Annotated in this window: 58 protein-coding genes, 2 tRNA genes and 4 pseudogenes (1 of these 64 cut by a window edge); 46 read left to right on the top strand and 18 right to left on the bottom strand. The window is 65.6% G+C overall.

Going from position 1 to position 55036, the window contains the following annotated elements; genetic code table 11:
* The 3 genes from EGK63_RS14735 to EGK63_RS14725 all read left to right on the top strand — a co-directional run.
* Positions 1 to 2 carry a 2-nt sliver of an antirestriction protein ArdA gene (locus EGK63_RS14735; RefSeq protein ID WP_029076836.1) on the top strand. 526 nt of this gene lie to the left of the window's left edge, so just 2 of its 528 coding nucleotides fall inside the window; the start codon falls outside the window, past its left edge; the stop codon is cut by the window's left edge — 2 of its three bases fall inside, at positions 1 to 2.
* Positions 3 to 93: 91 nt separating this feature from the next.
* Positions 94 to 414, top strand: a complete 321-nt coding sequence (locus EGK63_RS17035) for a transcriptional regulator domain-containing protein (protein ID WP_342665076.1) — start codon at positions 94 to 96, stop codon at positions 412 to 414.
* Complete coding sequence (locus EGK63_RS14725; RefSeq protein ID WP_243637708.1) at positions 362 to 982, top strand: DUF2285 domain-containing protein; 621 nt, start codon at positions 362 to 364, stop codon at positions 980 to 982. Before EGK63_RS17035 ends, EGK63_RS14725 begins: the two co-directional genes overlap by 53 nt.
* An 18-nt stretch (positions 983 to 1000) precedes the next feature.
* On the opposite strand, the gene EGK63_RS14720 is transcribed toward EGK63_RS14725, so the two are convergent.
* On the bottom strand, positions 1001 to 1288 hold the full coding sequence (locus EGK63_RS14720) for a DNA -binding domain-containing protein (protein ID WP_029076834.1): 288 nt from the start codon (positions 1286 to 1288) through the stop codon (positions 1001 to 1003).
* Between the two features lie 461 nt (positions 1289 to 1749).
* Between EGK63_RS14720 and EGK63_RS14715 the strand changes: the two genes are divergently transcribed.
* The 31 genes and pseudogenes from EGK63_RS14715 to EGK63_RS17020 all read left to right on the top strand — a co-directional run.
* A complete protein-coding gene (locus tag EGK63_RS14715) occupies positions 1750 to 2019 on the top strand; it encodes an AlpA family transcriptional regulator (protein WP_018426335.1) in 270 nt (89 codons plus the stop codon).
* A pseudogene (locus EGK63_RS14710) lies at positions 2020 to 2853 on the top strand (replication initiator protein A); the annotation flags it as partial.
* Positions 2854 to 3154: 301 nt separating this feature from the next.
* Positions 3155 to 3673: a DUF2840 domain-containing protein gene (locus tag EGK63_RS14705; protein ID WP_125902099.1), complete on the top strand. Its 519-nt coding sequence runs from the start codon at positions 3155 to 3157 to the stop codon at positions 3671 to 3673.
* A complete protein-coding gene (locus tag EGK63_RS14700) occupies positions 3670 to 4215 on the top strand; it encodes a S26 family signal peptidase (protein ID WP_029076832.1) in 546 nt (181 codons plus the stop codon). Before EGK63_RS14705 ends, EGK63_RS14700 begins: the two co-directional genes overlap by 4 nt.
* A gap of 34 nt (positions 4216 to 4249) precedes the next feature.
* Positions 4250 to 4585 (top strand): DUF736 domain-containing protein, encoded by a 336-nt coding sequence (locus EGK63_RS14695; RefSeq protein ID WP_029076831.1) that lies wholly within the window; start codon positions 4250 to 4252, stop codon positions 4583 to 4585.
* The gene (locus EGK63_RS14690) at positions 4582 to 5514 is read left to right on the top strand and encodes a lytic transglycosylase domain-containing protein (RefSeq protein ID WP_125902098.1); all 933 of its coding nucleotides are present in this window, start codon (positions 4582 to 4584) and stop codon (positions 5512 to 5514) included. The genes EGK63_RS14695 and EGK63_RS14690 overlap by 4 nt, the downstream gene beginning before the upstream one ends.
* 313 nt (positions 5515 to 5827) lie before the next feature.
* A pseudogene (locus EGK63_RS17030) lies at positions 5828 to 6475 on the top strand (relaxase/mobilization nuclease domain-containing protein); the annotation flags it as partial.
* A gap of 9 nt (positions 6476 to 6484) precedes the next feature.
* A complete protein-coding gene (locus tag EGK63_RS16825) occupies positions 6485 to 7882 on the top strand; it encodes a DUF3363 domain-containing protein (protein WP_371413031.1) in 1398 nt (465 codons plus the stop codon).
* Between the two features lie 104 nt (positions 7883 to 7986).
* Positions 7987 to 8556: a TetR/AcrR family transcriptional regulator gene (locus tag EGK63_RS14680; protein ID WP_125902102.1), complete on the top strand. Its 570-nt coding sequence runs from the start codon at positions 7987 to 7989 to the stop codon at positions 8554 to 8556.
* 171 nt (positions 8557 to 8727) lie between these two features.
* Entirely contained in the window at positions 8728 to 9723 is a 996-nt protein-coding gene (rlmN, locus tag EGK63_RS14675) for a 23S rRNA (adenine(2503)-C(2))-methyltransferase RlmN (RefSeq protein WP_207896397.1), read from the top strand.
* Positions 9724 to 9735: 12 nt separating this feature from the next.
* Positions 9736 to 10698 carry a LysR family transcriptional regulator gene (locus EGK63_RS14670; RefSeq protein WP_029074207.1) on the top strand — a complete coding sequence of 321 codons (963 nt, stop codon included), beginning with the start codon at positions 9736 to 9738 and terminating at the stop codon, positions 10696 to 10698.
* Between the two features lie 315 nt (positions 10699 to 11013).
* On the top strand, positions 11014 to 12228 hold the full coding sequence (gene floR / locus EGK63_RS14665) for a chloramphenicol/florfenicol efflux MFS transporter FloR (protein WP_029074208.1): 1215 nt from the start codon (positions 11014 to 11016) through the stop codon (positions 12226 to 12228).
* Between the two features lie 27 nt (positions 12229 to 12255).
* A pseudogene (locus EGK63_RS17025) lies at positions 12256 to 12555 on the top strand (LysR family transcriptional regulator); the annotation flags it as partial.
* A 3-nt stretch (positions 12556 to 12558) separates the two neighbouring features.
* Positions 12559 to 13239, top strand: coding sequence for a LysR family substrate-binding domain-containing protein (locus EGK63_RS14660; protein WP_261271202.1), 681 nt, complete (start codon positions 12559 to 12561; stop codon positions 13237 to 13239).
* 131 nt (positions 13240 to 13370) lie between these two features.
* The gene (locus EGK63_RS14655) at positions 13371 to 15359 is read left to right on the top strand and encodes a conjugal transfer protein TraG (RefSeq protein WP_029074209.1); all 1989 of its coding nucleotides are present in this window, start codon (positions 13371 to 13373) and stop codon (positions 15357 to 15359) included.
* A gap of 10 nt (positions 15360 to 15369) precedes the next feature.
* Positions 15370 to 15849: a hypothetical protein gene (locus EGK63_RS14650; protein ID WP_029074210.1), complete on the top strand. Its 480-nt coding sequence runs from the start codon at positions 15370 to 15372 to the stop codon at positions 15847 to 15849.
* A gap of 146 nt (positions 15850 to 15995) precedes the next feature.
* Positions 15996 to 16991, top strand: a complete 996-nt coding sequence (gene trbB, locus EGK63_RS14645) for a P-type conjugative transfer ATPase TrbB (protein ID WP_029074211.1) — start codon at positions 15996 to 15998, stop codon at positions 16989 to 16991.
* A complete protein-coding gene (locus EGK63_RS14640) occupies positions 16988 to 17320 on the top strand; it encodes a TrbC/VirB2 family protein (protein WP_029074212.1) in 333 nt (110 codons plus the stop codon). Before trbB ends, EGK63_RS14640 begins: the two co-directional genes overlap by 4 nt.
* A complete protein-coding gene (locus tag EGK63_RS14635) occupies positions 17320 to 17601 on the top strand; it encodes a VirB3 family type IV secretion system protein (protein ID WP_029074213.1) in 282 nt (93 codons plus the stop codon). The genes EGK63_RS14640 and EGK63_RS14635 overlap by 1 nt, the downstream gene beginning before the upstream one ends.
* Positions 17602 to 17614: 13 nt before the next feature.
* Positions 17615 to 20107 (top strand): conjugal transfer protein TrbE, encoded by a 2493-nt coding sequence (gene trbE / locus EGK63_RS14630; protein ID WP_029074214.1) that lies wholly within the window; start codon positions 17615 to 17617, stop codon positions 20105 to 20107.
* Positions 20104 to 20880, top strand: a complete 777-nt coding sequence (gene trbJ, locus EGK63_RS14625; protein ID WP_029074215.1) for a P-type conjugative transfer protein TrbJ — start codon at positions 20104 to 20106, stop codon at positions 20878 to 20880. Before trbE ends, trbJ begins: the two co-directional genes overlap by 4 nt.
* 14 nt (positions 20881 to 20894) lie before the next feature.
* On the top strand, positions 20895 to 21161 hold the full coding sequence (gene trbK-alt / locus EGK63_RS14620) for a putative entry exclusion protein TrbK-alt (RefSeq protein WP_029074216.1): 267 nt from the start codon (positions 20895 to 20897) through the stop codon (positions 21159 to 21161).
* A gap of 2 nt (positions 21162 to 21163) precedes the next feature.
* On the top strand, positions 21164 to 22525 hold the full coding sequence (trbL, locus tag EGK63_RS14615; protein WP_029074217.1) for a P-type conjugative transfer protein TrbL: 1362 nt from the start codon (positions 21164 to 21166) through the stop codon (positions 22523 to 22525).
* Positions 22522 to 23211, top strand: a complete 690-nt coding sequence (trbF, locus tag EGK63_RS14610; protein ID WP_029074218.1) for a conjugal transfer protein TrbF — start codon at positions 22522 to 22524, stop codon at positions 23209 to 23211. Before trbL ends, trbF begins: the two co-directional genes overlap by 4 nt.
* Positions 23208 to 24209 (top strand): P-type conjugative transfer protein TrbG, encoded by a 1002-nt coding sequence (trbG, locus tag EGK63_RS14605; RefSeq protein WP_029074219.1) that lies wholly within the window; start codon positions 23208 to 23210, stop codon positions 24207 to 24209. The genes trbF and trbG overlap by 4 nt, the downstream gene beginning before the upstream one ends.
* Positions 24206 to 25342 (top strand): TrbI/VirB10 family protein, encoded by a 1137-nt coding sequence (locus EGK63_RS14600; protein ID WP_029074220.1) that lies wholly within the window; start codon positions 24206 to 24208, stop codon positions 25340 to 25342. The genes trbG and EGK63_RS14600 overlap by 4 nt, the downstream gene beginning before the upstream one ends.
* 2 nt (positions 25343 to 25344) lie before the next feature.
* The gene (locus tag EGK63_RS14595; protein ID WP_029074221.1) at positions 25345 to 25566 is read left to right on the top strand and encodes a DUF2274 domain-containing protein; all 222 of its coding nucleotides are present in this window, start codon (positions 25345 to 25347) and stop codon (positions 25564 to 25566) included.
* 135 nt (positions 25567 to 25701) lie between these two features.
* Positions 25702 to 26022 (top strand): hypothetical protein, encoded by a 321-nt coding sequence (locus tag EGK63_RS14590; protein WP_029074222.1) that lies wholly within the window; start codon positions 25702 to 25704, stop codon positions 26020 to 26022.
* Positions 26019 to 26372 carry a DUF6516 family protein gene (locus tag EGK63_RS14585; protein ID WP_029074223.1) on the top strand — a complete coding sequence of 118 codons (354 nt, stop codon included), beginning with the start codon at positions 26019 to 26021 and terminating at the stop codon, positions 26370 to 26372. Before EGK63_RS14590 ends, EGK63_RS14585 begins: the two co-directional genes overlap by 4 nt.
* Positions 26369 to 26758, top strand: coding sequence for a transcriptional regulator (locus EGK63_RS14580; protein WP_051231117.1), 390 nt, complete (start codon positions 26369 to 26371; stop codon positions 26756 to 26758). The genes EGK63_RS14585 and EGK63_RS14580 overlap by 4 nt, the downstream gene beginning before the upstream one ends.
* Positions 26755 to 27795 (top strand): annotated as a pseudogene (locus tag EGK63_RS17020) (recombinase family protein); the annotation flags it as partial. The gene EGK63_RS14580 and the pseudogene EGK63_RS17020, both read left to right, overlap by 4 nt.
* A 576-nt stretch (positions 27796 to 28371) precedes the next feature.
* Here the strand turns inward: EGK63_RS17020 and EGK63_RS14570 are convergent.
* From EGK63_RS14570 to EGK63_RS14540, 7 genes are all read right to left on the bottom strand, one after another.
* Positions 28372 to 28461 (bottom strand) — tRNA-Ser (locus tag EGK63_RS14570).
* A gap of 97 nt (positions 28462 to 28558) precedes the next feature.
* Positions 28559 to 29500: an NAD regulator gene (locus EGK63_RS14565; protein WP_125902097.1), complete on the bottom strand. Its 942-nt coding sequence runs from the start codon at positions 29498 to 29500 to the stop codon at positions 28559 to 28561.
* 7 nt (positions 29501 to 29507) lie between these two features.
* On the bottom strand, positions 29508 to 30101 hold the full coding sequence (locus EGK63_RS14560) for a YfbR-like 5'-deoxynucleotidase (RefSeq protein ID WP_125902101.1): 594 nt from the start codon (positions 30099 to 30101) through the stop codon (positions 29508 to 29510).
* 154 nt (positions 30102 to 30255) lie between these two features.
* Positions 30256 to 31137: a methyltransferase type 11 gene (locus EGK63_RS14555; protein WP_125902096.1), complete on the bottom strand. Its 882-nt coding sequence runs from the start codon at positions 31135 to 31137 to the stop codon at positions 30256 to 30258.
* A 94-nt stretch (positions 31138 to 31231) separates the two neighbouring features.
* On the bottom strand, positions 31232 to 32092 hold the full coding sequence (locus EGK63_RS14550; RefSeq protein WP_125902095.1) for a MoxR family ATPase: 861 nt from the start codon (positions 32090 to 32092) through the stop codon (positions 31232 to 31234).
* Between the two features lie 70 nt (positions 32093 to 32162).
* On the bottom strand, positions 32163 to 32369 hold the full coding sequence (locus EGK63_RS14545; RefSeq protein WP_243637707.1) for a hypothetical protein: 207 nt from the start codon (positions 32367 to 32369) through the stop codon (positions 32163 to 32165).
* 8 nt (positions 32370 to 32377) lie between these two features.
* Complete coding sequence (locus EGK63_RS14540) at positions 32378 to 32800, bottom strand: hypothetical protein (RefSeq protein WP_125902093.1); 423 nt, start codon at positions 32798 to 32800, stop codon at positions 32378 to 32380.
* A 167-nt stretch (positions 32801 to 32967) separates the two neighbouring features.
* On the opposite strand from EGK63_RS14540, the gene flbT reads away from it, so the two are divergent.
* Both flbT and flaF read left to right on the top strand, forming a co-directional pair.
* Entirely contained in the window at positions 32968 to 33393 is a 426-nt protein-coding gene (gene flbT / locus EGK63_RS14535; RefSeq protein ID WP_125902092.1) for a flagellar biosynthesis repressor FlbT, read from the top strand.
* Positions 33353 to 33715, top strand: coding sequence for a flagellar biosynthesis regulator FlaF (gene flaF, locus EGK63_RS14530; protein ID WP_087141384.1), 363 nt, complete (start codon positions 33353 to 33355; stop codon positions 33713 to 33715). The genes flbT and flaF overlap by 41 nt, the downstream gene beginning before the upstream one ends.
* Positions 33716 to 33717: 2 nt before the next feature.
* Here flaF and EGK63_RS14525 read toward each other — a convergent pair whose 3' ends face one another.
* The 8 genes from EGK63_RS14525 to EGK63_RS14490 form a co-directional block, all read right to left on the bottom strand.
* Positions 33718 to 34356, bottom strand: a complete 639-nt coding sequence (locus EGK63_RS14525) for an exopolysaccharide biosynthesis protein (protein ID WP_125902091.1) — start codon at positions 34354 to 34356, stop codon at positions 33718 to 33720.
* Between the two features lie 81 nt (positions 34357 to 34437).
* Entirely contained in the window at positions 34438 to 34626 is a 189-nt protein-coding gene (locus EGK63_RS14520; RefSeq protein ID WP_125902090.1) for a DUF3008 family protein, read from the bottom strand.
* Positions 34627 to 34668: 42 nt separating this feature from the next.
* Positions 34669 to 36087, bottom strand: coding sequence for a hypothetical protein (locus EGK63_RS14515; RefSeq protein ID WP_125902089.1), 1419 nt, complete (start codon positions 36085 to 36087; stop codon positions 34669 to 34671).
* A gap of 1 nt (position 36088) precedes the next feature.
* Positions 36089 to 37252 (bottom strand): isovaleryl-CoA dehydrogenase, encoded by a 1164-nt coding sequence (locus EGK63_RS14510; protein ID WP_125902088.1) that lies wholly within the window; start codon positions 37250 to 37252, stop codon positions 36089 to 36091.
* A 44-nt stretch (positions 37253 to 37296) separates the two neighbouring features.
* Entirely contained in the window at positions 37297 to 38169 is an 873-nt protein-coding gene (locus tag EGK63_RS14505) for a lysozyme (RefSeq protein ID WP_165906625.1), read from the bottom strand.
* Positions 38170 to 38208: 39 nt separating this feature from the next.
* Positions 38209 to 39627, bottom strand: coding sequence for a magnesium transporter (gene mgtE / locus EGK63_RS14500; RefSeq protein WP_125902086.1), 1419 nt, complete (start codon positions 39625 to 39627; stop codon positions 38209 to 38211).
* Positions 39628 to 39689: 62 nt separating this feature from the next.
* Positions 39690 to 39774, bottom strand: a tRNA-Leu gene (locus EGK63_RS14495).
* Between the two features lie 278 nt (positions 39775 to 40052).
* Positions 40053 to 40304, bottom strand: coding sequence for a FliM/FliN family flagellar motor switch protein (locus EGK63_RS14490; protein ID WP_003164329.1), 252 nt, complete (start codon positions 40302 to 40304; stop codon positions 40053 to 40055).
* Positions 40305 to 40369: 65 nt separating this feature from the next.
* On the opposite strand from EGK63_RS14490, the gene lipB reads away from it, so the two are divergent.
* Positions 40370 to 41086 carry a lipoyl(octanoyl) transferase LipB gene (gene lipB / locus EGK63_RS14485; protein WP_125902085.1) on the top strand — a complete coding sequence of 239 codons (717 nt, stop codon included), beginning with the start codon at positions 40370 to 40372 and terminating at the stop codon, positions 41084 to 41086.
* Here lipB and EGK63_RS14480 read toward each other — a convergent pair.
* Positions 41062 to 41466 (bottom strand): DUF805 domain-containing protein, encoded by a 405-nt coding sequence (locus tag EGK63_RS14480; protein ID WP_125902084.1) that lies wholly within the window; start codon positions 41464 to 41466, stop codon positions 41062 to 41064. The two genes, lipB and EGK63_RS14480, sit on opposite strands and share 25 nt — an antisense overlap.
* A gap of 182 nt (positions 41467 to 41648) precedes the next feature.
* Between EGK63_RS14480 and EGK63_RS14475 the strand changes: the two genes are divergently transcribed.
* The 4 genes from EGK63_RS14475 to EGK63_RS14460 all read left to right on the top strand — a co-directional run bounded on the left by EGK63_RS14475 (position 41649) and on the right by EGK63_RS14460 (position 45166).
* A complete protein-coding gene (locus EGK63_RS14475) occupies positions 41649 to 43133 on the top strand; it encodes a hypothetical protein (protein WP_125902083.1) in 1485 nt (494 codons plus the stop codon).
* Positions 43134 to 43205: 72 nt separating this feature from the next.
* On the top strand, positions 43206 to 43697 hold the full coding sequence (gene msrB, locus EGK63_RS14470) for a peptide-methionine (R)-S-oxide reductase MsrB (protein ID WP_125902082.1): 492 nt from the start codon (positions 43206 to 43208) through the stop codon (positions 43695 to 43697).
* Positions 43698 to 43746: 49 nt separating this feature from the next.
* On the top strand, positions 43747 to 44376 hold the full coding sequence (locus EGK63_RS14465) for a hypothetical protein (protein WP_243637706.1): 630 nt from the start codon (positions 43747 to 43749) through the stop codon (positions 44374 to 44376).
* A gap of 121 nt (positions 44377 to 44497) precedes the next feature.
* A complete protein-coding gene (locus EGK63_RS14460; protein WP_125902080.1) occupies positions 44498 to 45166 on the top strand; it encodes a DedA family protein in 669 nt (222 codons plus the stop codon).
* A 212-nt stretch (positions 45167 to 45378) separates the two neighbouring features.
* Here EGK63_RS14460 and EGK63_RS14455 read toward each other — a convergent pair whose 3' ends face one another.
* Positions 45379 to 48651 (bottom strand): amidohydrolase family protein, encoded by a 3273-nt coding sequence (locus tag EGK63_RS14455; protein WP_125902079.1) that lies wholly within the window; start codon positions 48649 to 48651, stop codon positions 45379 to 45381.
* Positions 48652 to 48921: 270 nt separating this feature from the next.
* Between EGK63_RS14455 and EGK63_RS14450 the strand changes: the two genes are divergently transcribed.
* From EGK63_RS14450 to hutC, 5 genes are all read left to right on the top strand, one after another.
* Entirely contained in the window at positions 48922 to 49425 is a 504-nt protein-coding gene (locus EGK63_RS14450; protein ID WP_125902078.1) for a GNAT family N-acetyltransferase, read from the top strand.
* 434 nt (positions 49426 to 49859) lie between these two features.
* Positions 49860 to 52541, top strand: a complete 2682-nt coding sequence (locus tag EGK63_RS14445) for a TonB-dependent receptor domain-containing protein (RefSeq protein WP_125902077.1) — start codon at positions 49860 to 49862, stop codon at positions 52539 to 52541.
* A 78-nt stretch (positions 52542 to 52619) separates the two neighbouring features.
* Entirely contained in the window at positions 52620 to 53333 is a 714-nt protein-coding gene (locus EGK63_RS14440) for a PepSY domain-containing protein (protein ID WP_125902076.1), read from the top strand.
* A 9-nt stretch (positions 53334 to 53342) separates the two neighbouring features.
* On the top strand, positions 53343 to 54068 hold the full coding sequence (locus EGK63_RS14435) for a PepSY domain-containing protein (protein WP_125902075.1): 726 nt from the start codon (positions 53343 to 53345) through the stop codon (positions 54066 to 54068).
* Between the two features lie 89 nt (positions 54069 to 54157).
* Positions 54158 to 54892, top strand: coding sequence for a histidine utilization repressor (gene hutC, locus EGK63_RS14430; protein WP_125902074.1), 735 nt, complete (start codon positions 54158 to 54160; stop codon positions 54890 to 54892).
* Positions 54893 to 55036 lie beyond the last annotated feature (144 nt).

Below are 55036 nucleotides of genomic sequence, written 5' to 3'. Positions count from 1 at the left end.
GAAGGCCGGTCGCTTGCTCGCACATGCGGGCGACGACTGTAAAACTCAACGAGATAGTGTTAAGAAGAAAATAACCAATATTGATCGCGTTGGATGATCAATATATCTGCTTTGAGCATCTTATATTACTTGAATAGATACTTGAATCTCTCTTGTCCGGGCGCAGCCTCGCGCGCCCCGGCTTTGAGAGGTGACGCCATGCTAAGCATCGACTGGCGTTTGCCGGCGGCATACAGACACGCGAAGCAAATTCCGGCCGCCGGTTTCGCTTGGGAATACCTGCGCCGGAATGACGATTATCGTCAGGACTTCGAGACCATCGCTAGGACCGGGGAACCGACCGGCAGTGACCTCGAAATGTTTGCACATCGCTGGGGCTTGCGATTTCCCGTGCGATCCCGACGCGCAGCATGACCCGCAATCGCCGATCTGGAATCCGAATCTTCACCCGCAAGCGGTGATGTTGTCGCCGGTCGATCACAAGAACGGCGATACCGAACCAATATTGACGCTGGCGCATCTCGATGGCCTTGACTTGCGCCGCGCCGCCGATGGTTGGCACGGCATCTGGCAGGTGGATGGCGTCGCGCATCAATTCTGGCTGCCCGATGCCGTGCCCGATGCCGCCGCATTCTACGCCGTCACGTTGCCGATGGATTCGTTTCTGGAACTGCGTGCTCACGCGGCCCGCCGATTTTGGCGGTCCCTCAACGGTCGCGCGCCCGGTCCTGATTTCCGAGCCGTGCCTGCCCAACTCCGGCAATGGCATATCTTGACCCTGCGCGCGCTTGACGCGCGGTTGCGCGGCGAAAGCTATCGCACCATCGCTGAAGTCCTGCTCGGCTTTCGCGGCACGAAGGAGGATTTCGAGAGCGATCCGCGCAAGAACAAAGCCCGCCGCCTGGTCGCGCACGGCATCAAGATGATGCGCGGGGGCTATCGCCTTCTGCTCCACTATCCGATCAAGCCCGACAAGCGTTGATGGGCACGGCCATCGACCTCACGCCCTATTGGCTGCCGCCTGCTCCAGAATCTTCCGATAGCCTTCACGCGATAGCCATTGCGCGCGTTCGAGATGGCTTTGCCAGCAACGGCGGGTCAGCAGTTCCTCAGCGGCCGGATCACGGTGCAGCACGATCCGCGCGACTTCCTTCCAGTCCGCGCCCTCGGCCTTCGCATCCAGCAAACGCAGATATGTGACGTAATGTTGTTCGTCATAGACGGTTATGGTGTCGCCGGTCGGCGCTTCATCGTCCACATCTGGATCGAGTTCGACGGGAACCCGCATAGTCATTCCCCGTATCCGAGAGAGCTTTGTCTGCGGTGCGCCCCCGCAAACGATTCTCTCTGACTCTTGGTGATCGGGGAGTTAGTAACCGTCACGAAACGGCCCCATGGCCTTTAGCTCGGAAAGCCTGTTGTATACGCCACAGGCTCCCCGACCATAGGTCAAGGAGTTGGTGCCGTTCTGGCTGGCACCGGCCATTCGTGAGGGGTTACTACGCCCCAGAGCAGCGCGTCTGCTCCGCTGCGATTCTTAACCGAACCGCGTGGGAATGTCTCTGGCTTTTCGGCGCAGCAGGCAATGAGCCGCTGAAATCCCTCATCTATTGGCCGCGCACCGCCCCGAAGGGGGTGCCGCCAGCGCATAGGCGCAAATGCGGCACGCTACGCGCCGCCGATCCCTCGCCATGGTTCGCCACAGTCCGCTGCCGCCCCCGGCAGCCCAATCCCGACTGGAGGTGATCCATGCCCAACCCACTTGCGGGCCTGCCGCCGCGCCTGTTGCGCACCAAGGAAGCCGCGCGCTTCCTCGGCATATCCATCCGCACCCTTGAGAAGCATCGCACCTATGGCACCGGGCCGACCTATCGCAAAGTCGGCGGTCGCGTCCTCTACACCGTCCGCGATCTGGAAGACTGGAGCGCGGCGGGCGAGCGCAAATCCACCCGCGACAAGACCGCCGGCACCGTCTTTCCCGCGCGTCCGCTTACGCCCGAAGAACGGGGCGACTGCTAGATGCTGCGCGAGGACGACCACGATCCCGCACAGCCGACCGAGGACAGCGAGCGTAGCCGCCTAGACCCCTTCGTGGTCGCAACCGGCGACGCGCCGCCGCGCGACCAGCGCGACTTGATGGAACGGCCGTTCTTCTCGCTGGCGAAGACCCCGCGCACCAAGCCGATTCTTTACAAGGCCGCCGACATAGAGGTGCAGGTGTTCGGGATGCCCGAGCACGGCATGGCGACCATATGGGACGCCGATGTGCTGATATGGGCGGCCTCGCAGATCGTTGCGGCCGAGAACAACGGCCTCACCACTTCGCGCTTTGTCCGGTTTACGCCTTACCATCTGTTGCGCGCCATCGGGCGGCCGACCGGCAATCATCAATACCGGCTTCTGAAAGCCGCGCTGGCGCGGCTGCAATCGACCGTCATCGCCACCACCATCCGCAACGGCCCGCATTGGCGTCGCCGGCAATTCTCATGGATCAACGAGTGGGAGGAAATGACGACGCGCGCCGGCCGCGTCGAGGGCATGGAGTTCGTCCTGCCCGAATGGTTCTACAACAGCGTCATCGACCGTTCGCTGGTCCTGACCATCGACCCGGCCTATTTCCGCCTGACTGGCGGCATCGAGCGATGGCTTTACCGCGTCGCCCGAAAGCACGCCGGGCACCAGCGCCACGGCTGGGTTTTCGAGGTCGCGCACCTCCACCAGAAATCCGGCAGCCTCGCCCGGCCGTCCGACTTCGCGCTCGACCTGCGCCGGATCGCGGCCCGCCAGCAACTTCCCGGCTACCTGCTCCAGATCGAGCGGGAAGACGACCGCGAACTGCTGCGCATCCGCCCCGAAAGCTCATCAACAGGCACTGTTGATAACCCTGTTAATGCCATCGGCAGATCAGGCGCACGGGGTATCGGCACATCAGGCGCAGCACTATCGGCAGATCAGGCGCACGAACCGCAGCTAACGCTTTGGCCTGAAACGCGGAATCCGACCGCTAACTTATCTAACAGAGAATCTAACTCTTTTTCTTTGACGCGCGCGCAGGCGAAGCGTGGTGCCGGTTCTGCCCGAAGGGGCGAGCCATGAGGGCCGCGCTCGACGCGCTGTGCCCGCGCAGCCCCCAGCACATCCCCGGAGACGAACAATGACCCGTCGCGCCCACCGCAGCGCGCACGGCCGTCCGCTGCCGGACGGACCTGCGCCCTTCACCACATTGGTCGAGCTGACCTTCGAGAAACGCAAGGTCGAGCACTGGATACGCTTCGGCCGCAAGAGCTACGAGCAGATCATCGACCGCCGCCGCAGCGTCGTCGGCTTCGCGCCGGGCAGCGTCTTCGCCTTCGTCCGTTGGGCATCTGGCGAGCACGGCACTGTCATTTCGCGCATCGACATTGTGCGCGCCATCGGGCGCGGCGAGCCGTTCCAGACATTGCCCTTCGTGCGCCCCGGTGGCGAAATCCTGTTGCGCCTCGACGGCTGGCCCAAGGTGCAGCGTGCGCTTGTAGCTATCGACGCCGTGGATGCGCTCGGCCTCGATCCGGCCGACGCCTCGCCGGATCACTGGCGGCACGTCCACAACCGTTTGACCGCCAATCTGGAACCGCACGCCTACACGCCTGAGCGACATGCCGCTTGGCTTCACCGTCGAAGGATCGAGCCATGACGCGCCGCCGCACCCTTACGGTGACGGCGCTGGCGGTGATCGGCATCGCCGCCGCAAGCGCGGTCAAGACGCCGACGAAACTCATATGGAACGCCACCGCCAGCGCGCCAGTCGGGTTCTACACCGTCGAGCCGGCAGACCGGATCGACGTGCCCGAGCTGGTCGCCATCATGCCGCCCGAACCGCTCGCCAGCTTCATGGTCGAGCGCGGCTATATCGCGCGAGGCGTCCCGCTCTTGAAGCGCGTCTTGGGCCTGCCCGGACAGCGGGTTTGCCGAGCCGGCCGCACGATCACGGTTGACGGGATCGAGATGGGCGAGGCGCTGGAGCGCGACAGCCTCGGTCGCGATCTGCCCGTCTGGAAGGGCTGCCGCGTCATCGGCGGCGACCAGCTTTTCCTCATGAATTGGGAAGTCCGCGACAGCCTCGACGGCCGTTATTTCGGACCCATCCCCGCAGATTCCGTCATCGGCCGAGCGGTTCCGCTCTGGACCGATGAGGAAGGCGTCGGCCGCTACGAGTGGCGCGTGCCGACGTACTGACCCCCCCAAAAAAAACCAACCGCAGGAGATTTCCATGGCAGAGATAGGCACCTTCACCCGCACCGAAACCGGCTATGCGGGGGAGCTTCATTCGTTCGGCCTCCACGAAAAGCTGTTCATCGTCCCGGCCAAACCGAGCGATGTGAAAAACGCGCCCGACTACCGCGTGCGCCTCGATAGCGAGGACGGCCCTGACGCCGGCCCCGCATGGAAAGACTCCAGCGACAACGCTGGCGACTTCGTGTCGATGCGGTTGGAGGGGCCGGTTTTCCCGTTCCCCATCCGCGCCAAACTGTTCCAGTCCAACGACAATCCTTCGGTCTGGACCCTGCGTTGGAAGCACGCCCGGAAGATCGAGGATGAGGAATGACGGCCGCGCGCGTCCGGCCCGTCATCCGGTCAAAGATCGGCATCCCTTTGTTCGCGGAAAAGCCGTCTCATCCCTTCGTCCCGCTCGGCGACCAGACGGCCGGCGCGCGCAGCGAAGGTCAGGGGCGGCCATCGGCCGGCGCTTGCGCCTTGCCCTTGACCGCAGCGAGCACGCTGGCAGGCTGGCGGCGAAGCGGAGACAGGCCGGCATGGCATTATGCCGTCCTGCTGCTGGCGGGGGCGCTTTCCGTCTGCATCGGATCGGGCGTCGCTGTCGCGCAATCCGCGTCGGTCGAGCGCCCGGCCGCCGCCCATCCCTATGCGGCGCACATCGCCGAGGCGTCGCAGCGTTTCGGCATCCCCGAGCACTGGATTCGCGCGGTGCTGCGCGCCGAGAGCGCGGGCGACGTGCGCGCGATTTCGTCGGCCGGGGCCATGGGATTGATGCAGGTGATGCCCGACACATGGGCGGGCCTGCGCGTCCGCCATGGCCTCGGCCGTGATCCCTACGACCCGCGCGACAACATCATGGCAGGCACGGCCTATCTGCGCGAGATGTTCGACCGCTACGGCAATGTCGGCGCGATGCTTGCGGCCTACAATGCCGGTCCCGGCCGCTACGACGAGCACCACGCGACGGGCCGACCGCTTCCCGCCGAGACACGCGCCTATGTCGCCGCGCTCGCCCCGATCCTTGGCGGCGCGGCTCCATCGGATGCGCCGTTGCAACCACCGGCACCGCCGCCCGATTGGCGCGAGGCACCGCTATTCGTCATGCGCCCGGCCGACACGCGGGGTGCCGCCGCGCCGCCGTCCGAGGCGCAATCCAGCGACGGCCGCGCTGCCGTTCCGGCGCGCGACCCCGCCCGTGCGGAGCCGCAGGACGGCAGCATTTTCGTGGCGAGCGCCAGCGACGGGGGAACGCCATGAGGGCGGCGTTCCCGCGCTCGGCGGCGCTGGTTTCGGCATCCGGTCGGGCAGGTTTGCGCCCGGCAGGATTCCCGGCAGGAGGGGCAGAAAAGACAGAAAGGGCGGAGGGCAAGATTAAAGAAGACGGCACCATATCGGGCCGCTTCTGGAAATTGTTGTTGTCTGCACACTGGTTAGGTGGCCGGTTCCGGCACCATGGTTTTGAGGGGTCGCGTGCCGCGATTTCGCACAAAGCCTTGGCTTTGCTGGGTTTCGAGCGGCACCATAGGCCCATATCAGCCGTTTTTCGGTGGTTTTATCAGGAGTCGCGCCCATGAGCGCCGACGATGAAAACCGCTTCCGTCCGAAGCCGGGCCGTATCCGATCCGACACACCGAAGGCCGGCAAGACCAAGAGCTTTTTCACGCAGGTCAAGAAGATCACCCGGCAGCATCAGGCAGCAGCCTCCCGCGATCCTTCCATGCCGTCATCCGCTCGCCCGTCATCGCCGGGGCGGTCCCGTGCCGTGGTCGCCAGCGGCAAGGGCGTGAAGCGCGGCCGGGGCGCGAGCTTCGTGCGCGCTCGGAACATCTCCGGCCAATGGCATCATCGCCAGCCCGGCAGCCGCCGCGTGATCGTCAAGCAGCGCAGCGTTCGGGCCGCGTGGAAGGGCGCACGCGCCCGCGCGCATCTGCGCTATGTCCAGCGCGACGGCACGTCACGCGACGGCGAGCGGGGCCGGCTCTATTCGGCGACCGAGGACCGCGCCGATGGCGACGCCTTCCTTGATCGCGGCAAGGACGACCGCCACCAGTTCAGATTCATCGTCTCGCCCGAGGATGGCGCGGAGCTATCGGACCTCACGGCCTACACCCGCGATTTCATGAAGCAGGTGGAAGCCGACCTCGGCACGAAACTCGATTGGGTCGCCGTCAACCACTACAACACCGGCCATCCCCATGTGCATGTCATCGTCAACGGCCGCGACGAGATGGGCGAGGATCTAATCATCAATGGCGACTACCTCGCCAACGGCCTACGGGAGCGCGCCAGCGAGCTTGCCAGTCTGGAACTCGGCCCCGTCACCGAAATCGAGCAGACCCGCAAGCTGTCGGCCGAGATAGACCAGGACCGTTTCACCCGGATTGACCGCGCCATGGCCGAGGAAGCCGATGCCCGGTTCCTCGACCTGCGCCATGAACCGGCCGCACCGCGCCGCCAGTTCGAGCGCACCTTACGCCTGCGCCGTCTCGCCAAGCTGGAGAAGATGGGACTGGCGACCGAGCACGCGCCCGGCGTTTGGGAGTTGAGCAAGGACATGGAGCCGGCCCTGCGCGAGTTGGGCGAGCGCGGCGACATTATCCGCACCATGCAGAAGGCGCTCGGCCCGCAGGGAGGCGAACGCGATCCCATGAGCTTTCAAATCCATGACGGAGCGCCAGAGACACCCATCGTCGGCCGCGTCGTGGACAAGCACCTGTCGGACGAGCTGGGCGAGAACCTGACCATTGTGGTGGACGGGATCGACGGCAGGACGCACCACATCGCAGGCATCGCGCCCGAGCGGCTGGAGGACGCCCGCGTTTGCAGCGTCGTCCAGATCGGCCCGGCCGAGGCGACCGCCCGACCGTCCGAACGCGCCATTGCCGCCATCACCGAGGACGGCATCTATCGTCCGAGCCGCCATCTGGAGCAGGCGAAGTTCGAGGGCCGCGTTCCGGGCGGCGATTATGAGGGCTATGTCGATGCCCATGTCCGGCGACTGGAGGCATTGCGCCGCGCCGGGATCGTCGAGAGGATCGACGCCGACCAATGGCGCATCCCCGATGATCTGGTCAGCCGCGCCGCCGCCTATGACGCCGGCCGTGACCGGCAGGCCAGCGTTCGCATCCTTTCCCCGGTCGATCTAGGCAAGCAGATCGGATCGGACGGCACGACATGGCTGGACCGGCGATTGGTCCATGGCGAAACGGCCGACCTTGCGCCGGCCGGCTTCGGCCAGCAGGTGCGTGAGGCGATGGACCAGCGGCGCGAGCATCACATCGAACAGGGCGATGCCACCCGAGCACGGAACGGCCGCATCTTCTACCGGCGCAGCCTTCTCGCCACCTTGCGCGAGCGGGAGGTTGCCCGCATTGGCGCGGAGATGGCCGAGGGCAAGGGGTTGCCGTTCCGTGCCGCCACGGACGGCGAGAACGTCAGCGGCAAGTTCACCGGGACCGTTCAGCTATCGAGCGGCAAGTTCGCCGTGGTGGAAAAGAGCCATGAGTTCACGCTTGTCCCGTGGCGGCCGGTGATCGACCGCCAGCTCGGCCGCGAGATCACTGGCGTCGTGCAGGGCGGATCGGTGTCGTGGCAGTTGGGGCGAAGGCATGACCTTGGCCTTTAGCACATACGCGTGTTTCATCCGGTATCTATCATGCCCCGTGTATCTCACGCTGGATGCCGGCTATTGTAGGGGCCATCATTCAAGCGAGCAGTAGAAAAGAAGATATGCCGAGACCGAAACTTCATAGCGATGAGTTCATTCTAGATACCGCGCTAGGCATCCTTCTTCAGAAAGGTCCATCGGCCTTCACCCTCTCCGATGTTGTGGAAGCGGTCGGCATCTCGCGGGCTGCACTGATCCAGCGGTTCAAAGACAAGGCGACGCTGCATCTAAAGGTCATGGAGCGCAACACGCAGGAGGTGCGCGACTATTTCGCGGGTGCGAGTCCCGAAAAGGGCCTCGATCCGCTGTGGGCGATGCTCAAGGACCTCATCGCCGGTATGGGTGACGGTGCCGGAACGGAAGGCTACCTTCTTCTATTGTGGGGAGACGTTCAGGAGCCGTCGCTTCGCGCCCTTGCGGCGGAGCGGAACAGACTGGTCCTGAAAGCTATCGAGGCACGACTGCCCGCCGGGCCGCGCCCACCCGAGCATACCGCCGGCTTGATTCAGACGGTCATTCAGGGGTCTTGCATGCAATGGCTCGTTGAGCCGGAAGGCGAGCTAGCGGCTTTCATGACCAAGCGCACCCACATGCTTCTGTCCGTCCTCTATCCCGACCATGTGTTCGGGTAACACCATCTGGAGGGTTGTTTATAACAGTCGTGTCGGTTATTTATAAGGCGTGCGCCACGGTATCGCCGGGCACGGAAACCCGGAACGACTATCATGCCTATACAAGAACCCAGCCCGTTGGGGGGCGAACGACAAAAAGCACTGCCTGCGCCAACCTTGGCGCTGAACCTCATGGCCGACGAGTTCGATGCGTTGAACGCGAGCAGCGGGCCGCAAATCGCTTATCGCGACCTGTTCTGCCCACACATGGACCTGCCGCGCGCCTTGCGGAACTGGTCAGAGGCTCGGGGCGTCCAGTTGCGGAGCCTTCGCAAAATCACGCATGAGCGCGGCGGTCGGTCGCAGAAGGTGCTTTTCGGCCTTCATGACGGTTATGCCGTTGAAAGCGTTCTGATCCGTCGTCACGACGGACACACCGCCTGTATTTCGTCACAGGTTGGATGTGCCTTCGCCTGCCAGTTCTGCGCTTCCGGCCAAGCCGGCCTCAAGCGCAACCTTTCGGCGGGCGAGATTGTCGAACAGGTCGTTCAACTCGGGCCGAAGGTCAACCGGATCGTGTTCATGGGCATCGGCGAGCCTTTGAACAACTACGAGCAGGTGATGAAGGCGATTCGTATCCTGCGCGACCGGCGAGGGATGAATTTTCCCACCACGGGAATCACGCTTTCGACCATCGGCATACCGAAGGCTCTAGCGCAATTGCGAGAAGAGCATCTGGCGATCAATCTGACTATATCGCTGCATGCGACGACGCAGGAAGTTCGCGACCGTCTCATCCCCGGATCGCGTAAGCACGACATCAAGGAAGTCATCGCGCGCGCTTCGTCATGGGCGGAACGGCACAACCGGATCGTCACCTTTGTCTATCTGGTCCTCCCCGGCATCAACGACACGCTTGCTGATGCGAAACGGCTTGCCGGTCTCATGAACAAGCGAAGGGCGCGTGTGAACCTTATGCGCTGGAATCCTGTCGATGGCATCGCGCTTGATCGAACCGGCGACCGCAGCCTCGGACTTTTCCGTGAAGTGCTGGATCGCGCCGGTGTGCCGGTCGTGGTGCGGGATACACAGGGGCGGGATATTTCGGCGGCATGCGGTCAGCTCTGGTTGCGCGATCTGCGCGGAATCCCGGTCGAAAAACGCGGAGCCACAAAAAAGGCCGCCTAGCGGGAGCTTAGGATGCGGCGTTCGAAAAGACATGCGAACGATGCCTTCCGATCAAGTGAAACGCTGCTCGGGTCGCGCATACCTCTCTTGTCGCTGATCCAGACGCTTGCGGTCGCTGAATATCTCAACTTCCGCCACGCAGCGAACGCACTCGGGGTTGCACAATCCAGCGTCAGCGCCCGCGTGAAGGCGCTGGAAGAAGACCTTGGCATCCTCCTGTTCGAGCGTCGTGCGCGTGGCGTTCGGTTGACCGAAGCCGGACGCCACTTCGTCGAGCGGATCGCAGCCGGCGTCGATCAACTCGACCATGCGGTGAAGACCGCAGGCATGGCGGCGACGGGGGAATGGGGCCGCCTGCGCATCGGCGTCCATGCCTTGATTCCGCGCAGCTTCCTCGCCGATCTGATCGGGCAGTATCGGGAAAACCATCCCGGCATCGAGGTCGAAATCACCGAAGGCACGGCCCGCGATGCGGTCATGCAGCTTCGTGCCGACCGGCTGGACGTGGCGTTCGTCGCTGGCACACCAGAGCTGCCCGACTGCCATACACGGCCGGTCTGGACTGAATCGCTGGTAGCGGTGCTACCGGATAGGCATCGTCTTGCCGGGCAGCCGGCAATCACTTGGGCCGATCTGGTCGGCGAAACCTTCCTTGTCCGCTATGGTGGCACTGGCCCGCAGGTTCATGACCATATCGTGCTGCGCCTTGCCGGGCGCTGGCCCGCGCCTTCGATACTGCGCTTCGACGTAGGACGTGGCACGCTACTATCCATGGTCGGACAGGGATTCGGCATTACCATCGTCGGGGCAGCGACGGCACTGCTGCCGACTGCCGGCATCACCTTCCTGCCTTTCGCCGATGAGCCAGAGCCGGTTGCCTTTACCGCCGTCTGGTCGCCGTTCAATCGAAGCGCCGCGCTCCGTGATCTGCTCTCTCTCGCAAAAGAAATGGGTCGGCTGATCCGCGTCGACTGAACCTCTGCCCGTTCCAGCCAACCGCCAAAGCAAGGCATAGGGGTTTCATACGGCCAAGAATGACGGGAACGTCAACAGCGGGGGATTGGGTGGCTACGAGCCAGCGATACGGCATTGCGAGGCAACAGCTGATCGTATAAGTGATAGCTAGTCAAATTTGTGATCGTGGAGTGGTCAGCATGGGAAATCCAAAGTCAGCAGACAAGTAAGCCGCAACAGCAAAATTGTTGTTGCGGCGCTCTGTGAGACCAATCCCATGTGATTGCTGATGTGCAGACGCCGCCCGAGATTTCTTAATCGAGCGGTTGACTTATCATGACCATCACACGCCCTGCATGGGCCTATACGCTGCCGGCAGCCCTACTGCTGATGGCTCCCTTCGACATCCTCGCTTCACTGGCGATGGATATTTATCTCCCCGTCGTTCCAGCGATGCCCGGCATCCTGAACACGACGCCCGCCATGATCCAACTCACGTTGAGCCTCTATATTGTGATGCTCGGTGTGGGCCAGGTGATTTTTGGTCCGCTCTCAGACCGCATCGGGCGACGGCCAATTCTACTTGCGGGCGCAACGGCTTTCGTCATTGCGTCTCTGGGAGCAGCTTGGTCTTCAACTGCACCAGCCTTTGTCGCTTTCCGTCTGCTTCAAGCAGTCGGCGCGTCGGCCATGCTGGTGGCGACGTTCGCGACGGTTCGCGACGTTTATGCCAGTCGTCCTGAGGGTGTCGTCATCTACGGCCTTTTCAGTTCGATGCTGGCGTTCGTACCTGCGCTCGGCCCTATCGCCGGAGCGTTGATCGGCGAGTTCTTGGGATGGCAGGCGATATTCATTGCTTTGGCTATACTGGCGATGCTCGCACTCCTAAATGCGGGTTTCAGGTGGCACGAAACCCGCCCTCTGGATCAAGCGAAGACGCGCCGATCTGTTTTGCCGATCTTCGCGAGTCCGGCTTTTTGGGTTTACACCATCGGCTTTAGCGCCGGTATGGGCACCTTCTTCGTCTTCTTCTCGACGGCTCCCCGTGTGCTCATAGGCCAAGCGGAATATTCCGAGATCGGATTCAGCTTTGCCTTCGCCACTGTCGCGCTTGTAATGATCGTGACAACTCGTTTCGCGAAGTCCTTTGTCACCAGATGGGGCATCGCGGGATGCGTAGCGCGTGGAATGGCGTTGCTCGTTTTCGGGGCGGTCCTGTTGGGGATCGGCGAACTCTTCGGTTCGCCGTCATTCCTCACCTTCATCGTGCCGATGTGGGTCATGGCGGTCGCCATTGTCTTCACTGTGTCCGTTACCGCGAACGGCGCTTTGGCAGAGTTCGACGACATCGCAGGATCAGCGGTCGCGTTCTACTTCTGCGTTCAAAGCCTGATAGTCAGCATTGTCGGGACATTGGCGGTGACGCTGTTAAACGGTGACACAGCGTGGCCGGTGATCTGTTACGCCACGGCGATGGCAGTGCTGGTGTCGTTGGGGCTGGCGCTCCTTCGGCTCCGTGGGACTGCCACCGAGAAGTCGCCAGTCGTCTAACCGACGACTGGTGGCAGGCCCGCTCCGATGCGGCGCACTAACCATCGAAACCTCGTGAATGGCGGTATCCTGTCTGGCAGGATACCGCTCATTTCCCTTGTTCAGTTCATCGCCGTCGCCGAGCATCTGAATTTTCGGCATGCGGCCAAGGCACTCGGCGTCAGCCAGTCGAGCGTCAGCGCGCGTGTGAAAGCGCTGGAGGATAACCTTGGTATCCTGCTGTTTGAGCGCCATGCGCGGGGCGTTCGGCTAACAGACGCAGGCAGGCACTTCATGGAGCGTGTCACGGCGGGTGTCGATCAACTCGATCACGCGGTGAAGACCGCCGGCATGACAGCTCAAGGAGAATGTGGCCGGCTTCGCATCGGCATCCATGCCTTGATCCCACGCAGCTTTCTCACGGAGCTGATCCGTCATTATCGGGAAGCCCATACCGGCATTGAGGTCGAGATAACCGAAGGCACGGCCCGCGATGCGGTGATGCAGCTTCGTGCTGACCAGCTCGACGTGGCGTTCGTCGCGGGCAAGCCCGAGATGCCCGACTGCCATACCCGACCGATCTGGACCGAACCGCTGGTGGTGGTGCTATCGGATGGGCATCGCCTCGCCGGGCAGTCCGCAATCACTTGGTCCGATCTGGTCGGCGAGACTTTCATTGTTCGCTATGGTGGCACCGGCCCGCAGGTCCATGACCATATCGTGCTGCGCCTTGCCGGGCGTTGGCCCGCACCGTCGATCCTGCGCTTTGATGTGGGGCGCGGCACGCTGCTATCTATGGTCGGACAAGGCTTCGGCATCACTATCGTCGGCGAGGCCACGTCATTATTGCCGACGACCGGCATCGTCTTCCTGCCCTTCCTCGATGAACCGGAGCCGGTTGCCTTTACAGCCGTCTGGTCGCCGTTCAATCGCAGCTCCGCACTGAAAAATCTACTCAACCTCGCAGGCAAAATGAAGCGTGACGGCGATTCGCCCAATCGTTTCCTCGATGGCACTCGACCGGCACGATAACGGCAAAGGCGACCCGTCCTATTTGCCGCCGATAGTATCCGGCAGCCCTCCGGCATCCTCTTTCCTGTTGCCCGTCCCGATTTTGCCTACTCTCTGATCGGCTCCGTCTTTTTTTGCCGACTGGAGCCTGTATGCGCGGAGGCCGAATCCTTTGGGGGCAGATTGGTGCCGTCTTCACCATCGTTCTGGTGATGGTGTGGGCAGCGACGCAATGGACGGCGTTCCGCCTCGGCTTCCAGCCGCAGCTTGGAGCACCATGGTTCGAGCTGGCGGGCCTGCCGGTCTATTATCCGCCCGCCTTCTTCTGGTGGTGGTTTTCGTTCGACGCCTACGCGCCCGCGATCTTCGTCGAGGGCGGCATCATCGCGGTATCGGGCGGCTTCCTCGCCATCGCCGCCGCCATCTTCATGTCGATCATCCGGGCGCGGGAGGCGCGCAACGTCGCCACCTACGGATCGGCGCGATGGGCTGAGGACCGGGAAATCCGTGCGGCCGGATTGCTCGGCCCCGATGGCGTCTTGCTCGGCCGATACGACCGGGACTATCTGCGCCATGACGGTCCCGAGCATGTCCTATGCTTTGCCCCGACGCGTAGCGGCAAAGGCGTCGGGCTGGTGGTGCCGACGCTGCTGACATGGCCGGCATCCGCCATCGTTCACGACATAAAAGGCGAGAACTGGACGCTGACAGCGGGCTTCCGCGCGAAGCATGGCCGCGTGCTGCTGTTCGATCCGACCAACGCCAGATCGTCGGCCTACAACCCGCTGCTGGAGGTCCGGCAAGGGGAATGGGAAGTCCGCGACGTGCAGAATATCGCGGATATTCTGGTCGATCCCGAAGGCAGTCTCGACAAGCGCAACCATTGGGAAAAGACCAGCCATAGCTTGCTGGTCGGCGCGATCCTGCATGTTCTCTATGCGGAGAAGGACAAGACCTTGGCGGGCGTCGCCAACTTCCTGTCCGATCCCCGCCGCCCGGTCGAGGCAACCTTGCGCGCGATGATGGACACGCCGCATCTCGGCGAAGCAGGCGCTCATCCCGTCATCGCGTCGTCCGCCCGCGAACTGTTGAACAAATCCGAGAACGAGCGGTCGGGCGTGCTCTCCACCGCCATGTCGTTTCTCGGCCTCTACCGCGATCCCGTGGTGGCGCGGGTGACGGCGCGGTGCGACTGGCGCATTGCCGACCTGGTCGGCAGCCGCCAGCCCGTCACGCTCTATCTGGTCGTGCCGCCATCCGACATAAACCGCACCAAGCCGCTCATTCGCCTGATCCTCAACCAGATCGGCAGGCGGTTGACCGAGGAACTGACCACCTCCGGCAAGCGCCATCGGCTGCTGTTGATGCTGGACGAGTTTCCGGCGCTCGGCCGGCTCGACTTCTTTGAATCGGCGCTCGCCTTCATGGCGGGGTATGGAATCAAAGGCTTCCTGATCGCGCAGAGCCTCAACCAGATCGAGCGCGCCTATGGCCCGAACAACGCGATCCTCGACAACTGCCATGTGCGCGTCAGCTTCGCCACGAACGACGAAAGGACGGCCAAGCGGGTGAGCGACGCACTCGGCACCGCGACCGAACTGCGCGACTCCACCAACTACGCCGGGCACAGATTGGCCCCGTGGCTTGGGCATCTCATGGTTTCACGGCAGGAGACGGCCCGCCCGCTACTCACGCCGGGCGAAATCATGCAGCTTCCGCCCACCGATGAAATCGTGATGGTCGCGGGCACACCGCCGATCCGCGCGACCAAGGCCCGCTATTTCGAGGACGCGCGGTTGCAGGAACGCATCCTGACCCCGCCCGATCTGGTCGCCGCTCCGCTGGCGCCCAGTCCATCCGCCGATGATTGGTCCGGCCGTGTGGTCGCGGCGGAAAGCCATTCCGCGACCGACGCCGCACACGGGGCCGAGGGCGATCCGGCCAATGCTGGCATCCGCCGCGAGCCGGAGCTGCCTGAGCATGAGGAAATCGTCGCCCCGCCGCCATCACCCGAACAGGAGTTCGAGTTTGTGGACGACGAGCCGGACGTTGACGCGGCCAAGGCCCGCGCCATGCGCCAACGTATGAGGATGGTCGCGCGGCAGGTCGCATTGAACCCCGATGACGGAATCGACCTTTGAGGACACGACCATGGCAACCAGAACCCGCCTGAATCTCTATTTCGACCCCGCGCTCATTCCGCAGATCGAAGCGATGGCGCTGCGCCGCTCGGTGGCGCTGCGCCGTAATGTCTCAAAATCCGCCATCGTGGAGGCGGCGGTCATATCTTACCTGTCCGGCGATGCCGACGACCAGCTTGAAGCCGCCATGTCGCGCCGCATGGACAAGCTCGGCCGCCAGATCGACACGCTCGACCTGGATCTCGCCGTCCTCGGCGAGACGGTCGCGCAGTTCATCCATTTCTGGATGACCATCACACCGCCGCTTACGGGAGCCGCACAATCCGCTGCCCGAGCGAAAGGCGCGGAGCGGTTCGAGGGCTTCATGCAAAATCTCGGCCGGCGTCTGGCGACGGGCGACAGGTTCCTCAAGGAGCTGTCGCGTGACCTCGACTCACTTCCCGACGATCAGTTGCCGGACGAGTCCGAGAGCAACGGCGATCAAGAATGAGTATTCGGACCCATCCTATTTACCGCCGTTCGCCGCCGATCACCGCCGCCTCATAGATACTTGTTGAACCGGCCGCATTTCGGTCTCTCTTAATCGACCCCGATCTGGGGATTGCCTGTCGCGCCCCATGAAGAAACGGGGCCGACATGACCACCAACCACCAAAAACCGGAATCCATCGCGCGCGGCGCGCGCATGTTGCGCACCGCGCTCGGCCCCGCCATTGCCCGGCTGCTCGAAGACCCGGCCGTCGTCGAGGTGATGCTGAACCCGGATGGTCGCCTTTGGGTGGACCGGCTATCCGAAGGGCTTTCCGACACGGGCGAGCGACTGTCCGCCGCCGATGGCGAACGCATCGTTCGGCTAGTCGCGCATCATGTCGGCGCGGAGGTTCATGCCCGCAGCCCCCGCGTCTCGGCCGAACTGCCCGAGAGCGGGGAGCGGTTTGAAGGGCTATTGCCGCCCGTGGTCGCTGCCCCGACCTTCGCCATCCGCAAGCCCGCCGTCGCGGTGTTCACGCTCGACGACTATGTGGCGGCGGGCATCATGTCCACCGATCAGGCGGAAACGCTGCGCGAAGCCGTCGCATCCCGCGCCAATATCTTGGTAGCGGGCGGCACCAGCACCGGCAAAACCACGCTGACCAATGCGCTGCTCGCCGAGGTGGCGAAGACGGCGGATCGCGTCGTCATCATCGAGGACACGCGCGAGCTGCAATGCGCCGCGCCCAACCTTGTCGCCATGCGGACGAAAGACGGCGTGGCGACGCTTTCCGATCTGGTCCGGTCCTCGCTGCGCCTGCGCCCCGACCGCATCCCTATCGGCGAGGTGCGCGGATCGGAAGCCCTCGACCTGCTCAAAGCATGGGGCACGGGCCATCCGGGCGGGATCGGCACCATTCATGCAGGCACCGGCATCGGCGCGCTGCGCCGCCTTGAACAGCTCATCCAAGAGGCTGTCGTCACCGTCCCGCGCGCCCTGATCGCCGAGACAATCGACCTCGTTGCCGTCCTTTCCGGGCGCGGTTCCGCGCGCCGGCTGGCCGAACTCGCCCGCGTCGAAGGGCTGGGACCGGACGGCGACTACCGCATCACGCATCCCATCCCTTTGGCAATCCCCACCAGCACAGGAGAATCTTCATGATCCGCACGATTTCGCGCGGCTATCGCTTCGCCGCGACCGCCGCATCCACCCTTGTCATCAGCTTCATGCTCGCCCCGGCCGCCCATGCGTCCGGTTCGTCGATGCCGTGGGAAGCACCGCTCCAAAGCATCCTCCAGTCCATCGAAGGGCCGGTCGCCAAGATCATCGCCGTCATCATCATCATCGTGACCGGCCTGACTTTGGCCTTCGGCGATACGGGCGGCGGCTTTCGCAAGCTGATCCAGATCGTGTTCGGCCTGTCCATCGCCTTCGCGGCGTCGAGCTTCTTCCTGTCGTTCTTCTCGTTCGGCGGCGGGGCGCTCATCTGATGGCGGGCGGCCTCGAACAGCTCGACGCGGTGCCGGGGTTCACGGTCCCGGTCCATCGGGCGCTGACCGAGCATATTTTGCTCGGCGGCGCACCGCGCTCCATCGCGATTCTGAACGGCACGCTGGCCGGGGCCGTGGGCCTCGGCCTGCGCCTCTGGCTGGTCGGCATCGCCATCTGGGCCATCGGTCATTTCGCGGCCGTGTGGGCGGCAAAGCGCGATCCCCTCTTTGTCGAGGTCGGGCGGCGGCATCTGCGCATCCCCGGCCATCTGGCGGTGTGAGGGAGGCGCGTCGATGATGAACCTTGCCGAATACCGCAGCACCGCCACCCGACTCGCCGACTATCTGCCATGGGCGGCACTGGTCGGCTCCGGCGTCGTCTTGAACAAGGATGGGAGTTTTCAGAGGACCGCGAAGTTTCGCGGCCCCGATCTGGATTCCGCCGTCGCGGCCGAGCTGGTCGCCGTCGCCGGCCGCATCAACAACGCCGTGCGCCGTCTCGGCTCCGGCTGGAGCATCTTCGTCGAGGCACAGCGCAGCGAGGCGGCGACCTATCCCGATAGTCGCTTTCCCGATGCCGCGTCGGCGCTGGTCGATGCGGAACGGAAGGCTGGTTTCGAGGAAGCGGACGCGCATTTCGTGTCCGGCTACTTCCTCACCTTCCTCTGGCTGCCCCCGGCCGAGGAAGCCGCCCGCACTGAGGCATGGCTCTATGAGGGCCGCGAGAAAACCGGCGTGGACCCGTGGGAGCTGATGCGCGGCTTCATCGACCGCACCGACCGCGTGCTGGCGCTGCTCGACGGCTTCATGCCCGAGTGCCGTTGGATGGATGACGGCGCAACGCTGACCTACCTCCATTCCACCATCTCAACCAACCGCCATCGCGTGCGCGTGCCCGAGGTGCCGATGCACCTCGACGCGCTGCTCGCCGACCAGCCGTTGACTGGCGGGCTGGAGCCGCGCCTTGGCGACACACATCTGCGCGTCCTGACCATCGTGGGATTCCCGACCGCAACGATGCCGGGCCTGCTCGACGAGATGAACCGGCTGCCGTTCCCCTACAGGTGGGGCACGCGCGCGATCCTGCTCGACAAGACCGATGCGACCCGGTTGCTGACCCGCATCCGTCGCCAATGGTTCGCTAAGCGCAAGAGCATCGCGGCGATCTTGAAAGAGGTGATGACCAACGAGGCGTCCGCCCTTGTGGACACCGACGCGGCGAACAAGGCGCTCGACGCCGACATGGCGTTGCAGGAGCTTGGGGCAGACGTGGCGGGCATGGCCTACGTCACGGCGACCGTCACCGTATGGGATGCCGACCCGCGCGTGGCGCAAGAGAAGCTGCGCCTGGTCGAGAAGATCGTTCAGGGCCGTGACTTCACCGTCATGCCCGAGAGCGTCAACGCGGTTGACGCATGGCTCGGCAGTCTGCCCGGACACGCCTACGCCAATGTCCGCCAGCCGCCCATCAGCACTTTGAATCTCGCCCACATGATCCCGCTTTCAGCGGTGTGGGCGGGGCCGGAACGGGACGAGCATTTCGGTGCACCCCCTTTGCTCTTTGGAAAGACTGAAGGCTCAACCCCGTTCCGGCTAAGTCTCCATGTCGGCGACGTAGGACACACCCTTGTCGTTGGCCCGACCGGCGCGGGCAAATCCGTGCTGCTGGCGCTCATGGCCTTGCAGTTCCGGCGCTATGCGGGATCGCAGGTTTTCGCCTTCGACTTCGGCGGCAGCATCCGCGCCGCCGCGCTCGCCATGGGCGGGGATTGGCACGATTTGGGCGGTGGCCTCACGGAAGGAGATGAGGCGTCCGTTTCGCTCCAGCCACTTGCCCGCATCCACGACACCTATGAACGCGCATGGGCGGCGGACTGGATTGCGGCCATCCTCATGCGCGAGGGGCTGGCGATCACGCCCGAGGTCAAGGAACACCTTTGGACGGCGCTGACTTCGCTCGCTTCCGCGCCGGTCGAGGAACGGACCATCACCGGCCTTGCGGTGCTGTTGCAATCCAACGATCTGAAACAGGCGCTCCGTCCGTTCTGCGTCGGCGGTGCCTATGGCCGGCTGCTCGACGCCGAGACAGAGCATTTGGGATCGGCGGACGTGCAAGCCTTCGAGATCGAGGGCCTTGTCGGGACCGGCGCGGCCCCTGCCGTGCTTGCTTATCTGTTCCATCGTATCGGCGACCGGCTCGATGGCCGCCCCACGCTGCTCATCATAGATGAAGGCTGGCTTGCCCTGGACGACGAGGGTTTCGCCGGCCAGCTCCGTGAGTGGCTGAAAACGCTGCGCAAGAAGAACGCCAGCGTCATCTTCGCCACACAAAGCCTGTCCGACATTGACGGCAGCAACATCGCGCCCGCGATTATCGAGAGCTGCCCGACGCGACTCTTGCTGCCGAACGAGCGCGCCATCGAGCCGCAGATCACGGCCATCTATCGCCGCTTCGGCCTCAATGACAGGCAGATCGAAATCCTCGCACGGGCCACGCCCAAGCGGGATTATTACTGCCAGTCACGGCGCGGCAATCGCCTGTTCGAGCTTGGCCTGTCCGAAGTCGGCCTCGCCCTCTGCGCCGCATCCGCCAAATCCGACCAGACCCTCATTGCGCAGATCGTCGCCGAACGCGGCCGCGACGGCTTCCTCGCCGCATGGCTGCGCGAGCGCGGCGTCGATTGGGCGGCCGACCTGATCCCGAACCTCACCAATCTTGCCGACCGGCCGGAATCCGCCGCGCCGGCCCCGCTCGATAGCCACCCCACACAGGAGATTCTTCCATGACCTATCCCAAGATCGTTGGGGCCTCGGCCCTCGCGCTGGCGCTCGCCATGCCCGTCGCGCTTTCGCCCATGCTGGCAAGCCCGGCCCATGCACAATTCGGCTTCGGCCGGATCGTCTATGACCCGACCAACTATGCGCAAAACCTGCTTACCGCCGCGCGCACGCTGGAGCAGATCAACAACCAGATTCAGAGCCTCCAGAACGAGGCGCAGATGCTCATCAATCAGGCCCGCAATCTGGCGAGCCTGCCATATTCCTCGCTCCAGCAGCTCCAGCAGAGCGTCCAGCGCACGCAGCAGCTTCTCGGGCAGGCACAGAACATCGCCTTCGAGGTCGGCCAGATCGACCAAGCGTTCCAGAAGCAATATGGCAATGTCTCGCTTTCGGCGACCGACGCCCAGCTTGTCGCCGATGCGCGCAGCCGGTGGGAGAACACGGTCGGCAGCTTGCAGGACGCCATGCGCGTGCAGGCGGGAGCGGTCGGCAATATCGACAGCAACCGCGCCGAAATGGCCGCGCTGGTCGGCCAGAGCCAAGGCGCGACCGGCGCGCTGCAAGCCACGCAGGCCGGCAACCAGCTTCTCGCCCTCCAGTCGCAGCAGCTTTCCGACCTGATCGCGGTCATCTCGGCCAATGGCCGGGCCGACGCGCTGACCGAGGCCGAGCGCGCGACCGCTGCTGAACAGGGCCGCATCCAGCGCGAGCGGTTCCTGACACCCGGCACCGGCTACCTGCCGGGCAACGCGCAGATGTTCAACAACGGCAACAACTGACCGGGAGGCTCGCCATGGACGGCAAGATGCTGGCCCGGCTCGGGGCCGTGGTGTTCGTTGCGATTGCCTTGACAGTGACCGCAATCGACATGGCGCGGAAGGATGAACCTTCCGCGCCGCTCCCGGCCTCGGCCCTCCAGCCGCCGCCCGATCCCCTGCGCGCCAGCCTGCGCCGTTGCCAGCAGCTCGGCGAGGCCGCCGCAAGCGATGCCGACTGCCTCGCCGCTTGGGCTGAATCCCGCGACCGCTTCCTCGGCCGTGACCGCAGCGAGGCGCGCTGACCATGGGCAACACGGGCGTCATCGACAATTTCCTCGGAGTCTTCACCTCCTACATCGACAGTGGTTTTGGGCTGCTCGGCGGCGAGGTCGCCTTCATCGCCACAACGCTGATCGTCATCGACGTGACGCTCGCCGCGCTCTTTTGGGCATGGGGCGCGGATGACGACATTATCGCGCGGCTGGTCAAAAAGACGCTGTTCATCGGCGTCTTCGCCTACATCATCGGCAATTGGAACAACCTCGCCCGCATCGTCTTCGAGAGTTTCGCCGGCCTCGGCCTCATGGCCTCGGGCACCGGCTTTTCCGTCACCGATCTGATGCGGCCGGGCCGCGTGGCGCAGACCGGCCTCGACGCCGGCCGTCCGCTTCTCGATTCCATTTCCGACCTGATGGGCTGGATCAGCTTCTTCGAGAACTTCATCCAGATCGCGTGCCTGCTGTTTGCATGGGCGCTGGTGGTGCTGGCCTTCTTCATCCTCGCCATCCAGCTTTTCGTGACGCTGATCGAGTTCAAGCTGACCACGCTCGCCGGCTTCGTCCTGATCCCCTTCGGCCTGTTCGGCAAGACCGCCTTCATGGCCGAGAAGGTCTTGGGCAATGTGGTGTCGTCCGGCATCAAGGTCTTGGTGCTCGCCGTCATCATCGGCATCGGCAGCACCTTATTTTCGCAATTCACGGCCGGTTTCGGCGGGGCAACCCCGACCATCGACGACGCCATGGCGATTGTGCTGGCAGCCCTGTCGCTGCTCGGCCTCGGCATCTTCGGCCCCGGCATCGCCAACGGCATCGTCTCTGGCGGCCCGCAGCTCGGCGCGGGCGCGGCCGTGGGAACCGGCCTTGCGGTCGCAGGTGCAGGTGTCGCCGCTGGCGGCGGGGCTATGCTTGCGGCCAAGGGCGGTGCTGCCGCCCTCTCCGGTGGGGCCGCGGCCGTCCGCGGCGGTGCGACCGCCGCGGGCGCGGCAACCGCAGCCTATAGCGTCGGCGCGCTCGGCCAGTCCGGCGCGGTCGGTGTTGCTTCCGGCCTTGGTGGTGTTGCCCGCGCCGCAGGCTCGGCCGCCGTCTCTCCCTTGAAGCGCGCCGTCTCGAAAGCCACCGAGAGCGTCAAGTCCAGCTTTTCCGGTGGCGCACGCGCCGCCTTCGGTGTGACCGGCGGCTCATCCACCGCAGGCACGGTCGGCGGCGCGAGCGCCGATCCCACCGCAGCAGCATCCGGCCCGGCCGGCAGCCCGCCCGCATGGGCGCAACGGATGCGGCGCTCGCAGGCCATGAACCACGGCACGACCATGGCCGCCCATGCGGTGCGCTCCGGCGACAGCCACGGCTCCGGTTCCTCCATCAACCTTTCCGAAAGTGACCGCTCATGAGCATCTTCAAACGACCAGCAACCCACTACGGCAAATCGCCGGAACCCGAGACGCCCTATCAGAAGGCCGCGCAGGCATGGGACGAGCGTATCGGCTCGGCCCGCGTGCAGGCGAGGAACTGGCGTTATATGGCCTTCGGTTCCCTGATCCTGTCGGCCGGCTTCGCCTCGGCGCTGGTCTGGCAATCCGCGCGCGGGACCGTGGTGCCGTGGGTGGTGCAGGTGGACAATCTTGGACAGGCGCAGACCGTCGCGCCGGCCGCCGCCGATTATCGCCCGACCGACCCGCAGATCGCTTTCCATCTCGGCCGATTCATCGAGCAGGTCCGCGCGATCCCGGCCGACGCGATCATTGTCCGCCAGAACTGGCTTCGCGCCTACGAATGGACCACGGATCGCGGGGCGGCGGCGCTCAACGACTACGCCCGCGCCAATGATCCTTTCGCCAAGGTCGGCCGTCAACAGGTCGCCGTCGAGGTGTCTAGCGTCATCCGGGCGTCCCCCAACAGCTTCCGCGTCGCGTGGACCGAACGCCATTTCGAGAACGGCCAGCTTTCCAGCACGGAACGATGGACCGCGATCCTGACCATCGCCATCCAGCCGCCGCGCGATGCCGAACGGCTGCGCGCCAATCCGCTCGGCATCTACGTCAACGCAATTTCGTGGTCGCGGGAGATGAGCCAATGAGGACGATCACCCGCACCCCCACAATCGCGGCCGTGCTGCTTTCTGCCACCATGCTCGCAGGCTGCGCCACCAACCGGACGCCGCAATTCAGCTATGACGCCAGCGTACCCCCGCTGCCAACCGTGCAGGCGGCGGCAACCGATAACACGCCCCGGCCTTTGCGTGTGCCCCCTGCATGGACCGTCGCGCGTGGAGGAACCGCCGCAGGGACGCCGGCCGGCCGCGTCGAGAACGCCAATGCAGCCGCCCGCGTCGAGCCGCGCCGGGAAGGCTACTACAATGCAATCCAGATTTATCCGTGGTCGGAAGGCGCGCTCTATCAGGTCTATGCCGCAGTCGGGCAGATCACGACCATTGCGCTGGAGCCGGGCGAGAGCCTGACAGGCGCGGGGCCGATTGCGGCCGGCGACACCGCCCGCTGGATCATAGGCGACACCGAGAGCGGCAGCGGTGCGAACCGCCGCGTCCATATCCTCGTGAAACCGACGCGACCTGACATTTCCACCAACCTTGTCGTCACCACCGACCGGCGCACCTACATGATCGAGTTGCGCGCGCGGGAATCACTCTACATGCCGGCCGTCGCATGGGCCTATCCCGCACCGCCTGCCGGCCAGCGTCACACCGTTCCAGCCGCACCGATCATCCCGGCCGAGGCTGCGCGGAACTACCGCTATGCATTGCACGTGCAGGGCGACAACCCGCCATGGCGGCCGGCTTCCGTGTTCGACGATGGCCGGCGCGTCTATGTCGTCTTCCCGGCCGGGATCGTGCAGGGCGAAATGCCGCCGATTTTCGTGCTCGGCACGAATGGCGAACCGCAGATCGTCAACAGCCGAGTCCACCAGAACGTCCTGATCGTGGACCGCCTGTTCGGCGCGGCCGAGCTGCGCCTTGGCAACGGCAACCGCCAGCAGGTCGTCAGGATCGTTCGCATCAACCCGACGCAGGCCGCTGCCGCACAGCCCGCCAGCGCGACCGGAGGCTCCCCGTCATGACCGACAACACCATCAGCGACACCATCGCGCCCATGCGCCTGCGCGCCGAACCGCCGCGCGTCACCCGCCTGTCTCGCAAGATGCTGGCAGGCGTCGGCGCGGTCGCCTTGCTCGGCATCGGCGGCGCACTGATCTACGCGCTCCAGATCCGCGATGCAGGGCCGGGAGGCGAAGAACTCTATTCGACCGAGAACCGCCCAACGGCGGACGGCCTGTCCGGCTTGCCGCGCGACTATACGGGGCCGGTGCTCGGCCCGGCGCTGCCCGGCGACCTCGGCCGTCCGATCCTCGACGCGCAGAACAGGGGACAGCCGGTCGCGCCGCCCGTCATGACGACGCCCGCCGTCGATCCCGAAGAAGAACGCCGCCGCGCCGAGGAAGAAGCCGCGCGCTTGAGCAACGTGTTTTTCCAGTCCGGCCCACGCACGGGAGCGCCGGCAGGAACGTCCATGCCCGGCCTTGCAGGACTCGGCCTCGGCGGACAGCCCGCGACGCAAGACCGGCACGCGGCTTTCCTCAACGGACCCGTGGACCGGCAGACCATCGCGCCGGATCGCGTCGCGCCGCCGGCATCGCCCTACATCCTTCAGGCCGGGGCCGTGATCCCCGCCGCGCTCATCACCGGCATCCGCTCGGACCTGCCGGGCCAGATCACGGCGCAAGTGACCGAGAACGTCTATGACAGCCCGACCGGCAGCCTGCTCCTGATCCCGCAAGGGACGCGCATCATCGGTCAATACGATGACGGCGTGACCTTCGGCCAGCGCAGGGTGCTCTTGGTGTGGAATCGCCTGATCCTGCCCGGTGGCCGTTCCATCGTCCTTGAGCGCCTGCCGGGCGCGGACGCCAGCGGCTATGCCGGGCTGGAAGACGGGGTTGATTACCATTGGTGGGATCTGATGAAGGCCGCAGGGCTGTCCACGCTGCTCGCAGTCGGCACGGAGCTGGCGACCAGCGACGAGGACCGGCTTGTTCGAGCTATCCGCGACGGGGCGCAGGATACCGTCAATCAGGCGGGCCAGCAGATCGTGCAGCGCCAGTTGCAGGTTGCGCCGACTCTCACCATCCGGCCCGGCTTCCCGGTCAGGATCATCGTCACCCGCGACCTTGTATTTGAGCCGGCAGGAGGTTGACCATGACCAAGCTGAAACTCGGCCCGCTTCCCGACGACAAGCCCGTGAAGGTGACGGTGGAGCTACCCGCGCCGCTTCACCGCGATCTGACCGCCTATGCCGAGGTGCTGGCCCGCGAGAGCGGCCAGCCCGTCGCCGATCCCGTCAGGCTCATCGTGCCCATGCTGGAGCGGTTCATCGCCACGGATCGCGGCTTCGCCAAGGCACGGCGAGCCGCCAACTGAGTCCCATCCCGGCAGGGGTGCCGCCAGCGCATAGACGCAAATGCGGCACGCTACAGCCCGCCGACTGCCCTCCATGGTTCGCCCAATTCCGGGGCCTACAGCGCCCCGGAATCCACCAGAACCAAGGAGGATTCCATGTGTGCAGAGCGCCGTCGCGCCCGCAAAGGGCGACCGCGACAGCCGGTCCCCGAGACACTTCCCGACGATCTTTTCGACTATGCCGACGAACCTACGCCGGACGGCCGGGAGCGCCGCAGGTCGCCGCTTCGCATCGTCGATGTGGTGTCGTTGCCTGTCTTCGACGACTGGCCCGAGAAGGTGCCGATCACCGAGGAAGAACTGCAAATCTTCGAGCGGTATTTCGGTGACGTGCTCGACCGACTGTTCGGCCCAATCGACGATCCTGGCAATCAGGACTTGCAACGGTTATCCTCCGATGATAACACTAAGCCATGAGCGAGGATCGTGACCCGAGCCTCGACACGCTTCTGGACCTCGACGGACAGGTGCTCGTTGTCGATCCCGAGGGCGGCCATTGGGTGAAGTTCGTCGTCACCCGCGTTCCGGCCTCGCCGGAAAAGCCGCACGGCCTCGATTATTCGCTCACGCTTCACGGGCCTTCGGGCGAACGGTTGGTCGGATTCGATAACGCCCATCCGGTCGGCCGAGGAAGGCGGGGCGAGCCGATGGACCACCGGCATCGCCTCCAGACCGTGAAGCCCTACGCCTACGAGGATGCGGCCACGCTGCTGGCCGACTTCTGGCAGGCGGCGGACGCGGTGTTGAAGGAACGAGGCGTAACATGACCACATTGAAAGTCGGGATTGCCGACTACGACGAGATGAAGGCGCGCACCATGCGGATCGCCAAAGGCGAGGAAAAGCCCGCACCCGACGATCCGAAGGTGTGGTTCACATCCATGGAATCCTTCGCGCAGCTCCTTTCGAGCGGGAACCGCGAGTTGCTGCGCGTCATCGACGAGCAGTCACCCGGTTCGCTGGAGGAACTGTCGCGGATCACGGGACGGGCGAAGCCTAACCTGTCCCGAACCCTCAAGAAGATGGCGAGCTACGGCCTGATCCGTATGGACCCCGGCGAGGGCCAGAAGCTCGTCCCTAAGGTGCTGCATGACCGCGTGGAGCTGGAATTGCCGCTGATAGAACGTCGCACGGCGGAAGGAGTCCGGTCATGAATATGCAAAGTCCCCATGTTGCGCTGCGCGCCGCGCTCTACCTGCGCGTTTCCACCACGCGGCAGGCCGAGCATGACGTGTCGATCCCCGACCAGCGCAAGCAGGGCGAGGCTTATTGTGTCTCGCGCGGCTACCAGCTTGTCGAAACCTTCGTGGAAGCCGGCGCTTCGGCCACCAATGACCGCCGCCCCGAGTTCCAACGGATGATCGAGGCCGGCACGTCCAAGCCCGCGCCCTTCGATGTCGTCGTGGTCCATTCGTTCAGCCGGTTCTTCCGCGATCACTTCGAGCTGGAGTTCAACGTCAGGAAGCTCGCCAAGAACGGCGTCAAGCTGGTGTCCATCACGCAGGAGATGGGCGACGACCCCATGCACGTCATGATGCGGCAGATCATGGCGCTGTTCGACGAATACCAGTCGAAGGAGAACGGCAAGCACGTCATGCGCGCCTTGAAGGAGAACGCCCGGCAAGGCTTCTGGAACGGCTCCCTGCCGCCCATCGGCTACCGTGTCGTCGATGCCGAGCAGCGCGGCGCGAAGATGAAGAAGAAGCTGGAGATCGACCCGCTCCATGCCGACACCGTGCGGCTGATTTTCCGCCTTGCATCGGAAGGCGACGGCACGTCCGGCCCCATGGGCGTCAAGAACATCGTCAATCACCTGAACAAGCACCGCATGTTTACCCGCAACGGCGGGCGTTGGGGCATCGGCCAGCTTCACCGTGTCCTGACCCGGCGCACCTATATCGGCGAGCATCGCTTCAATCGCCGCTCCAATAAGGGCGTGGTGAAGCCGGAGGAGGAAATCGTCACCGTCGCCGTGCCGCCGCTGATCGACCTTGAGATATTCGAGGCCGTGCAGAATCGCTTGAAGGTCAACAATCCGAAGGTGACGCCGCCGCGCGTCGTCAGCGGCCCGAACCTGCTGACCGGCATCTGCCATTGCGGCAATTGCGGAGGCGCAATGACGCTGCGCACCGGCAAGAACGGCCGGTATCGCTACTATGCTTGCTCGATTCGGGCACGGCAGGGCGACACAGGCTGCAAGGGCCGCGCGATCCCGATGGATAAGCTCGACCGCATGGTGGTGACGCATATCGAGGAAAGGCTTCTCGACCCCGAGCGGATCGAAGACGTTCTCGCCTCGCTTCTGGATCGCCGGCAGGAAGGCGTCGAGCGGCGCAGCCAGCATATTGCCGAGTTGAACCATCGCGCGGCCGAGGCCGACAACCGCCTCAAGCGCCTCTACGATGCCATTGAAGCCGGTTCGCTCGACCCGGCCGAGTCTTCCCTTGGCGAGCGCATCGCGGGCCTCACGGCGCTTCGGGATCAGGCGCGGGCCGATGCCACGCGGATCGAAGCCATGCTCGCAAGCTCTACCCACCAGCGCCTCACCGGGGCAGCCGTGCGGGAACTGGCGAGCGAAGCACGCACCCGACTGCGGCTTGGAAAGGGCGGCTATCGGCGGGAACACGTCCGGGCCTTCGCCCAACACGTCGAGGTCGCAGACGACGCGATCTACATCAAAGGAAGCAAAAACGTCCTGTTGAGGACGCTGGTAGCCGCCAAGGGAGGGAAATCGGCGGGAATCGGCGTTCCCGGTTTTGTTCCGAAGTGGCGGAGAGGGGGGGATTCGAACCCCCGGTACGCTTCCACGTACGCCGCATTTCGAGTGCGGTACATTCAACCACTCTGCCACCTCTCCGCGGGTCGGTAGTCCCTAATGGGGCTGAGCGAGCGGCTTCTGTAATGAAAGCCGTCCCGGGCTGCAAGCGGTATGTCGAAGAAAATCGACTGGCGCTTCAACGCTGTCCGGGCAGGGTCAGACCCGAGGGCGCACCGCCTGCCGGTTCGGGGCCGATGTAGCGGAAAAGTTCGGCCGGACGGCCGCCGGTGTCGCTGGCGAGAACGCCCGTGGGCTGGACCAGGCCGGTGCGCTCGACGCCGCGTCGGAAGTTCTGCTTGTGCAGCGATAGGCCCGCCACCGCCTCGGCAGCGTTCTGCAGGGCGGACAGGGTGAAGGTCAGGGGCGTCAGATCGAACAGGACCGGGCGGTACTTGAGCTTCGAGCGCAACCGGCCCAGCCCGGTGGCGACGATACGGCGGTGGTCGGAGGTCATGGACAGGTCGCCCAGGGGAGCGGGGATCGGCCGGTCGTGATCGCGGGCGGATTCTGCGACAAGGCCCGCTTCGTAGAGCAGTTCGTAGCGTTCCAGCACGCGCTCCTCGTTCCAGCGCGCGTCGGGCGAGAGGGCGAATAGGGAATCGGCGCGGCCGCGTCGGACGGCGTCGTCTCCGGCCCATTCGGCCAGGTCCGAGCACAGGCTGGCCAGGATGGGGGGGCGTCCCTGACGCCAGTCCTCCCAAGGGAAGATGTCGAAGACGGGCGTCCAGGCGGCGTCCAGGCCCGGGGCCTCGGGCGCTTCGGCGGTCAGGGCGAGATAGCCGACCGAGACCTCGCGCGCGCGCTCTGGACCCGGCGTGGCGCGGGGCGAGGCGCGACCGGCGTCGCCGAAGGTGTAGAGCTGCTCGACGAAGCCGAGGGGGAAGCCGGTCTGTTCGGTGACGAAGGCGCGCAGAGCCAACTCGAACGTGCGATCTCGAGCCGGATCGAAAGGACCGAAAGGCAGGGCGGACGCTCCGTCCGCCGCATGGGTGGTCAGCACCACGGCCTGACGGTCGCGCAGGGCGATGACCACGGCCGACAGGCCGATTCGCACGCCCTGTTCGCCCCCCTGCGTCATGCGCGTCCTATTCCGTGTGCCAGGCGTCGGCGCCGGGCAGGATGCCGACAGCTTCGGCCAAAACGCGATAGCGGTCCAGATAGCGCTGCTGGGCGATGGCCGCAGGCTGGGGCTCGATGATCAGATCATAGCCGGGCGGCGGGGCGCCGAAGATCTGCAGCGACTCGCGGCGGGTGAAGCCGGCCAACTGGGTCGCCTCATAGAAGGCGCAGGCCTTGTCGGCCTTCTTGATCAGGGACTTGATCGTCTGCGGCGTCTTGGGCGGCAGTTGGAAGCGGACGTGGATGGCGGCTTCCAGCCGGGCCTCGAAATCCTTGTAGCCGGCGCCCAGGGCCGATTTGAACGGCGAGATCATGTCGCCGATGACGTATTCCGAGGCGTCGTGCAGCAGGGCGGCCAGGCGCCATTTCGGCTCCAGCCCCGGCCGGATGTGGGCGGCGATCTCTTCGACCACCAGCGAGTGCTGGGCGACCGAGAAGGCGTGCTCGCCGATCGTCTGGCCGTTCCAGCGGGCGACGCGGGCCAGACCGTGGGCGATGTCCTCGATCTCGATATCGAACGGCGAGGGGTCCAGCAGGTCCAGGCGGCGGCCGGACAACATGCGTTGCCAGGCGCGAGGCGGCTTGGGTTTGCGGACTCGGGGCGCGGGGCCGGCGTCTTCGATTTCTTCGGCCAAGGTCTTGATGCTGCGCATGCTCAGGCTGGTGACTCAGACCGAACGCGCGATCAAGGGCGGCCGTTGCGATAGATGGGGGTTAATCGCCGACGTTGAGCGTCACCAACGCCTTGGCCGCGTCGAACAGGCGGTCCGGGTCGCGGTCCTTGCTGCGGACGGTGGCGACGACGATGGGGCCGCCGACCGGGCCGCGCGCCTCATACCCCACGGTGCGCCAGCCGCTGGCCGAGGGTTCGTTCGCCGTCATCAGGAAGGTCGAACGGACGGACTCGCCGGCGGCGCTGGTGCGAATGCGGGCGGCGCCGTCGGTCGCTTCGATTTTCACGGCGTCGTCTCCGGACGAGACGTCGACGCGGCTCGACTTGTCGTCGGCGCGGATGGTCAGGCCGCCGATGCGGATATTGGCGCGGTCGCCGTCGGCGTCGATGCGCATGCCCGGCAGGCGGACCGTGGCCTTGTCGCCCTGGGCGTCGACGCGCACGCCGGGCGCGCTGATTTGGGCGGAGTCGCCGGAAGCGGCTTCGGCCGCAGCGCGAGAGGCGTCGGCCTCGGCGCGAGCCGCGTCCGCCTCGGCCCTGGCGACGTCGGCCTCAGCCCTGGCGGCGTCGGCTTCGGCGCGGGCGTTCTCGGCTTCGACCTGGGCCATGGCCTCGGGCAATTCGGCGGCGAGACGGGTCTCGAAGGGTTTCAGGGCGTTCTGCGCCGAACGGCCGTCCAGTTGGACCAGGCGCAGGACGACTTCCGAGCCGCGCGGGCCGCTATAGACGCAGGAGCCGTCGGCGCGGGCCGAACCCTTGCGCGTCAGCACGCCCTGGGTCTGGGGGCATTGCAGGGCGTCGACCACTTTCAGCACGCCGGACGAATCCGAGGTCGAGGAGGTGGTGATGCGCACCGTGCCGGAGTTGTCGCAGGCGGCGGCCATCAGCGCCAAAGCGATAACAGGCCAGGTGATCTGTTGCATGGTCGGCTCCACTCCAGGTCCCGATTGTGCGCCATAAGCGCGGCGGGACCAGTGAAATCGCGGTAATCGAAAGACGACGGGAAAGCGGCTGAAATCAGCCGCCGGGACGGGCGCCGTCGCGGCGGGCCATGAAGGCCAGGCGTTCGAACAGATGCACGTCCTGCTCATTCTTCAGCAGGGCGCCGTGCAGCGGCGGGATCAGCTTGCCCGGCGTCTTTTCGCGCAGGGTCTCCGGCGCCACGTCGTCGACCAGCAACAGCTTCAGCCAGTCCAGCAGTTCGGACGTCGAGGGTTTCTTCTTCAGGCCCGGCGTGTCGCGGATCTCGTAGAAGGTCTTCAGCGCCTCGGAGACCAGGCGCGGCTTGATGCCGGGGAAGTGGACCTCGACGATGTCCTGCATCGTCTCGGCGTCGGGGAAGCGGATGTAGTGGAAGAAGCAGCGGCGCAGGAAGGCGTCCGGCAACTCCTTCTCATTGTTCGAGGTGATGACGACGACCGGGCGGATCTCGGCCCGGATCGTCTCGTCCGTTTCCTGGACGTAGAACTCCATGCGGTCGAGTTCCTGCAGCAGGTCGTTGGGGAACTCGATGTCGGCCTTGTCGATCTCGTCGATCAGGAGGACAGGGCGGGCGGGTGCGGTGAAGGCCTCCCACAGCTTGCCCTTCTTCAGATAATTGCGGACGTCGTGGACCCGTTCGTCGCCCAGCTGGCTGTCGCGCAGGCGGCTGACGGCGTCGTATTCATACAGGCCGTTGTGGGCCTTGGTGGTTGATTTGACGTGCCAGGTGATCAGCGGCGCGTTCAGCGCGCGGGCCAGTTCATAGGCCAGAACCGTCTTGCCGGTGCCCGGCTCGCCCTTGATCAGCAGCGGCCGCTCCAGCGCCACGGCGGCATTGACGGCGACCTTCAGGTCGTCTGTGGCGATGTAGTTGGACGTGCCTTCGAACCGGCTCATGCGAAACCTGCTCCATTCCGGGGGAAAGGAGCAGGTAGCTTAAAGAGATGCGCGTGAACAGGCGGCAGGATCAGGTGATGCGCTTGGCCGATACCGGGTCGCTGGCGGGAAAGGTCTCCTCGACGCCTTCGTCGATCAGGGCTTCCTGGCGGTTCTCGGCGTCCTTTTCCTTGTCCTTCAACTGGTCGGGCTTGCCGTGTTCGTGGGGAGCGCGCTTGACCGGGGGGGTGTTCGGGTCGGCGTCTTCCTGGGCCTTGGTCGGATGATGTTCGGTCATGGAATCCCTCATTGCTCAGGGCCGTAGCCCAGATCCTCGATGTCGTCGTCAGAGAGGCGCTTGGCTTCCCAGTGGGCGGCGCTGGCCTGAGCGCCGCGCTGGTTGCGCATCAAGCCGGCGTAAACCAGCTCGATCTCGTTCGCGCCCGAGGCCGTGCCGCCGTCGCCGTCCGTCTCGTTCAGCCGCACGCCGTTGACGCCCAGCAGGGCGTCGGCCTCAGCCTCTATCCCGTCCAGCGCCAGGTCGGCGTCCAGATCGGCGTCGTCCTCGTCAAAAGGTTCGGCGTCGGCGTCCCCGTCCAACTGGGTGACGTCCAGCACGTCGTCGGCTTCGTCGAACGACAGATCGCCGTCGCCTTCATCGTCCAGATGGGTCTCGTCATAGACCTCGGCCTGGTCCTGCCCGTCGGCTTCGAATTCCGGTCCTGCCATCGTCGTCTCCCTTCCGAAAGGTCAACGGCTCTGCTGGGCGGGGCGTTCCCGTCTGTGCGAACGTGACGCTGGGAAGCCCCTGAAGTGAAGGGATGGTTAACCACGTCGCTTTACAGTTCTTCAGCGGCCGGCCGTCACGGTGAGGGCGGCGCCACGGAGACCTTCCCTTGCCTCTGAAACTGTCGCTGAAGCCCGGCGAGAAATTCGTGCTGAACGGGGCCGTCGTGCAGAACGGCGACCGTCGCGGCGTGCTGGTCCTGCAGAACAAGGCCAGCGTCCTGCGCGAGAAAGACATCATGCAGCCCGAGGACGTGACCACGCCTGCGCGCCGCATCTATTTCCCCGTCATGATGATGTATCTGGATGAGTCGGAAGCGCCCAAATTCTATGATGAATTCGCGCTGCGCCTGACGGAGTTCATGGGGGCGGTCCGCAATCCGGACATCCTGACCGAATGCGTCGCCTGCTCCAAGCACGTGCTGGCGCGCCAGTATTACAAGGCCCTGATGGGCGCTCGCACAATCGTTGATTACGAAGACCAAAGGCTCGGCAATGTCGCTTCAGGCGTACAAGACGGCGGCGACGCGGGCTGAATCACCGCGTGAAATGGAATACCGGCTGTTCGGCCAGGTGACGCGCGCCCTTATGCACGCCTCGACCCTGGACAAGTCGGATGTCGCCGGGCGGATGGACGCCCTGGACTGGAACCGCCGCCTGTGGTCGACGCTGGCGACGGCCTGCTCGGACCCCGACAACGCCATGCCCCAGGCGATGCGGGCGCAGTTCATTTCCCTGAGCCTGTTCGTCAACCGCAACACCTCCGAGGTCATGCGGGGCGAGGACGACTTCTCGACGCTGATCGACATCAACCGCATGATCATGCAGGGCCTCAGCGGCCAGACCGACGCGGGCTGAACCTAGAAGAGGTTGGTCGCCCATTCGGCGATGCCGGCGACGACGGCGACCACCGTCGTCCACACCAGGGCCAGATAGATCCCGCAGACGGCCGTGCCGAAGAAGCCGGCCAGGATGAAGGCGCCGTCGCGCTGGATGATTCCCAGGCCGAACAGGGCCAGGGTCAGACCGGGCAGGGCGTCGCCGAACGGCACCGGCAGGGCCATCATGAGCGCCAGCAGAATGCAGATCAGGCCGATGACCACATCGGCGACCTCGCCCGTCAACGCGGGCCAACGCGGGCGAGTCAACCGTTCGACCCGGCGCAGGCGCGGCAGAATCTTGTCGGCGGCGGATCGATAGGAGTTGCGGTTGACCGACAGATTCAACAGCCATCGAGGCAGCCAGACCTTCTCGCGTTGCAGCGCCAACTCGGCGGCGATCAGGATGATGGGCACGGAAAACACGGCCTTGCCTCCAGGCGGCCAGGGCACCAGCGCCATCAGCGCCAGCATCAGGATGACGGCGCCGAAACCGCGCTCGCCAAAGGCTTCGACCATTTCGCGAAGAGACAATTTGTCGGATTGGCCCTGACCCAGGCGCTCCAGCACGTCGGAGAAGGTCCGCCCTTCATCGGGCGGCGGCGTGGAAACAGGCGTCATCAGGCGAGACTCAGGGAGCGAAGGTCCGTCAAGTTAGGGGTGCTGCGAACCGTGCGCCATCCCTGAGGCGTGGTGGAACGTCTATTGTTTTGCAACGTGCTCGGGTTTGCCCTTGCGCCGGGTGTGGGCGAACTCTTCCAGCTGTTTTTCGGTCATCGATTCCATCATGGATTTCGACGCGCCTTTGAGCTTGGATTTTGGCGTATCGCCGCGCTTGGCCGACAGGGCGGCTCCGGCGGCTTTCTGCTGGGCGGCGGATTTGGCGGGCATGACGACGATCTCCTTCGAATGAAGGGCAACCTTCCGCTCGCTTTAAGGTTCCTGGGGCAGGGTCAGGCTGATCCGGGTCTGGCCGGCTTGCTGATGGATTTCGCCCGGCGCGGTGATGTGCAGCGACAAGTCCTGGTTTTCGAGAAGGATCGTTTCGCCGGCGCGAAACTCGCGCAGTTCGGCCAATGAAACAGGTAGCGTGACGGTGTGGATGGTCATGCCTTCCGCGACCACGCCTGTGGGGACATCAATCAGGGCCGGGACTCCTTCGCTCTTCAGCGCGAAACCCGGAGCCTCCATGACCACCGTGCCGCGGGGCAGGGCGATGCCGCCGTCGGCCAGCGGGGTCATCGCTCCCGCTGAAAAAGACAACTGGACGTCCTTGCCGCGAACGCCGGGCGCCTTCAGTTCGAGGACCAGCCAGTGGGGAGCCTGGTCCAGGAAGGCTTCGCGGCTCGTGACGCCTTTGGGCGCCTGGTTCAGTCGTTCGGCGGCCTGAGCCTTGAGCGCGGGAAGGTCGAAGCGCGCGGCGGCGGCCGAGACATCCTCATGCGAACCTTCGCCGATGGTCTGGCGCAGAAGAACGTCCAGCGGGACGCCTCGGCTGATATGCGTTCGCCACTGGTCCGCGTCGAGGTCAGCAAGCAGCCATGTCAGGGCGGCGCCGACGGGATAGGCGCGCCAGCGGAACAGCTCGGAAACCAGGCTCATGTCGTTATCGCCCGGAACGCCGAGATTCCTGGCGATGGCGCGGGGCAGGGCCTCGTCGGGGCGATCGGCGATCAGGTTGCCGGCCTGCAGGCCGATGAACTCGGCCGTGCCTTCTGACCACTCTCTTTGTTGCTGCACCGCCAGGATTTCGGAGGGAAGCTCGGCGCTTCGTGCTGACCTGAGCGCCAGATAGGTTCGCGCCAGACGTCGCCGGGCGGTCGCGTCAGGCTCTAGCAAGGCGGCTTGCAGTACGAGGCGCTCCAGATCCAGGGCGGCGATGAATCCGGCCAGGTCGGAAATCGCATTCAGATCGACGAATTCCTGATGCCCGTCGCCCGACATCCAGCGGAAGGCCGTGTTCTGGTAGTCGTGGAACTGTTCGTGGAACAGGGTCGACAGGTCGTCGTCGGGGCCGTCGGGGCGCAGCAGGACAGTGTCCGGGCGGCCGGACGGATAATCCAGGACGAAGTGGAATTCAGCGCCCTCTAGCCGGCCAGGCCTGAAGCGGGGCGTGTCGGGCAGGCGATCGCCGCCGAAGACGGCGCCGACGTTCGGCGCATAGAGGATGAAGGGTTGGGTTTGCGGCCAGTATCCGGGCCACAGGCGGCTGAGCGCGTCTGCGTGGCGTTCGACGCGCTCAGCCTGCGCCGTCAAGGCGGCCTGATCGAGAAGAGGGGCGGGGGCCTGAGCCCAGGCGGCGGAGGCGAAAAGCGCGCCCAGGCCGCCCAGCAAAGGCCCCCGTCCGATCACATCAGCTTCCCAGCAGTTCGCGGCCGATCAGGAAGCGGCGGATTTCGTTGGTGCCGGCGCCGATGTCGTAGAGCTTGGCGTCGCGGACCAGACGCTCGACCGGCCATTCCTTGGTGTAGCCGGCGCCGCCTAGGGCCTGGACGGCCTCCAGCGAGACCTTCACCGCGTTCTCGGAGGCCAGCAGGATGGCGCCCGCCGCGTCGTAGCGGGTGGTCTTGCCCTGGTCGCAGGCGCGGGCCACGGCATAGACATAGGCGCGGGCGCTGTTCAGGGCGACGTACATGTCGGCCACCTTGGCCTGCATCAGCTGGAAGCTGCCGATGGCCTTGCCGAACTGCTTGCGGTCGCGGACGTAGGGCAGAACCACGTCCAGGGCGGCCTGCATGATGCCCAGCGGACCGGCCGACAGGACGGCGCGCTCGTAGTCCAGGCCGCTCATCAGCACGGCCGCGCCGCGGCCTTCGCCGCCCATGATGTTCTCTTCGGGGACTTCGCAATCCTCGAACACCAGCTCGGCCGTGTCCGAGCCGCGCATGCCCATCTTGTCCAGCTTCTTGGAGACGCTGAAGCCCTTCATGCCCTTTTCGATCAGGAAGGCGGTGACGCCGCCGTTGCCTTCGCCCGTGCGGGCATAGACGACCAGGGTGTCGGCCGAGGGGGCGTTGGTGATCCAGAACTTCGTGCCGTTCAGGACGTAGCGGTCGCCCTTCTTCTCGGCGCGGGTGCGCATGGACATGACGTCCGAACCCGAGCCGGCCTCGGACATGGCCAGGGAGCCGACGTGCTCGCCCGAGATCAGCTTGGGCAGGTATTTCGTCTTCTGCTCGGGCGTGCCCCAGCGGCGGATCTGGTTGACGCACAGGTTGGAGTGAGCGCCGTAGCTCAGGCCGATCGAGGCCGAGGCGCGGGAGACTTCCTCCATCGCCACGACGTGTTCGAGGTAGCCGAGGCCGAGGCCGCCGAACTCTTCCTCGACGGTGATGCCGTGCAGGCCCAGCTCGCCCATCTCGGGCCACAGGTCGCGGGCGAACGCGTTTTTCTCGTCGATTTCGGCGGCGCGGGGGGCCAGCCGTTCGGCGGCCCAGCGGGCGGTGGTGTCGCGGATGGCGTCAGCGGTCTCGCCGAGGCCGAATTCCATGGATTGGGGCGCGAAGGGAATGCTCATGCCGCAAGGCGTAGCATCGCGCGCGAGCTTCGCAAAGACTGCTGTCAGTGCGACTGTTTCTGCTCTGCGGGCATGTTCTTGCCGCGCAGGAAACTCCAGGCCGCCACGCCGATGAAGACTAGGCCGGCCGTAGCGAGACCTGCGCCTATCAGCACTGTGGCGTCGTCCGAGGCAGGGGCGCTCAGCGCGCGCCCGAAGGCGGCGATTCCCGCCAGGAAGGCCAGGGCGCCGATCCCGCCAATGAAGAGGACCGCGCCTCGGTCGCCCAGGGCTGAATCGCCCGCTGTCGGCGCGGCGCGTTTCTCATGACGCATGACGGGCACGCTTGGCGGGGGGGCGTCGACGGGCGGCTCTGCGGCGCCTGGGCCGCGCACGGGCGCGGTCAGCAGGGCGTCCAGCGGGGCTGGCAGGTCCGGCGCGGTGTCGAACAGGGCGCGCTCGGCCGAGCGGCGGCGATACAGGGCGTCGACCGGCGGCGAGGCGCGCTCGGGCCAGGCGGACAGGGCGACGGCGGCCTCGGTCGGCGCGTTGGCGTCCAGCTTGGCCTGGACGTCCGAGCCCTGGAATCGCTCAAGACCGATGGAGAAGATGAAGCTGGCCAGGGCGTCGAACTGATGCTGGTTCAGCGGCAGGCGCACGCGCTCGTTCAGCAGGGCGACGATCGGCATCAGGTCGTATTGCAGCAGCAGTTCGGCCTCGGCCTCGCTGACCACGGCTCCGGGGCGGGCCGAGCGGGCGTGGCCGTAGCCGATGACGGGCGTGCCGTCGCGGCGCAGCACGGTGCGCGGGCGGAAGCCCTCGAAGCTCTTGATCAGCAGAAGGCCTTCTCGAGAGACCTTGCGGCGTTGCGGCGCGGCTGCGGACACGGATTGACCCAATTCGAAACGGGCGTTCTCGCCCTGGCTGGGGCGGAGCAAGCCTCGTTCCGAAATCGGCGGGGCCGTTTCAGGTCAGATTTACAGCAGGACGATGGTCGCCAGGCCGAGGAAGATCAGGAAGCCGAAGAAGTCGGTCGTCGCCGTCACGAACACGGCCGAGGACACGGCCGGGTCGAACTTCAGCTTCGACAGGGTCAGCGGGGTCAGCACGCCGACGCTGGCCGCGACCAGCAGGTTCAGGATCATGGCCGCCGCGATGACGGCGCCGATGCGCCAGTCCTGGAACCAGAAGCCCGCCGCCAGACCGATCAGCGGCGCCAGGACGAAGCCGTTGGCCAGGCCGACGGCCATCTCGCGCCAGAAGGTTCTGAGGGCGTTGGAGGCGTTCAGCTCGCGCGTCGCCAGGGCGCGCACGGTGACGGTCAGGGCCTGCGTCCCGGCGTTGCCGCCGATGGCCGAGACGATGGGCATCAGCACGGCCAGAGCCACGATCTGCTGGATGGTGCCTTCGAACAGGGCGATGACGCTGGCGCCCAGCATGGCCGTGAACAGGTTGATGCCCAGCCACGGCACGCGGCCGCGCACGATTTCGAACACGCTGGACGAGCGATCCTCGTCGGCGACGCCGGCCAGGCGCAGGATGTCCTCGCGGTTCTCTTCCTGAATGATGTTGACGACGTCATCGACGGTCAGTTGGCCGACCAGCCGCCCGCCCGTGTCGACCACGGGGGCGGAGATCAGGTGGTATTTCTCGAAGATGTAGGCGACTTCTTCCTGGTCGACGTCCACTTCGATGGCGTTGACCGGCTCCATCAGCTCAATCAGGGGCGTGGCGCGCGGGCTGCGCAGCATGCGGCTGATGGCGACGCCGCCGACCGGCCGATTCATCGGATCGACCACATAGATGTCGAAGAACAGCTCGGGCAGGTCGTCGCCCTGGGCGCGGACGTGGTCGATGGTGTCGCCGACGTTCCAGAACTGCGGCGCGGCCATGAACTCGCGCTGCATCAGACGGCCGGCCGAATCCTCGGCGTAGCCCAGCGAGGATTCGATGGCGGCGCGCTCGACCTCGGGCATGGCGGCCAGCACGCGCTCGCGCTGGTCGTCCTCCAGGTCTTCGACGACCGAGGCGGCGTCGTCCGAATCCAGTTCCTGGAGGGCTTCGGCCAGGGTGGCGGAGGGGACGTGCTCCAGCACCTTCTCGCGGATGCCGTCGTCCATCTCGGGCAGGGATTCCGCCAGCAGTTCGGGCGGCAGCCACTGGACCACGACCGAGCGGTGCTCGGCGGTCAGGAAGCCCATCAGATCGGCGACGTCGGCGGGGTGCAGGTCTTCCAGCAAGCCGCGCAGACGCATGCCGTCGCCGTCGTCCGCGGCGTCCACGACCTTTTCGACGAAGGCCGCCGTCAGGGCGTAGTCTTCGCCGAGAGCGGCGTGATCATCGTCTTCGAGATGGGGGTCTTCGGGGCGCAGAGGGGCAAGGTCCGTGTGGGTCACGTATCTGCCTCCTCTGAGATGATTTCAGCCTATCTAGCCGAGATTCGCCCTGTCAGATCAGATGGTGCGGTCGAGAAGACTCGAACTTCCACGGGTTGCCCCACAGCGACCTCAACGCTGCGCGTCTACCAATTCCGCCACGACCGCTCGCATCGGAGGGCGGGCAATAGCGGAGAGCTGACGGAAAGAAAAGAGCGTTTTGCGGAACAGGCGAAATTCCCTCTCCTGATGGGAGAGGGCTTGAGCGCACGAGAGCGTAGCGATCGTTCTTGCGCGAAAGGGTGAGGGTTCGAGGGTGAAGTCGGCCGAAAGGCCGTTGCGCGACGGCTTACGCCGAATGACAGGACAAGCCCCTCACCCTTTCGCCTTAGCCAATCGCTTCGCTCTTGGAGGCTCAAGCCCTCTCCCGCCGGGAGAGGGATGGCTCAGGCGGCCCCAGCCATGAAGTCATACACATCCGCCGGGCGCGTCACCGTGATGGCGATGCGGTCGTCGCGGATTTCGATCTCGCCGCGCGCGACCGGATGATTGTTGGCCAGGATCCAGACCTCGTCCTTTTCCGAGGCGTCCAGCGGGATAACCGCGCCACGGCCCATGCGCAGCAGTTGCTGCATCGGCAGGACCGAACGGCCCAGCACGACCGAAATCTCGACATCGACGGCTTCGATCTGGCTCAAGACGATACTCGCAAATCAACGGGCGGCCCTTGCGCCGCCGCGTTAGGCCCCACATTGAGGGCATCATGCTTGCCGACCCGTTAAACTCTTCCCAACGCCGCCTGTTTCGCGAGGACGGCCGCCCTGTCGAATGGGCGCTGTCGTCCGGCTATGTCGACTACGCCGCCGCCGAGGCCGCCATGGAGGCGCGCGTCGCGGCCATCGCCGCCGGAGAGGCCGAGGAACTGGTCTGGCTGCTGGAACACCCGCCGCTCTATACCGCCGGGGTCTCGGCCAAGGACGACGACCTGCTGGCGCCGGATCGCTTTCCGGTTCACCGGACGGGGCGGGGCGGGCAGTTCACCTATCACGGACCGGGCCAGCGCGTGGCCTATGTGATGCTGGACCTGAACCGGCGCGGCAAGGACGTGCGCGGCTTTGTTCACGGGCTGGAGGACTGGATCATCGGCGCCCTGGACCGCTTCGGCGTCGAGGCGGGAATGCGCGAGGGGCGCGTCGGCGTGTGGGTCGAGCGCAAGGGCGCGGGCTGGAGCCGTGAAGACAAGATCGCCGCCATCGGCGTCAAGGTTCGCAAATGGGTCAGCTTCCACGGCATCAGCTTGAACGTGGAGCCGGATCTGGACCATTTCGGCGGCATCGTGCCGTGCGGCATCACCGAACACGGCGTGACCAGCCTGGTCGATCTGGGCGTGCTGGCGACGATGGATGAGGCGGACGATGCGTTGAAGTCGTCCTTCCAGCATGTGTTCGGGTCGGTTCAGGCGGGCGTCGCGCCGCTCTGACGGCGGGCGCCGGGGGCGGCGCCGTAGCGGTTGAACGCCTTCTGACCCGGCAGGACCGTGAGGTCGAAGGCGACGAGCGCGAGCGCGGCCGTCGCGACCCAATCCAGAAGCGTCAGCGGTTGCGGCCACGCCAGGGCGAAGGCCAGCAGGATCGGCCCGCTCCACCACCCTGAACGGCCCCGGTCATGCAGGCGTTGGGACAGGACGCAGAAGCCGCTGTAGAGCAGGGCGGCGGCGATCAGGGCGTGAAGCCAGCCTGGCGTCGGCGCCAGGATATCCGCCGCAATCCAGACGCAGATCAGACACGCTGCGCTCAGGAAAAAACGGACCCGGCCGATACGTCCCGTGGAGTTCAAAAAAAGATCGGCCAGGGCGGTCATTCGGAATCACGCGGCATTCAGCGCCTTTTGCGCCTGCGGATTTCATGGCCTAGTCAGGAAACGGGCGCGCGTAAACGCCGCGCCGTCAGAAGCTGCACAATTCGCGACAGGGGTGGCGACGGCGCCGTTAATGGGTCTAAAACACGCCCAAACCGCACTTTGACGGACCGGGAGAAACCCCTATGCAACGCCTGCTTTCCGCTTCGGCGGCCGTACTGGCCCTGAGCTTCGCCGCCTCGGCCGCTTCGGCTCAGAATTTCAGCGATCTGGCGCGGCAAGACCTTCAGGCCATGCACACGGCCCTGCGCGACAATCATCCCGCCGCCGTGGTGCCGGGCGACGCCAGCGCCCCCTTCCGCGCCTGGCTGGACACGGGCCTGCAGCAGGCCCAGGCCAAGGCCGGTCAGGTCAACAGCGGCGACAGCCACGCCTATCTGCTGCGCTGGTACGCCAACGGCTTCCGCGATTCGAACATCGCCGCCCGACCGACCTATGAGGGCCTGGGTCCGTTCTTCGCCACCAGCTGGCCGGGCGTGGCCACAGCCTGGCGCAATGGTCAGTACGTCGTCTCCTATGTTCAGGACGGCGTGCGCGGCGCGCCGCCGCTGGGCGCCGTGCTCAAGAGCTGCAACGCCGAGCCGATCGAAGATCTGGCCAAGGCCAAGCTGGATCAGTTCGAGGGCGACCTGACGACCGAGGCCGGCCGCGTCCGCAGCGCGCCCTATCTGCTGTGGAACCGCAACAACCCGATGACCACGGGCGTGCCCGGAACCTGCGAGTTCCAAGTCGGCCGCCGCACCCGCGACTTCACCCTGTCGCCGCAACCGGCCACGGCCCAGAACCTGGAAGCCGCCTATCGCGCCTCGGTCTATACGCCGTCGGGCGCGCCGCTGTCGGTCGAGACGGTGAACGGCCGCCCGTGGATCAACGTCCACTCCCTGGCCGATGACGCCGCCTGGGACGCCTTCTTCGCCCAGATCGAAGCCCAGTCCGCCGCTATTCGCGGGCCGCAAGGCTTTGTGTTGGACCTGCGCGGCGCCAACGGTTCGTCGCTCAACGCCACCACGCGTGGCTATGGCCTGGCCAACCGCATCTGGTCGCCGGAGTTCACCGTCAGCCGCCAGCCGGAAGCGGGTCAGATCACCTATCGCGCCACCGCCGCCAACCGTCAGTGGTTCGCCGACACCCTGAACCGCATGGTGTCGGACCCGCGCTTCGTCCAGGAATCGGGCGCGGTGATCGAGCAGACCCAGGCCATTGTCGCCGCCTTCGACAGCGCCATCGCCGCCGGTCAGCCGACCTTCGTCATGCCGGGCCGTCCGGCGACCCCGGACACCGGCGCCGCCAACCCGGTGCAGGGCCAGGTGATCGTGCTGGTCGACGCCGGCTGCTCGGGCGGCTGCCTGGACACGCTGGACCTGTTGAGCCGCCTGCCGAACGTGCGCGTCGCCGGCTCGACCACGGCCGAGGACACCATCTTCATCGAGCCGACGACCCTGCGTCTGCCGTCCAACTACGCCGATCTCAGCTATGGCCATAAGGCCTGGACGACGCGCCAGCGCGGCAACAACGCGCCCTACGCCCCGGCCGGCGCCCTGGCCTATGCCGGCGACGCGACCGACGAAGCGGCCGTGCGGACCTGGGTGAACGGCCTGTTCGGCGCCTGATCCGAACGATCTTCTCAGGCTATTGAGGGCCGGACGGTGGAACGACCGTCCGGCCCTTCCTATTTTGAGATCATGACCCAGACCGAATCCGCCGCCCCGATGCGCTCCGCCTCCGGCTATGACCTGACGCCGCCGACCGACAGCCAACGCGTGGCCCTGGAGGCCGACCTCTCGCCGGAAGAAAAGCGCGTGCTTCTGGCCCACGGCACCGAGGCGCCCTTCTGCGGAACCCTGCTGGGTGAAAAGCGGGCAGGGGTCTTCTGCTGCCGCGAATGCGGCCTGCCCCTGTTCCGCTCGGGGACCAAGTTCGAGAGCGGCACCGGCTGGCCCAGCTTCAACGAACCCGTCGATCCGGCCCACGTCCGCGCCGTGCGCGACGACAGCTACGGCATGGTGCGGGTAGAGACGCGCTGCGCCCGTTGCGACAGCCATCAGGGGCACGTCTTTCCCGACGGCCCGCCGCCGACGGGCCTGCGCTACTGCATCAACTCGGTCGCGCTCAGTTTCGTGGCCGAAGGCGAGCCTCTGCCTAATCCCTTAGGGCGCGACGACGGGACGGCCTGACCTTGGCCGCATTTGGGGTTAGGGTGTTTGTGAACGGGAGTAGATGCGTATGCTGATCGAACTCATGGCCGCCTCCCTGCTGCTGACCGGCAGCGACCCTGAAGGCGTGGTCTCGACCGCGCCGCGTGCTGGTCCGGGCGCCGTGCCGACCGCCACCGCCGACGCCCTGGCCGCGACGGTGAGCGACGCCTCACCCGCCGTGACGCTGCAGACGGCGGCGCCGCACGGCCTGACGACCGAGGAGCAGATCTCCCGCTGGATCGGCGAGCGAAAGGCTGACGCCGGCGCATCTCCGCCCTGGGCGGACGCCTGGGAGGACGAGCAGCCCCGCAGGATGCACGGCGAGGTCAGCGCGGGAATCGGCACGGGCGGCTATCGCGACTTCGCCGCCGCCGTCTCCATGCCGATCGGCGAGAACGGCACGCTGAACCTCAGCGTCAGCCAGACCAAGAACGCGCCCTGGGCCTACGGCTACGGCCCTTATGGCTATTCGCCCTACGGCTATGGGGCGGGGCGCTATGGCCTGGACGGCTACGGCTGGCGCGACGCCTACGGCGCAATGCCGGGACCGCTGGGCGTACGCAGTCCGCGCGACCGGCCCAGTCGCATTCGCCCCTTCAGCGTAGACGAGAAGCACGCTGAGCCTGCGCGCGACCGGGCGGACGACGTCAGCCGATAGGCTGGACACGGGCAAAGTGCGGCCCATCCGCCACGCAGGCCTGTTTTTTCGGGTCGGGCGTCGCATCGCCGCATTCCCTTTATAGGCGCTGATCCCATATGCCCTTGGGCAAAGGATCAGTATGGACAGTTTGCTTACCTCGGCCGCCGACTTCATCGCCCGCAACGCCATGTGGGCCGGCGTGATCCTCGGCGTCGTGACCTTCTTCGAGTCTCTGGTCGTCATCGGCGCCTTCGTGCCGGCGACAGGCTTGCTGGTGGCGGCGGGCGGCCTGGTAGCCGCAGGCGTGCTGGACCCCTTCACCGTCATCGGCGGCTGCGTCATCGGCGCCGTCATGGGCGACGCCATCTCATACTGGATCGGTCGGCGCCTGGGCACGCGGGTGCTGCGTCACCACCTGCTGGTGCCGCACCGCCGCAAGCTGGCCTGGACCCGCCTCTACTGCCGGCGCTACGGCGTGGCCTCCATCTTCATCGGCCGCTTCTTCGGGCCGCTGCGCGCCTTCGTGCCGGTGATGGTGGGCGTGCTGCAGATGCGCCAGCGCGTCTTCCAGATCGCCAACGTCTCTTCGGCCTTCGTCTGGGTGCTGGCCATGCTGGCGCCGGGCTATCTGGCGGCCAAGGGTTTGGCCAAGCTGGAGATGATGAGCGAGGCGCACAATCCGACCCTGTGGCTGCTGGCCTTCGGCGCGGTGGTGCTGGCGTTGGTGCTGGCCATGCGCTGGTTGAAAGGCCGCGCGGCGCGGCGCAATGCGTTGCTGGAAGCCTCAGTGCGCGGGCTGGGGGAGTAACCTCCTCGCCCCGTTCGCGCTTCGGGCGCAAGCGCGAGATTTCTATCTTTCGTTACCCTCGGGCTTTCACACTGCCTTCTTCCGCTCATCCCTGCGGACGCCGGGATGAGCGGAAATGAAAGGCGACGACCAACACTTAGGGCCAACCGAGTCACCACGAAAAAGGGCCCGGCGGATGTCGGGCCCTTTCGCGTTCCTGCCTGGCGGCGGGATCAGTCGTGGGTGTGGCTGTGGGTCTCGGCGGCCGAGGCTGTGCCCGAGGCGCCCCAGGCCTGGCCGTCTTCGCTCTCGAACCAGAACGGCTTGCGCTCTGCGCCGCCGACTTCGTTCATGTGGTTATCGAACAGACGGCCGTTGATCATGGTGTAGCCGATCTTGGTCGAGTCCCGCAGGTTCTCGAGCGGATTGGCGTTCAGCACGACCAGGTCGGCCAGCTTGCCGACTTCCAGCGAGCCGATGTCCTTGTCCATGCCCAAGGCGCGGGCGCCGTTGATGGTGCCGACGCGCAGGGATTCGTGGGCGCTCATGCCGCCCTGTTCGAACATCCACAGCTCCCAGTGGGCGCCGAGACCTTCACGCTGGCCGTGGGCGCCGATCTGGACCGAGACGCCCTGATCCATCAACCGCTTGGATTCACGCGCGATGGAGATGTGGTTCAACTCCTCCGGCGGGGTCTTCACCGGACGACGCGAGCGCGAATCCAGGATGCGGCGCGGCACGTACTGGGTCAGGATCGGATCCTTCCAGACGTCCGTCGTCTCATACCAGTGGTTCTCGCCCCAGGCGCCGCCGAAGCCGACGATCAGGGTCGGGGTGTAGGCCGTCCCCGTCTGCGACCACAGCTGCACCGCGTCGTCGTACATCCGCTCCACCGGCACCGAGTGCTCGATGGTGGTGTGGCCGTCGACCAGCATGCTCATGTTGGCGTGGTACAGCGAGCCGCCTTCCGGCACGACCATCATGCCCAGTTCGCGGGCGGCCTGCATGATCTGCTGGCGCTGGTCGCGGCGGGGCTGGTTGTAGCTCTTGACGCTCCAGGCGCCGATGGCCTGCATCCGGCGCAGGTGCGAGCGCGCGTCGTCCAGGTTGTTCACCACGGCCGTCGTCGGCGTGGCCGCCCCGTACAGGATGGTGCCGGTCGAGAAGATGCGCGGCGCCACCACGCGCCCGGCCTTGGCCAGTTCGCTGTGGGCGAAGATCTCGCTGTTGTCGTTCGACGGGTCGTGCAGCGTCGTCACGCCGAAGGCCAGGGCGGCGTAGTTCACCCAGCTCTGCTGCGGGATGATCTCGTCCGAACCCATGCGTCCGTGCCAGTGGGCGTCGACCAGGCCGGGGATGATGGTCTTGCCGGCCATGTCCATGACGCGGGCGCCGGCCGGAACCGTCACCGAGCCGCGCGGGCCGATGGCCTCGATGCGGTTGCCGTTGACGACGATCACGCCGTCCTCGATCACCTCTTCGCCCTTCATGGTGATCAGGCGGGCGCCGGTCAGGACGGTGACGCCGCTGGGGCGGGCGTAGTCGGCGCTGAAGCCGATCTTGATCCCGTGTTCGGCGGGCTTGGGCAGGTCAGCCGGCGCGCCGTCCATGAAGGCGAAGCTTTCGCTCAGCGGACGCGAGAACAGCTCCGGGCCCATCGACCACTGCAGGCGGCTGGAATCGCCGGACCAGTGCAGCCACTCGCCGGCGTCGCGGGTGACGCGCGTCTGCGGCAGGGCCTTGGCGTCGGCGCCGACCGTGATCGGGCGGCCCGTCGGGACGAAGGGGGCGACATAGGCGTTGAAGCGCTCGGTCCAGGCGATCCACCGCTCGTCCGGCGAGATGGAGAACTCGGCCGCCCATTCGCTGCTCAGGTGGGTGCGCTCGTCCTCGCCCGACAGATTGACGGACTTCAGGACGCGCTTCTCGCCGTCGCGGGCGCTCAGGAAGATGCGGTCGTTGCTGGCGCCGAACTGCGGGTTGGCGCCGGAATCAGTGATCTTGACCGGCTCGCCGCCGCGCACGGAGACGCGGTAGATGCCCGGTTCGCGACTCCACATGGCCGAGCGCAGATAGCCGTCGCTGGAGGTGCGATAGACGACCGTCTGGCCGTCCGGCGAGAAGCGCGGCTCCAGATAATGGCCGGGGTTGGTCGTGATGGCGCGGCCTTCGCCGCCCGCGACCGGAACCACGCGGATGGAGCCCAGGTTCTCGTCGTTCCAGGTCGTGTAAACGATGGAGCGGCCGTCACGCGACCAGGACGGATACAGCTCGAAATGGTCGCTCTGGCGCGTCAGGCGGCGGGGCGTTCCGGCCACGCCGTTGCGCAGGTCGCGGACCCACAGATTGCCCAGAGCTTCGAACACCACCTTGGAGCCGTCGGGCGAGGTCTGCGCCCAGCGGATCATCTTCACGTCGAACTGGGCCGGAGCCACGTCGACGGGGAAGCGGGCGGTTTCCTGCACCCGGCGGGTGTCGGTGACGCGGAAGGGCACTTCGCTGACGGCCTTGGAGGCCACGTCGATGCGGCGGATCTTGCCGCCGGCCCAGATGACGATGGAGCCGTTGTCCGGCGTCCAGGCGAAGCCCGGATAGACGCCGTGGATGGCCCAGGTCTCCTGCATGTCGCGGTCCAGGGCGTCGTAGATCGGCGTCTCGCGCCCGGACTCCAGGTCCATGACGTAGAGCACCGACTGGTAGCGGTCGCGGCGCACGAAGGCGAGCGACTTGCCGTCCGGCGACGGGGTCGGGCGCACCGAGCCGCCGGGCCCGGTGACGAAGGGCTTGATCTCGCCCGTCTCGCGATCCAGGCGACGGATCACATAGAGTTGGGTGTTCGGATCCTTGGAGTATTCAAAGACGCCGCCCGGCGTGGAGTCGTCGCTGAAGTACATGTAGCGGCCGTCGGGCGAGAAGGCGGGCTCGCCCGTGTCCTTCTGCTGGGTACGGCGCTCGGTCAGCTGCACGCCGCTGCCGCCGCCCGAGCGGTGGTACATCCACATCTCGCCCGCGCCCAGCGAGCGCGAAGAGGTGAAGTGCTTGCGCCCGACGATGAACTGGCTGTCCGGCGTCCAGGCGGGGGAGTTCAGCAGGCGGAAGGTCTCGCTGGACACCTGGCGCGGGTTGGAGCCGTCGCGGTCCATGACCCACAGGTTGTCGCCGCCCGCGCGGTCCGAGGTGAAGGCGATGAAACGGCCGTCCGGCGAATAGCGCGGCTGCATGTCCCAGGCCACGCCCGAGGCGATGGGGCGGGCTTCGCCGCCGCCGATCGGCATCACATAGATGTCGCCCAGCAGGTCGAAGATGATCTCGCGGCCGTCGGGGCTGACGTCCAGCGCCATCCAGGTGCCTTCGTCGACGTTGATGTTGACGTCGCGCTGGGCGCCGATGGGGTTCTGGACGTCCCATTTCGGCGTCGCTTCGGCCCCGCCTGCCGCGGGCGTCTGTGCGAACGCCGGAAAGGCCACGGTCAGCGCCGCAGCCGTGGTCATCAGAATACGCTTCATGAAAAGCCCCTCAGCCCCTCGAACAAAACTTGATGGGGCGAAGCTAGCGGCGCGCGGACTGGGTTGACCAGTCGGGATAATGACGGAAAGGCCGAATAATCTTCGGCGCCTTGTCGCGCGGGTGGCGGCGAGCGCCTGCGCGATTTCGTCGTCTTGCCGTCAAGCTTCAACTGACGGAGCTTTTCGCGGGTGCTCTTTGTCGGGCGACGAACAATGGAGTTCAGAGTGAGCGCGTCGAATGAAGCGCCGAATGCGTCGGCTTGGACGATTGTGAGCGCGCAGGCTGATGACGCCGACGCCCTGGCCTTGATCGGGGCGGCGACCTTTCTCGAAACCTTCGCAGGGGTGCTGGACGGCGCGGCCATCGTTTCGCATTGCGGCGTCGCGCATGCCTCCGGCTACTACGCGGAACGACTGAAGGCGGGGGCGGCGGCGTGGCTGGCTGAGGTCGAACACGGCGCCCCCATCGGCTATGCGCTGCTGGACAAGCCCCAGCTTCCCGAGGTCGAGGTTCGCGAAGACGATCTGGAGCTGAAGCGGATATACGCCCTGAGCCGATTCCAGGGCGGGGGATTGGGCCGCGCCTTGATGGCGACGGCGCAGGACGAGGCGCGGCGTCGGGGCGCGCAGCGACTGCTGTTAGGCGTCTATGCGCAGAACCAGCGGGCCTTGGCCTTCTATGCCCGGGCCGGATTTGTCGGGCTCGGCCAGCGACGCTTCAGCGTGGGCGGTCGTGAGTACGAAGACATGATCCTGGCGCGCGACCTGGCGTGATCCATCGGCGCCGAACGGCGAAGCAGAGCCGTCGCAGGATTCGATTTTGTGACGTTCTTTTGTGCGTTTCCGAAAACATGGTGCTTATCCCCACATTGTTTTGAGGGGTAAGGCGTCCGGCTACGTATTGCCGTTTCTCAAGTATAAATATGAAATAATCTACGGTACTGTTTAAAGCGCATGATCATTTGGAGCAACGGAAAATAGTCATGTCCGGCCCGCCTTTCGAGGTGAATTGACGGCGCGTTGATTTTTTAGCCATATTTAGGGTATATATGTGCTGATTTTTGAATAAATTTGCATAAATATTGCCGATTTTTGAGCTGTCATATGTATATACATGACTTGACGCTCAAGACGCCTCCCGCACAGGTTTCGCCGCAGTCAGGGCTCGAGGTTCTGCGCGAATACCTAAGCGGGAAGGCATGGGGACGATGAAAAAGAGGCTTTTGTTGGCGGGGGCGGCTGTCGCCGCGACGATGTACGGCGGGGCAGCGTCGGCTCAGGAAGTCGATGTGACGAATGTTGACGACATCGTCGTCACCGGCAGCCGGATCAAGCGTCAGGACATCAGCGGGGTCGGTCCCGCCACGGTCGTGACGGGCGAGGACATCGAGCGCACCGGCATCACCAACGTCGAGACCCTGTTGCAGCGCCTGCCGGCGTCGGCCGGCGCGGCGGGCAATCAGACGAACTCCTACTGGACCGGCAACGGCTACGGCACGGCGCAGGTGAACCTGCGCGGCCTGGGCATCAACCGGACCCTGACGCTGATCAACGGCCGTCGCGTGGTCAACGGCGGCACCGGCGCCAACAGCGCCCCCGACCTCAACATGATCCCGACGCCGATCATCGCCCGCATGGACGTGCTGAAGGACGGGGCCTCGGCCATCTACGGCGCGGACGCCGTGGCCGGGGTGGTGAACATCATCACCGTCAACGGCTATGAAGGCCTGAAGGTGTCGGGCAAGTACGGCATCACCGATGAAGGCGACGGCCAGGATGTGACCTTCGACGTCCTGTGGGGCATCAAGAACGACCGGGGCAGCGTCACCGCCGCCCTGACCTATCAGAAGTCCGAAGAGGTCAACCTGGCCAGCCGCGCGCCGTGCGGCCTGGGCGAGGTGAACGGCGCCCTGACCTGCATCTCCAGCGCCACGACGCCCGGCGGCCGCGCGGTCCTGCCGAACGGGCAGATGATCAACTTCAACCAGACGCCGGGCGGGGACGGAAACTTCTACGAGCCGTATGATCCGGCCAAGCACAATCACAACTCCAACGGCTATCTGAACGCCTCCTCGCCGATCGAACGCTTCAGCACGGCCGTGCTGGCCGACTATCAACTGACCGACAAGGTCAGCCTGTTCGGCGAACTGTTCTTCACTCACCGCGAGAGCAATCAGGCGGCGGCGCCGGGCGCCCTGCGCGACATCCGCATCGCGGCCGATCACCCGACCAACCCGACCGGCCAGGATCTGCTGCTGATCCGCCGTCTGCTGGTCGAGCCGGGCCAGCGCCAGTTCTTCCAGGAAACGGACACCTACCGCTTCGTCGGCGGCGCGCGGGGCGACATCGCCGGCGACTGGACCTGGGAGGCTTCGGCCAACTGGGGCCGCAACACCGGCGTCGACGGCATGACCAACATCGTCAACCTGCAACGGCTGGGCGATACGCTGAACACCTCTCTGTGCAGCCCCACGCCGGGGGCCGCCGTGCCGTGCGGCGACTATCTGGGCATGGGCGACGTCAATCAGGACGTGCTGGACTACATTCTGTTCAACTCGCGCGACACCGGCGGGAACGAGCAGAAGAGCTTCACCTTCGACGTCAGCGGCACGGTCATGGAACTGCCGGCCGGCGCCCTGGCGATGGCGGCGGGCCTGGTTTATCGCGAAGAGAAGGGCTGGCGTGATCCCGACGCCCTGACGGTGCTGGGCATCTCCAACACCAATCAGCAGGATCCGATCGCGGGCGAGACCAAGGCCAAGGAAGCCTATGTCGAACTGTCGGCGCCCTTGCTGAGCGACCTGCCGTTCGTGCAGCGGCTCGATCTGGACGCGGCCGTTCGCTACTCGGACTATGATCTGTTCGGCGGCGAGACCACCTACAAGCTGGGCCTGAACTGGTCGGTGGTCGACAGCCTGCGTCTGCGCGCCACCTATGGCACGGGCTTCCGCATTCCCAGCGTGCCGGAACTGTACGGCGGCGTGGCTGAGGGCAACCTGACCACGACCGATCCGTGCAGCCGCTACAGCGACAGCGGCGACGCCGTTCTGATCGCCAACTGCGCCGCCTCGGGCGTGCCGGCGGGCTATGTGCAGATGGGCAACAGCATCCTGACTACGGTCGGCGGCAATGAGAAGTTGCAGCCGGAAAGCACCGAGACCCTGACCCTGGGCCTGGTGTGGCAGCCGACGCAGATCAGCGGCCTGACGCTGACGGCCGACTATTTCGACATCAAGGTCGAGGACGCCATCCGCTCCATCCCCGGTTCGACCAAGCTGGCGATCTGCTATGCGACGCCGAACATGGACCACCCGTTCTGCAAGCCGGACAGCTTCACCCGCAACCCGCTGACGGGCGAGGTCAACTATCTGTCGGCCCAGCCCACCAATACGGGTCTGGAGACGATGAAGGGCGTGGACATCGGCGTGCGCTACGCCTTCGACATCGGCCAGCGTCGCGCCAGCCTGGACTGGAACACCACCTATCTGGACGAATACGTCATCACCCCCTTCGAGGGCGGCGATCCGATCATCTTCGACGGTCATATCGGCGGCGGCAACGGCGGCTATCCGCACTGGCGTTCGAACGCCAGCCTGACGGTCATGGATGAGCGCTGGGCCGGAACCTATTCGATCCAGATGATCGGCGAGGCGACGGACTTCAACGCCGCGCCGGGCGACATCGGCTATCAGACGGACGCTGTCTTCTACCATAACGCCCAGTTCTCTTACCGGGTGAACGACAACGTCGACGTGGCCTTCGGCATCGACAACCTGTTCGACAAGAAGGCCCCGTTCATCCAGAGCTGGACCGACGGCAACACCGACACGATGACCTATGATCTGCTGGGCCGTCGCGGGTATGTCCGCCTGACGTATCAGTTCAACTAAAACCGATGTGAGGTGCGTCAGGCGCGTGTTCTAGAGCGCCGCCTGACGCAGCCTTCTCTCACAAGCCGTGAGTATAAAATGATACGCTGGCCTCTATTGGCGCGTAGAACCCACAAGTGGTTTTCGCTCATCATGGGCGTCCAGGCCCTGTTCTGGATCGTGAGCGGTCTCTACATGACCGCCATCCATATCGACATCATCCACGGCGACCACCTGATACGGACGCCGGACGCCAGGCCGATCGCGACGGAAGGCCTGGTGGAGCCGTCGGCCATCCTGCAGGGCGCCGACCGAGCCAGCAGCCTGCGTCTGGTGCAGCAGCTGGATCAGCCGCTGTACATCCTGACGGATGCGAGCGGGCAGGCGCTGTTCGACGCCCGGACAGGCCAGAAGCTGCCGCTGATCGACGAAGCGGGCGCCCGCCGGCGCGCAGAGCGAATCTACGCCCCCGAGGGCGGGATCGTGAAGGCTGAGCTTCTGACTGAAATTCCCGGTGAGATCCGGGGCCGCGCCGCGCCGATCTGGCGCGTCGAGTTCGAGGGCATGTGGAAGCCGACCCTCTACCTTTCACCGCTTACCGGCGAACTGCTGTCCCGGCGCCATGACCTGTGGAGGGGCTTCGACTTCTTCTGGATGCTCCACATCATGGACTACGAGACCCGCGACAACATGAACAACGCCCTGCTGAAGGTCGCGACTTGGATGATGGTGGCGACGTCCCTGTCGGGCGCCTGGCTCCTGATCTTCAGTTTCCGCCGCAAGCGCCGCGTGCGCAAAAAAGCCGCTGCGTGAGGACCGCCCATGTTTCTACTTCGCAGACTTCATAAGTGGTTCGGCCTGGTTCTGGGCATTCAGCTCCTGTTGTGGGCGATCAGCGGCGCCGTCATGGCCATGATCGACCACCACAAGGTGACGGGCGGTCACGTCCTGGCCGAGGTCAAACCTAGCCCTGCGCCGACCCAGGTGCTGTCCCTGGCCCAGGTGTCCCAGGCGATCGGCGCGCCCGTGTCGCAGATCGAACTGCGGCCGCTGCAGGACCAGTGGGTCTTCGCGGCGACGACCGCCGAAGGGATCAGGCTGGTCGATCCGGTCAGCGCCGCGCCGGTGGTTATCGACGCCGAGCGGGCCAAGACCCTGGCGACGGCGGCCTTCAACGGCTCGGCGGCGATCACCTCGGTGACGCGGGTCGAGAAGCCGACGCTGGAGACCCGTGACTTCGCCCTGCCGGCCTGGCGGGTCGAGTTCGCGGACAAGGAGCGTTCGACCTTCATCCTCAACGCCGCCACCGGCGAGCTGGCGGGCGCCAAGACCAACACCTGGCGGCTGTGGGACGTGTTCTGGATGATCCACATCATGGACTACACGGATCGCCAGAGCTTCAACCACCCGCTCATCATCATCATCGCCACGGGCTGTCTGTGGCTGGCGCTGAGCGGTTTCATCATGCTGTTCCAGGCCTTCCGCAGGCAGGACTTCGCCTATCTGCACGACGGCATCGAATGGCTGCAGGAGCGGCGTCGCCGCTGACGACCAAAGGCCGGGGCGCCCGTGACGGCGTCCCGGCTTCTTCATGATTCAGAGCCTGAAGAAGGCCGCCATGACCTTGGGAGGGGCGCATGGACAGTCCGCTTCACCGGCGCATCCGGTCCGACATCGCCGAGCGAATCCTGTCGGGCGAGTGGCCGCCGGGCTTCCGCATTCCCTTCGAGCATGAGCTGATGGCCGACTACGACTGCTCGCGCATGACGGTCAGCAAGGCCCTGGCGCCGCTGGCCGAGCGGGGCATGATCGTTCGGCGCAAGCGGTTCGGCTCCTTCGTGGCGCGGCCGCGCATCCACTCCGTGCTGCTGGACATCCCCGACATCCAGGCGGAGATCCAGAAGCGCGGCGAACCCTATGACTATGAGCTGCTGCTGCGGAAGGTCCGTGCGGCCCATCGGCGCGACGCCAGCGAACTGGGGCTGACCGCTTCGGGCGAGGTGATCGAGCTGCGCTGCCTGCACAAGAGCAGCGGCCGCGCCTTCGCCCTGGAGGAGCGGGTGATCTGCCTGACCTCGGTTCCCCAGGCCAGGGATGCGGCGTTCGACGAGATTCCCCCCGGCACATGGCTGCTTGAACGGGTTCCCTGGACCGAGGCTGAACACAAGATCAGCGCCGTGAACGTGTCGAGGGCGACCGCCCTGACGCTGGGCGTCGAACCGTCGGCGGCCTGTCTGTCGTTGGAGCGCCGAACCTGGCGGCGGGCCGAGGGCATCACCTTCGTGCGGCTGACCTTTCCCGGCGAGGCCTATGACCTGGGCGCGCGATTTGCGCCCTCCGAGCCGGACCCGACCGTTCCTACGGGGGCGTAACGGTCGCTGCAAACAGTTTGAGTATGAAGGAAAAATCCATGTCGGCTGATGGCTCGGCTTTGCCGTCCAAGGTAGTGATCATCGGCGCGGGACACGCGGGGGGCTCGGCGGCGGCGCTGCTGAGGCAGTATGGGCATGAGGGCG

The organism is Brevundimonas sp. 357, assembly GCF_003938605.1.
In the GTDB taxonomy this organism is placed as follows: Bacteria; Pseudomonadota; Alphaproteobacteria; order Caulobacterales; family Caulobacteraceae; genus Brevundimonas.
Note: the sequence above shows the minus strand (reverse complement) of the source record. Positions and strands in the feature narration are given on the sequence as shown.

What these genes read in the sequence shown, in the direction of transcription:
- EGK63_RS14595 (WP_029074221.1), top strand. Translation starts at nt 25,345, where the DNA reads ATGACCAAGCTGAAACTCGGCCCGCTTCCCGACGACAAGCCCGTGAAG.
- EGK63_RS14705 (WP_125902099.1), top strand. Translation starts at nt 3,155, where the DNA reads ATGACCCGTCGCGCCCACCGCAGCGCGCACGGCCGTCCGCTGCCGGAC.
- trbG (WP_029074219.1), top strand. Translation starts at nt 23,208, where the DNA reads ATGAGGACGATCACCCGCACCCCCACAATCGCGGCCGTGCTGCTTTCT.
- EGK63_RS14720 (WP_029076834.1), bottom strand. Translation starts at nt 1,288, where the DNA reads ATGCGGGTTCCCGTCGAACTCGATCCAGATGTGGACGATGAAGCGCCG.
- EGK63_RS14455 (WP_125902079.1), bottom strand. Translation starts at nt 48,651, where the DNA reads ATGAAGCGTATTCTGATGACCACGGCTGCGGCGCTGACCGTGGCCTTT.
- EGK63_RS14545 (WP_243637707.1), bottom strand. Translation starts at nt 32,369, where the DNA reads ATGACCGAACATCATCCGACCAAGGCCCAGGAAGACGCCGACCCGAAC.
- EGK63_RS14550 (WP_125902095.1), bottom strand. Translation starts at nt 32,092, where the DNA reads ATGAGCCGGTTCGAAGGCACGTCCAACTACATCGCCACAGACGACCTG.
- EGK63_RS14690 (WP_125902098.1), top strand. Translation starts at nt 4,582, where the DNA reads ATGACGGCCGCGCGCGTCCGGCCCGTCATCCGGTCAAAGATCGGCATC.
- EGK63_RS14525 (WP_125902091.1), bottom strand. Translation starts at nt 34,356, where the DNA reads ATGACGCCTGTTTCCACGCCGCCGCCCGATGAAGGGCGGACCTTCTCC.
- EGK63_RS14555 (WP_125902096.1), bottom strand. Translation starts at nt 31,137, where the DNA reads ATGCAACAGATCACCTGGCCTGTTATCGCTTTGGCGCTGATGGCCGCC.
- trbF (WP_029074218.1), top strand. Translation starts at nt 22,522, where the DNA reads ATGAGCATCTTCAAACGACCAGCAACCCACTACGGCAAATCGCCGGAA.
- EGK63_RS14510 (WP_125902088.1), bottom strand. Translation starts at nt 37,252, where the DNA reads ATGAGCATTCCCTTCGCGCCCCAATCCATGGAATTCGGCCTCGGCGAG.
- hutC (WP_125902074.1), top strand. Translation starts at nt 54,158, where the DNA reads ATGGACAGTCCGCTTCACCGGCGCATCCGGTCCGACATCGCCGAGCGA.
- floR (WP_029074208.1), top strand. Translation starts at nt 11,014, where the DNA reads ATGACCATCACACGCCCTGCATGGGCCTATACGCTGCCGGCAGCCCTA.
- EGK63_RS14560 (WP_125902101.1), bottom strand. Translation starts at nt 30,101, where the DNA reads ATGTTGTCCGGCCGCCGCCTGGACCTGCTGGACCCCTCGCCGTTCGAT.
- EGK63_RS14465 (WP_243637706.1), top strand. Translation starts at nt 43,747, where the DNA reads ATGCTGATCGAACTCATGGCCGCCTCCCTGCTGCTGACCGGCAGCGAC.
- EGK63_RS17035 (WP_342665076.1), top strand. Translation starts at nt 94, where the DNA reads ATGATCAATATATCTGCTTTGAGCATCTTATATTACTTGAATAGATAC.
- EGK63_RS14565 (WP_125902097.1), bottom strand. Translation starts at nt 29,500, where the DNA reads ATGACGCAGGGGGGCGAACAGGGCGTGCGAATCGGCCTGTCGGCCGTG.
- EGK63_RS14590 (WP_029074222.1), top strand. Translation starts at nt 25,702, where the DNA reads ATGTGTGCAGAGCGCCGTCGCGCCCGCAAAGGGCGACCGCGACAGCCG.
- EGK63_RS14715 (WP_018426335.1), top strand. Translation starts at nt 1,750, where the DNA reads ATGCCCAACCCACTTGCGGGCCTGCCGCCGCGCCTGTTGCGCACCAAG.
- EGK63_RS14600 (WP_029074220.1), top strand. Translation starts at nt 24,206, where the DNA reads ATGACCGACAACACCATCAGCGACACCATCGCGCCCATGCGCCTGCGC.
- trbB (WP_029074211.1), top strand. Translation starts at nt 15,996, where the DNA reads ATGACCACCAACCACCAAAAACCGGAATCCATCGCGCGCGGCGCGCGC.
- EGK63_RS14695 (WP_029076831.1), top strand. Translation starts at nt 4,250, where the DNA reads ATGGCAGAGATAGGCACCTTCACCCGCACCGAAACCGGCTATGCGGGG.
- EGK63_RS14640 (WP_029074212.1), top strand. Translation starts at nt 16,988, where the DNA reads ATGATCCGCACGATTTCGCGCGGCTATCGCTTCGCCGCGACCGCCGCA.
- flaF (WP_087141384.1), top strand. Translation starts at nt 33,353, where the DNA reads ATGTCGCTTCAGGCGTACAAGACGGCGGCGACGCGGGCTGAATCACCG.
- rlmN (WP_207896397.1), top strand. Translation starts at nt 8,728, where the DNA reads ATGGCCGACGAGTTCGATGCGTTGAACGCGAGCAGCGGGCCGCAAATC.
- EGK63_RS14580 (WP_051231117.1), top strand. Translation starts at nt 26,369, where the DNA reads ATGACCACATTGAAAGTCGGGATTGCCGACTACGACGAGATGAAGGCG.
- EGK63_RS14435 (WP_125902075.1), top strand. Translation starts at nt 53,343, where the DNA reads ATGTTTCTACTTCGCAGACTTCATAAGTGGTTCGGCCTGGTTCTGGGC.
- msrB (WP_125902082.1), top strand. Translation starts at nt 43,206, where the DNA reads ATGACCCAGACCGAATCCGCCGCCCCGATGCGCTCCGCCTCCGGCTAT.
- EGK63_RS14445 (WP_125902077.1), top strand. Translation starts at nt 49,860, where the DNA reads ATGAAAAAGAGGCTTTTGTTGGCGGGGGCGGCTGTCGCCGCGACGATG.
- EGK63_RS14540 (WP_125902093.1), bottom strand. Translation starts at nt 32,800, where the DNA reads ATGGCAGGACCGGAATTCGAAGCCGACGGGCAGGACCAGGCCGAGGTC.
- EGK63_RS14650 (WP_029074210.1), top strand. Translation starts at nt 15,370, where the DNA reads ATGGCAACCAGAACCCGCCTGAATCTCTATTTCGACCCCGCGCTCATT.
- lipB (WP_125902085.1), top strand. Translation starts at nt 40,370, where the DNA reads ATGCTTGCCGACCCGTTAAACTCTTCCCAACGCCGCCTGTTTCGCGAG.
- EGK63_RS16825 (WP_371413031.1), top strand. Translation starts at nt 6,485, where the DNA reads ATGGGCGAGGATCTAATCATCAATGGCGACTACCTCGCCAACGGCCTA.
- EGK63_RS14475 (WP_125902083.1), top strand. Translation starts at nt 41,649, where the DNA reads ATGCAACGCCTGCTTTCCGCTTCGGCGGCCGTACTGGCCCTGAGCTTC.
- EGK63_RS14700 (WP_029076832.1), top strand. Translation starts at nt 3,670, where the DNA reads ATGACGCGCCGCCGCACCCTTACGGTGACGGCGCTGGCGGTGATCGGC.
- trbL (WP_029074217.1), top strand. Translation starts at nt 21,164, where the DNA reads ATGGGCAACACGGGCGTCATCGACAATTTCCTCGGAGTCTTCACCTCC.
- trbJ (WP_029074215.1), top strand. Translation starts at nt 20,104, where the DNA reads ATGACCTATCCCAAGATCGTTGGGGCCTCGGCCCTCGCGCTGGCGCTC.
- EGK63_RS14635 (WP_029074213.1), top strand. Translation starts at nt 17,320, where the DNA reads ATGGCGGGCGGCCTCGAACAGCTCGACGCGGTGCCGGGGTTCACGGTC.
- EGK63_RS14680 (WP_125902102.1), top strand. Translation starts at nt 7,987, where the DNA reads ATGCCGAGACCGAAACTTCATAGCGATGAGTTCATTCTAGATACCGCG.
- trbK-alt (WP_029074216.1), top strand. Translation starts at nt 20,895, where the DNA reads ATGGACGGCAAGATGCTGGCCCGGCTCGGGGCCGTGGTGTTCGTTGCG.
- EGK63_RS14585 (WP_029074223.1), top strand. Translation starts at nt 26,019, where the DNA reads ATGAGCGAGGATCGTGACCCGAGCCTCGACACGCTTCTGGACCTCGAC.
- EGK63_RS14460 (WP_125902080.1), top strand. Translation starts at nt 44,498, where the DNA reads ATGGACAGTTTGCTTACCTCGGCCGCCGACTTCATCGCCCGCAACGCC.
- trbE (WP_029074214.1), top strand. Translation starts at nt 17,615, where the DNA reads ATGATGAACCTTGCCGAATACCGCAGCACCGCCACCCGACTCGCCGAC.
- EGK63_RS14655 (WP_029074209.1), top strand. Translation starts at nt 13,371, where the DNA reads ATGCGCGGAGGCCGAATCCTTTGGGGGCAGATTGGTGCCGTCTTCACC.
- EGK63_RS14520 (WP_125902090.1), bottom strand. Translation starts at nt 34,626, where the DNA reads ATGCCCGCCAAATCCGCCGCCCAGCAGAAAGCCGCCGGAGCCGCCCTG.
- EGK63_RS14670 (WP_029074207.1), top strand. Translation starts at nt 9,736, where the DNA reads ATGCGGCGTTCGAAAAGACATGCGAACGATGCCTTCCGATCAAGTGAA.
- EGK63_RS14440 (WP_125902076.1), top strand. Translation starts at nt 52,620, where the DNA reads ATGATACGCTGGCCTCTATTGGCGCGTAGAACCCACAAGTGGTTTTCG.
- EGK63_RS14480 (WP_125902084.1), bottom strand. Translation starts at nt 41,466, where the DNA reads ATGACCGCCCTGGCCGATCTTTTTTTGAACTCCACGGGACGTATCGGC.
- EGK63_RS14660 (WP_261271202.1), top strand. Translation starts at nt 12,559, where the DNA reads ATGACAGCTCAAGGAGAATGTGGCCGGCTTCGCATCGGCATCCATGCC.